We start from the raw sequence: 57,671 nt of genomic DNA on the forward strand, positions 1-57,671 counted from the left end.
TGGGCCGCCGCCGGCGTGCGGGGCGCCGAGACCTGGGGTTTCCGACGAGGCGGGCGCGTTGGTCGGCTTAAAAGCGACCAGCAGCGGCGGGCAGGGAGGGCGCTCGGGTCGAGTCCTCCGGCAAGCCTTTCCGAGTCGGCCGGGCGCTTTCGACGGGCATTGCGCTGTTGGTCGCGTGTGGCCGGTGCGGGGCCGGTCGGAGTCGGTGATGGGCCGCCGCCGGCGTGCGGGGCGCCGAGACCTGGGGTTTCCGACGAGGCGGGCGCGTTGGTCGGCTTAAAAGCGACCAGCAGCGGCGGGCAGGGCGGGTGCTCGGGTCGAGTCCTCCGGCAAGCCTTTCCGAATGGGCCGGGCGCTTTCGACGGGCATTGCGCTGTTGGTCGCGTGTGGCCGGTGCGGGGCCGGTCGGAGTCGGTGATGGGCCGCCGCCGGCGTGCGGGGCGCCGAGACCTGGGGTTTCCGACGAGGCGAGTGCGTTGGTCGGCTTAAAAGCGACCAGCAGCGGCGGGCAGGGAGGGCGCTCGGGTCGAGTCCTCCGGCAAGCCTTTCCGAGTGGGCCGGGCGCTTTCGACGGGCATTGCGCTGTTGGTTGCGGGTGGCCGGTGCGGGGCCGGTCGGAGTCGGTGATGGGCCGCCGCCGGCGTGCGGGGCGCCGAGACTGCCGGTCTTCGGGGAGGCAGGTGTGTTGCTTGGCGAAAACCGGCCGGCAGCGGCGGACAGGGTGATGGTCGGGTCGAGTTTCCCGGGCGGCCTTCCCGAGTGGGTCGGGCAGGGCATTTCGAGGTGCGGTGGGCGTGTGGGGGCGGGAGTTCACGAAACCGGACGGCGTGGGGTGCCGTGGTCTCGGCGCGAGAGAAAACCGCAGGTCAGCGGGAAGGGAAGCCGCTTCGAGTGCCTCGGGATCCGGTTTCGGCTCCCACTGGGCACTTTCGGTCGGCTCGACGGCCTCTGCAAGGTCGCAGCGCCCGAAGCCGACCCCGATCGGGCAGTTTCGGTCCCCACAGCGGCGACGAGGAGGCCGGAACACACGAAACCGGCACTCGACACTCGAATTTCCACCCCGACCATGCAAAACCGCAGGTCACCGAAGCTCAAAGCCCACAACCATCCACCTCGATCCGGTTACGAACCCCAACACCCCTCCAAACACCTCCGAAACACCCCGACCCACCCGGGAAGGCACCCGGCGAACCCGACCCGACCACCACCCTGCCCGCCGCTGCCGGCCGGTTTTCGGTGAGCAACACGCTCACCTCGTCGGAAGCCGGAGTCTCGGAGCCCGCATGCCGGCGGCGGCCCACCACCGACTCCGACCGGCCCCGCACCAGCCCACGCAACCGCAAGCGCAACGCGCGCGGAAGCACCCGACCCACTCGGGAAGGCCCTCCGGAGGACTCGACCCGACCACCACCCTGCCCGCCGCTGCCGGCCGGTTTTCGCCAAGCAACACACCTGCCTCGCCGAAGACCGGCAGTCTCGGAGCCCCGCATGCCGGCGGCGGCCCACCACCGACTCCGACCAGCCCCGCACCAGTCACCCGTAACCAACAGCGCAACGCGCGCCGGAAGCGCCCGGCCCGCTCGGGAAGGCTCGCCGCGGACGCTGCCGCCTCGCCGGAAGCCCCACGTTCGGAGCCCGCACGCCGGCGGCAGCCCATCACCGGCTCGCATCGGCTCGGGCCGGCCCGAGCCGGCCACCCGCAGCCGCCGACTCGCCGTCCACCGCGTGGTGTTCAGCGGTGTCGTCGGGGTTAGGGGTCCTGGGGGTTCAGGGGTGGGATCTGGGTCGGGGTGTTCAAAGTGGTTTCTCGGCTGGTTTGCAACGCGCCCCTCAGGGTGGCTTCCTCGGACAGCTTGCCTGGCGTGATGGTGGGTTCCAGGTGGGGGGCCACTGCGCGGCGGCCGGACAGGGTGGTGTTGATGCCGTCGGTGAGCCAGGGGTACCAGGTTGCCAGGTAGCCGCCGAGGATTACCTCGGCCGGGTCGACCAGGCCGGTGATGGCCAGTACCGCGGCGCCGACCGCGCGGCCTGCGGCGGTGAGGGCTTCGGTTGCGGTCGGGTCGCCGGCTCGTAGGCGGTGGTCGAGTTCGGTCAGGGCCGCGTCGACGCCCTCGTGTGTGGCGATGTCGGCGAGGCCGGCGGCTGCGGTGAGGGGTTCGGGGCCGACGTACATGGCCAGGCAGCCGCGTGCGCCGCAGGGGCAGTCGGGGCCGTCGAAGGCGAGTGGGATGTGGCCCACCTCGCCGGCCAGGCCGTGGGTACCGGTGTGGATTCGGCCGCCCACCACCAGGCCGCCGCCGACGCCGGTGTCGGCCTTGATGTACGCGACGGCGTGCGGGAGTTCGCCGCCCTGTTCGGCGCGGGCGTGGTACTCGGCCAAGGCCGCCACGTTCGCGTCGTTGACCAGATCCACCGGGCAGGCCAGGTCCGGCAGGTGCGCCGTCACCAGTGCCCGCAGGTCGGTCCTGGCCCAGCCGAAGTCGATCGCGGCGGCGACGGTGTGGCCGGGCCCGGTGACCGGCCCGGCCATGGCGATCACGACCCGCGCGAGGTGTGCGTCGGGCCGTGTGCGGACCACCTCCTCGGCGCGACGGATGGCGTCGGCGAGTACGGCGGCCAGCGGCTCGGGGTCACCGAACGGCGCGTGGTGCGGGACGGACGCGCGGTGCACCACGTCGCCGGCCAGGTCGGCCGCCAGCACCTCGACCCGCTCCAGGGTCACCTGTACCGCGATCGCCACCACCCGCCCCGGCACCAGGCGCAACAACCGACGCGGCCGGCCCCGCCCGCCGGAGGAGGCCGAGCCGACCTCGGCCACCAGGCCGCGCCCGATCAGTTCGGCGGCCAGCGCGGTGACCGACGCGTGGACCAGGCCGGTGGCCGCCGCGACCTCCGTCCGCGCGCACGGCCCGTGGGCGGCGATCTCACGCAGGACCAGCGCCAGGTTGTGACGCCGCACGGCGGCGGTATCGGTGGGGCTGGGGCCAAGGCCGGGGCCAGGCCCGGGGCTGGGGCCCGGACCCGGGTCGGGCGTAGCGGCGGTGTTCACGTCGTCGATTGTGCCCTGGCCTCGCCCCGCTCCGGTGATTATTTTTTTCAACTCTTGCAATATTTATTGGCCCGGGTCGATACTCACCGACAAGACCCCGACAAGACCGTCGTACCAGTCGAACGCCGACCACCCCCGACCCCCGCACTCAAGGATCGCCCGTGTCCCAGCAGCCCCTCGTCACCACCACCCTGGGCCCCGTCCGGGGTGTGTGGCAGGACCGGTCCGCCCGCTTCCTGGGCATCCCCTACGCCAAGCCGCCCGTCGGCGACCTCCGCTTCGCCGCCCCCGAGGTCCCGGAGCCGTGGACCGAGCCACTGGCCGCCACGGCCTACGGGCCCACCGCCCAGCGTCGCGGCTTCGGCGAGGGGCCGACGATCATCCCCGAGCCGTCGATCCCGGGCGATGACGTACTCAACCTCAACGTGTTCACCCCCGACCCCACCCCGAACGCCGCGCTGCCCGTACTGGTCTGGATCCACGGCGGCGGCTTCGTGGCCGGCTCGGCCGCCAGTCCCTGGTACGACGGCCGTACCTTCAACCGCGACGGCGTGGTCCTGGTCTCGCTCGGCTACCGACTCGGCATCGAGGGTTTCCTGCACCTGGCGGACGCGCCCGACAACCGGGCCGTACTGGACTGGATCGCCGCCCTGCGCTGGGTCCGCGACAACATCGCGGCCTTCGGCGGCGACCCCGCCAAGGTGACCATCGCCGGCCAGTCGGCCGGGGGCGGCGCGGTCCAGACGTTGATGGCCACCCCGTCCGCGCACGAGTTGTTCCGGGCCGGCATCGCGGTCTCCGGCGCGGTGATGGACCCGCAGCGCCGCGCGGACGGCCTCGCCGTGGCCGCGCGCTTCACCGCCCGCACCGGCCTGCCCGCCACCGCCGCCGCGCTGCGCGACCTCTCGCACGAGGAACTACAGCGCCTGCAGGACCTGGTCACCGCGCCCGAGGACGGCGCCGCGCCGCTGCCCGAACTGCTCCTCGCGCCGTTCGCCGACGGCGAGTTGATCCCCGAGGACGTGCACGGCGCGTTCCGGGACGGCTCGGCCTCTCCGGCCCCGCTGATGCTCGGCGCGACCCACCACGAGTTCAACTTCGCCGCCGAACTCGGCATGGCGGACGCCCCGGTCGAGGCCGCCGTCGGCGTACTCGGCTCGATCGGCCTGTCGCCCGAGGGCACCGCGGCCTACCTCGCGCTGCACGAGGGCGCGACTCCCGCCGGGGTGATCGGCCAGGCGATCACCGACTCGCTGTTCCGGGTCGCCGCCTCGTCGATCGCCGAAGCGCGGGCGGGCCAGGACCGGCCGACCTGGATGTACGCCTTCGAATGGCGCTCCACCACCCCGATGTTCGCCGGCCAGGCGTTCCACTGCCTCGACCTGCCGTTCGCCTTCGACCTGTTGGGCGCCGAGCGCGCGCAGGACGCGACCGGCCCCGACGCGCCCGTCGCGCTGGCCGAGGCGATGCATGGGGCCTGGGTGTCGTTCGTCCGCGACCTCGACCCGGGGCGGTCCTGGCCGCGCTACACCCGCTCGGGGCGCGAGACGATGGTGTGGGACACGACGCCCCACGTCGCCGCTGACACCCTGGCCGCCGAACGCGAGATCTGGGCAACGCGCTCGGTTCCGACGACAACCTGATCGGGGACGGCCCATGGCGGGCCGGTACGACTGCCGACGGTGCCCGGTCCCGGGTGGGGCATGCCCACCCGGGACGGCCGTCCGCGCATGAGGGTCACGCGGTGGCGCGGTCCGCCCGCGGGCGGGTCACGCCGTGGTGCCGGCGAGCCAGTCGCGGTAGGTCGGGCCCGCGAGGGTGGCGTGCGGGCCGGGGAGCAGGCCGCCGTTCTCGAACAGGTCGCGATCCGGGTTGGCCGGGTCGCTCACCTCCTCGACGCGGACCGTGTGGCCGCGCCGTTCGAGCACCAGTCGCGCCATCTCGGCGAGGTTCTCCTCGCGCGGACCAGCGATCTCCGCGAACGGGGTACCCGCCGTCTCCGCGATCGGCCCGTCACCGGTGGCCAGTTCGACCAGGCCCTCCGCCACGGCCCGCGCGCCGATCAGCTGGGTACGCATCCTCGGCACGTAGCACACCTCGCCGCGCATCCCCCAGCCCGCCAACTCCTCGACGAACTCGTGGAATTGCGCCGCCCGCAGGATCCGCACCGGCACCGGCCCGGCCAGTACGGCCTGCTCGTGGGCCAGCTTGGCCGCGTTGTAGCCCGCGACCGAGGCGTCGATCCCGATGATCGAGGCGACCACCATGCGCCGCACGCCGGTCTTGGCGGCCGCCGCCTGGAGGTTGCGCGCCGACGTGGTGAAGAACTCGGTGGCCTCCTGTTGGTCGGGCGAGGGTGTGCTGGACACGTCGATGACGCAGCCGACACCCTCCAGCGCCTCGGTGAGCCCCGCACCGGTGATCACATCCACGCCGGTGGACCGCGAGATCGCGACCACGTCGTGCCCGCGCTCCCGGAGCACGTCGACCACGTGCCGCCCGGCCCGACCGGTGGCTCCGACGACCGCGATCCTCGAACCAGTCTCCATGGTGTTCTCCCTCTTCGTATCCGTCCCGGGGCCGCTCGGCCCCGATGTGCTGCGACACCACGTTGACGATGCCGGGCACCCCCGTGTGACACCCGCGAGCAACCTATTTCAAACTCGAGTCGCGCAAGATTCGACCCCCTCGGCACCGTCGTGGGCGACCGGGCAGGATGGGGTGGCATGACGCAGAATGTGGACGCCGTCTCGGCATTGATCATCGTGGACGTACAGGTGGCCTTCGTCACCGGCGAAAGTGCGGTCCCGGACTCCGCGCGTGTGCTGGATCGGGTCGGCGCCCTGCTCGCCGAGGCACGGGCGCGCGGGTCGCTGGTGGTGCATCTCCAGAACGACGGAGCGGTCGGCGCGGACGACGAAACCGGTTCCCCCGGTTGGGAGTTGATGCTGCCGGTACGGCCCGGTCCCCGCGAGGTGGTGATCCGCAAGACCGAGGACGACGGTTTCGACGGTACGTCGCTGGCCGATGTCCTGGCCACGGCGAAGGTGGCCGGCGTCGCCGTGTGCGGCGTGATGTCCGAGATGTGCGTGGGAGCGACCGCGCGGGCCGCGCTGGAACGCGGCTACCGGGTGGTACTGCCGCACGACGCGCACGCCACGTACGACATCCCGGCCGCGCCCGGGATCAGCGAGGCGGTACCGGCCCCGATGGTCTCGCGGGTGGCCGAATGGGCGCTGGGCGACGAGGTCGAGATCGTCCCGCACGCCGAGGACGTCGTCTTCACCACCGCCGGCACGGACACCGCCCGCCCCGAAGGCGCGGAACACCCGGCGTAGCGCGGTCCACCGGCGCGGTACCCGCCGCCGCACCGTCAACGGTGGTCGTCCCTCAGGTCGGGGCCGGTCGGCCCACGAGTTCGCCGGCTTCGCACAGCCGATCCAGGCCGTACGCCCGGACCGATTCGGCCAACCGGTAGCGGGGGCCGCCGGGTTCGATCGTCATCGCGACGAGGGAGCGGTCCACCAGACGCGTCAGGGCGTCGACGACATCGAGGTCGCCGCCGCCCGCCCCGGCGACCTCGATCACGTCCGGGAGCCGCCGGCCGCCCTCGGCCACCGACAGGCGGCGCAGCACGGCCTGTTCGGGTGGGGACAGCAGTTCCCAACTCCAGTCGAGGGTGGCGCGCAGGGTGCGGTGTCGGGTCGGGCCGGCCCGGCGGCTCGTAGCCACGATCGCGAATCGATCGTCCAGGCGGGCGGCCACCTCCGCCACGCCGAGGCCGCGTACCCGGCCGGCGGCCAGTTCCAGTGCGAGCGGGATTCCGTCCAGACGACGGCAGATCGTGGCCACGTCGGCGGCGTTGTCGGCATCGAGACAAAAGCCCGGTACGGTCGCGGCGACGCGCTCGACGAACAGCTCCACCGCCGCATGGCCCATCGCATCCTCCGGTGCCGCCTCGGGCGCGGGCACCGGCAGGGGCGGAACGGGCCACAACCGCTCGCCCGGTACGGCCAGCGGCTCCCGACCGGTGGCCAGAATCCGCAGACCGGGCACCGCCCGAAGCAGCCCCTCGGCGACGGTGGCAACCGCGTCGACGACGTGCTCGCAGGTGTCCAACACCAGGAGGAGCCGCCGAGACGCCAACACGGCGGCCAACAGGCGTGGTTCGCCGCCGACTCCCGGGGCCAGGCCCAGCTCCCGGGCGATCGTCGCGGCGACGTCGGCCGGGGTCGCGGTGGCGCGGTCAAGCTCCACAAGATCGACGAATCCGACCGCCTCGATGCCTGGGAGGCCATCGGCACCCGGCGGTGGTGCGTCCCGGGCCGCCTCGACCGCCAGCGCGGTTTTGCCCACACCACCGGGACCGGTCAGCGTGACCAGCCGTTCCCTGGCCATCAGCGCCCGCACCCGAGCCACCGCATCCGCCCGACCGACCAACGGTGCGAGCGCGACGGGCAACCCGACCGGCACGGACGAAGCAGCGGCAAACGCGACGGAACCCGAGCCTGAGCCCGAAAGCGAGCCCGAGCCCGAAAGCGAACCAGAGCCGGAGTCGGGAACAGAACCCGCCTCCGCTGCCGAATCCGAAACCCATTCCGGCGCAAGGGCCGCCCCCACTCGGGACTCCACCATCACCGAACCCCGCGCAGTCGCCTGCAACCCGGGATCCTGTCTGAGGATCCGCTCGTACAGCGCCGCCGACTCCGGCCCCGGATCCACGCCCAGTTCGTCCGCGAGCCGCTCGCGCAGTTCCGCGTACACCGCCAACGCCTCGCTCTGCCGGCCGGCCAGATACAGGGCGCGCATGTACACCGCGCGCAGCCGTTCACACAGCGGGTGACGGGTCACCAGGTCGCCGATCTCGTCGACCGGGGACGGTTGTTCGCCCAGGTCGAGCCGGGCCAGCGCGTGCTCTCCCTGCGCGGTGATCCGTTCCTTGTCCAGCCACACGGCCACCGAGCGGGCGAACTCCTCGTCGGCGACGTCGGCGTACGCGGGCCCGCGCCCCAGCGCCAACGCGTCGCTCAGCAGCATCTTCCGCGTCTGCGCGTCCTCGGTGATCCTGGCCCGCTCGACCAGGACCCGGAAGCGGCCCGCGTCCACGGCGTCGGGCGAGACGGCGAGGCGATAGCCGGGCGGTTGCCACACCACCAGGTCGCGTCCGCCCGGTTCGGCGGCTTCCAAGGCGCGGCGCAGTTGGGACACCCGGGTCTGCAGCGTGGCGACCGGGTTGCGCGGGAGTCGGCGGCCCCACAGGTCCTCGATCAGCCGGTCGGCCGGCACCGGTCGGCCCTCGTGAATCAGCAGATCCGCGAGCAGCGCGCGCACCTTCGCCTCCGGAATCGGCACCGGCGCGCCGTCCTTCGTCCAGACGGCCAGCGGGCCGAGCACCCCGAATCGCACCCTCGCACGCTACCCCACGCGGATCTACAGCCGATCGGAAGGAAACCGGAAGTGCGGTCCGCCAACGTATGAAGTGCCGCACCGACCGAGAGACAAGACAAGGAAGCCCCCGCGATGAACCCAAAGAACAACAACAACAGCACCGACAACTCCAACGGCACCGACGCCCCGCGCCCCTCCGTGAACCGGGAAATCCACTTGGTGTCGCGCCCGGTGGGTGAACCGCAGCCGGCGAACTTCGCATTGGTCGAGACGGAGATCCCGGAGCCCGCCGAAGGGCAGATCCTGGTTCGCAACACCTGGATGTCGGTGGACCCGTACATGCGCGGCCGGATGAACGACGACGCCTCCTACATCGTCCCGTTCGCGATCGGCGCCGTGCTGGAGGGCCACGCGGTCGGCGAGGTGGTGGCCTCCCGCAGCGCGGAGGTCGCCGTGGGCGCGACGGTGTCGCACTTCGCCGGATGGCGCGAGTATGCGGTGATCGACGGCGCCGAGGCCACCGTCCTGGACGTCTCGACCACCCGCCCGCAGGACCACCTCGGCGCACTGGGGCAGGTCGGCTTCACCGCCTACCTCGCGGTCGCCGAGGTCGCTCCGGTACGCCCGGGCGACGTCGTCTTCGTCTCCGGCGCCGCCGGTGCGGTGGGCAGCCTGGCCGGACAGATCGCCCGCAACCTCGGCGCATCCCGGGTGATCGGATCGGCCGGCGGGCCCGGGAAGGGGCGGATCCTGACGGACGTGTTCGGCTTCGACGCCGCCATCGACTACCGGGCCGGTTCGATCGCGGAGCAGTTGGCGAAGGCGGCGCCGGAGGGCATCGACGTGTACGTGGACAACGTCGGCGGAGACCACCTGGAGGCCGCGATCGGGGCGATGCGGATGCATGGGCGGGCCGCCATCGTCGGCATGATCAGCGGCTACAACGCCACCGAGCCGGTCCCGGGCCCGAGCAACCTCTACGACCTGGTGCTTCGGCAACTGACCCTGAAGGGCCTGCTCGTGGTCGACCACTACGACAAGTTCCCGGCCTACCTCACCCAGGCGACGACGTGGCTCGCGGACGGCAGCCTGCGCACCCGGGAAACGATCGTGCACGGCATCGACCGCGCCCCGGAAGCCTTCCTCGGCATGCTGCACGGCGCCAACACCGGCAAAATGCTGGTCCGCCTGTGAGGCCCGCCCCCGGCGGCGCGGGAGCGGGGATGCCCTTGACTTGTTCGGTCACTCCGCCTGGTGGACCACCGTGTCCGCACCCGGGCTCGGGAGGAGTCGGGTGGCTGCCGTGCGGTGGGTCAGTTCGGTGTTGAATGCCGTTGTCGTCAGGTCGCGGCGGAGTCGGTCGCGGGCCTCTTCGAAGGGTGGGGGGTTCGTCGACGGGGGTGCCGTGGCCAGGAGTTCGGTGTATCGGGCGCGCAACCTGGGCTCCGACAGGTCTACTTCGAGGGTGGCTGCCAGTGCCGCCGACCACTCGGCGGTCTCGGTGCGGGCGAAGCTCTCCTCGTCGTAGCGTGGTACCCCGGGGATCGGGCGGCCGGACGAGCGTGCCGCCTCTCGACGGGCGTTCTCCGTGTCCAGGCGGGTGCGGAAGCCCGCCTCGCTCGGGTCGGTCGACAGTCCGGCCTCGTACGCCCACCGGCGCAGCACGGTATCCGCGGCCGCCACCCGCAACGACCGCTCGACCAGTACCTCGTGCGGCGTGCGACCGGCGACCGGTGTGGCCCAGTAGGCGGCTCGCCCACCGTGCATCGGGAACTCGGCCACCACCTCCGCCCGCAGCCGCGCCGCCACCCGCCGCAGATGGGCAGCCGTCACCGGAACGTCGTCCACGGTCGCGACGACGGCGGCCGGATCGACGGTGGCGGCGGGCGGGGTCGCCGAGGACGAACCCGCCCGCCCGGTAGCCGCCGAGAACGGGTCGAGGAGAAGCACCGCGAGCGCCCCGGCCACGCCGAGCGCGGCGAAGCCGAGCGCAACACGCGCCGCCACCCGGCGCCGCGCAGCGGAATCGGCGCCCGCGGCACCCTCCACCACGCGACCCCGCGCGGCGGGACCGGCGCCCCGTGCCCCCGCGGCCCGTCCTCGGCGGGACATCAGACGACCTTCACGTCGAACACATGCAGGCCGGGCCCGGCGATCGGGCTGCCCGTCGGCAGGGTCACCGACGCCACCGTCCGGCCGGGGTCGATGGCGAGGGCGGCGACCCGTACCGTGACGTCCTCCTCGGAGCGGGCCGAGGCCGGCGTGCGGTAATCGGTCTGCGGTTTGTGGTGGTAGGCCGCCCGTACCGCAACCTGGTCGCTCGGGCCGGCCGTGGTGCTCCACCAGTCGCCGAGGGTCAGGGTCGCGGTCGTGGTGGTGCCGTCGGTGTAGGTGACGGTGGTCGTGCCGGTCTGTGCGCCGTACGCGCCCGCGCCCAGGACCACCAGGCGACTGCCGCTGCCGCCCAGCGCGATCCGCTGGCCGGCGGCCTTGACGTTGTCCGGCAGGCCGTACGCGCGCGGGTGCCACGTGAACTCGGCCCCGCCGGCGGTGACCCGGGCCCCCGGGACGTAGCCGGCCGCCGCGAGCGCCTGGCCGGAGTAGCTGCGGCCGGACAGGCCGAAGCCGCCGACGTTGGGATTGGCGTCGTCGCCGACCCCGACGTTGTTGTAGGCGGCGGCGATCGAGGGGTACAGCGGCGGCGCGGCCACCGCCGGGCCGTTGTACGCACCCCGGTTGACCCCCGCCCCGTCGGCCGGGACGGCGTTGCCGAAGTAGTCGCTCGTGCCGAGCCCGGGGACGGCGACTCCCGTACCCAGCGCGGGAGATCCGGCGAGCAGCGCGTAACCTGCCGCGTCGGTGCGGCCGGTCGCCGTACCCGGTGCGGCCAACCTGGGATCGGTGGTCACGGCGGAGGTGTCGCCGGTGGGCGCGGTGAATCCGCCGTGGTAGACGTTGGCCCGATAGTCGACGCCCGTGCCGGTGGGCAGCGCACCCTGGCCCGCGACGAAGACGTTGTTGGCGACGAGGGTGTTCGCGCCGGGACCGTTGGGGAGTTCGACGTCGAGCTTCTTGCTCGGGCAGAAGAAGGTGTTGTTGTACATCCGCAGCGGACTGGTGTTGTCCCCCGAGGCGTTGGCCCTGATCCGGCAGTCGTCCTGGGCGATGTTGAAGCGCAGCACCTGGGTGGCGTGGAAGTTGCCGAAGGAGGTGCAGTTCTGGCAACCCAGGTAGAAACCGCCGCCGTTGTCGTGCGAGTAGTTGTACTGGTAGGTGCACGATCCGGTGATCGCGCCGTCGCAGTCCCACGCGGTGGAGTCGAAGATCGACGGCCGCTGCCGGGTGACCTCGTTGTATTGGAACACCGGGTCGCGCGAGTTGATCGGCCACATGCCGGCGAAGTTGCCGTTCAGATACGGGTACTTGCCGCCTCCGCCGTCGTCGAAGAGGTTGTACTCGACAAGCGGCGCGTCCGAGCCGTGCACCACGATGCCGTCGCCGCCGACGCTGCGGATGCTGTTCGCCCGGATCAGTACGTCGCGGTGGAAGTCGGCGGGCTTGACCGAGATCTTGATGCCGCCGCCACCGGTGTCGTGGACCTGGTTGTCGGCGATGGTGATGCCCTCGATCGGGCCGGCGGTCGCCTTGCCGAGCACGATGATGCCGGCCGACGCGGAGAACCAGCCCGCGTTGGTACCGGTCTTGTCACTCCAGCCGGCGACATCGGAGACCTCCAGGTCGCGCAGCACGATCCCGTACTTGCGGTCCGGGGTGGTGGTGTCGACCTGAACTCCGGTACGCAGCGCCTGAGTCGGCGCCGGGTTGGTCACGTGCAGGCCCTGTACGGTCCACCAGCTCTGGTCGACCAGGCGGAGGGTGGAGGGGCCGCCGGTGCCCTGCACGATCGGGCGCGGGCCTTCGCCGTAGGCGCCGATCGTGACGGGGTTGCCGGGGGCGCCGTTGCCCTTGGGTTGCAGCGTGCCGACGCAGACGGTGCCGGCGCGGAGCAGGATGCGGTCGCCTCCGGCGTAGGTGCGGGAGTTGACGGCGCTCAGGTCGCCGAGCGGGTCGTCTGGGCTGCCGCCGCCGTCGGGTCGGCCCACACCGCAGTCGACGTAGGTCGTGGTGGGGCCGGCCGTCGCGGCGCCGGCGGTCGGGGCGAGAGCGGCCAGGCCGGCCAGGCTCGCGATGAGGGTTGTCGCCAAAGTGGCGGCAATCGGTCTGAAGCCGTGCATGTGACCTCCGGTCGAGGGGGTCTTGCAAGTGCATCCGGCGGGGGCCGGAAGAGTGTGGCTCGAAAACGCCGGCCGGGCTGAAGTGGCTTGGGTACGAACAGCCCGGACCGAAATCACTCGGCCTGGGGTGGCCTCAAACGCCGGCCGGGCTGAAGTGACCGGCCCGGGGTGGCCTCGGACGCCAGCCGGGCTGGAGCGGGTATTCGAGGTCGACCCCGGCCGACGCCCGAAGGCGGGGTTCGGGCGTCGGGGCGGACGGGGGGTCAGGCCGAGCGTGTGAGCGTGGCCGGTTCCACCTCGTGGGCGAACGGCACGCCCCGGGTGTAGCGGTCCAGTTCGTCGAGGGCCGAGGCGACCATGCGGCGGAGTTCACCGCCGAGGGAGCCCGCGATGTGCGGGGTCAGCAGGACGTTGGGCAGGTCGTAGAGCGGGGACGCGGGCGGGAGCACGTCGGGCTCCGTGACGTCGATGACCGCGTCCAGGCGGCCCGCCACCAGCTCTTCCGTAAGGGCTTCCTGGTCCACCAGCGAGCCGCGCGCGGTGTTGATCAACGTGGCGCCGTCCCGCATCAGGGCCAGCCGGCGGCGGTCCAACAGGTGGTGGGTGGACTCCAGTTCGGGGGCGTGCACGCTGACCACGTCGGAGCGGCGCATCAGTTCGTCCAGGTCCACCCGTCGCGCGCCCAGTGCCTCGGCCTGATCGGTGGTCACGTACGGGTCGTGCAGCAGCAGTTCGAAGTCGAACGGGCGCAGCAGTTCGAGCACACGCCGGCCGATCCGGGACGCGCCGACGATCCCGATGGTGCGCCGGTAGTTGCCGAACCCCGGGAACCGGGCGTCCCAGTCGACCAGGCGCCGCTCCGCGCGGTAGGCGTCCCGGATCCGCAGCACCCGCTTGTTGGCGAACAGCACGGCGGCGACGGTGTATTCGGCAACCGGCAGCGCGTTGGCCGCCGCTCCGGAGGAGACGATCAGCCCGCGCGCCCAGGCCGCGTCGGTGAGGTGGTGCTTGACCGATCCGGCCGCGTGCACCACGGCACGCAGCCTCGGCGCACGGGCCAGGGCCGCCTCGTCCAGGGGCGCGCTGCCCCAGCAGGTGAACAGCACCTCGGCCTCGGCCAGCGCCGCGACCGCGTCGGGGGCGGCGAAGTCGGCCGCGATCAGGTCCAGGTCGACCTCGGCGAGCGCGGCCAGTCGGGTCCGGGCCTCGTCGTCCAGGATGCGGGCGGCCACGGCCGGGTCCATCGCGAGCAATACCCTCGGTCGCCGCCGCTCCGGGCCGCCGAGTCGGGTGGTGGTGGTAGTCGTACCGTCGGTCACTTGACGCTCCCCGCGGACAGCCCCGAACGCCAGTGGCGCTGGAGCGAGACGAAGGCGACGACCAGCGGGACGACGGCCATCAACGATCCGGTGATCACCAGCGGGTAGAACTCGGGCGACGCGTGCGCGTTGGTGTTCCACGAGTACAGGCCCAGGCTCACCGGGTAGAGCTTCTGGTCGGAGAGCATCACCAGGGGCAGGAAGAAGTTGTTCCAGATCGCGGTGAACTGGAACAGGAAGATGGTCACGAAGCCCGGCATCATCATCGGCAGGGCCACCGAGCGGAAGGTGCGGATCTCGCCGGCGCCGTCCATCCGGGCCGCTTCCAATACCTCTCCGGGGATGTATCCGGCGCTGAACACCCGCGCCAGGTAGACCCCGAAGGGGTTGACGATCACCGGGATGAACACCGCCCAGAAGGTGTTGACCAGGCCCACCTTGGAGGCGAGCAGGTACAGCGGCAGCGCCACCGCGGTGGTGGGCACGAGTACGCCCAGCAGCACGCCGCCGAACAACTTCTCCTTCCCGGGGAAGTCGAACTTGTCGAACGCGTAGCCGGCCAGCACGCTCACGAACGAGCCCAGAGCGGCGCCGACGCCCGCGTACAGCAGGCTGTTGAGGTACCAGCGCCAGTAGATCCCGTCGCTCTCGTTGTTCACCGCCTTGACGTTCTCGGTGAAGTGGAATCCGTCGAAGGCGAAGCCGTCGCCGCCGAACAGGCCGCCCATGTCCTTGGTTGCGGCGATCAGCAACCAGGCCAGCGGCAGCAGCATGTAGAGGGTGGCCAGGACCAGGGCGCCGTTGACCGCGATCCTGGACATCAGCGCCTCGGTGGCGCGGCCCTTGGCGCGGGGGCGGCGGGCGGGTCGGCCGGTGCGGGCGGGGGTCGGCGCGGGCGCGTCGGCCGCGGCGCCGCCCGAGCCCGGGTGCTGCACGGTGGTGCTCATGCGGTCCTCCGTCCGGACGACAGGCGGGTGACGCCGAACGACAGCGCCGCGGCGAACACGGCCAGCAGCACCGAGGCGGCGGCGGCCAAGCCGAAGTCGTTGGCGCGGAAAGCGGCCGAGTAGGCGTACATGTTGGGCGTCCAGGAGCTGCCGACGGCCGGATTGGCGTCGCTGAGGATGGACGGCTCGGTGAACAGTTGCAGCGAGCCGATGATGGTGAACAACATCGTCATGGCGACGGCGGCGCGGATCATCGGGATCTTCACCGACACCGCGATGCGCACCGGTCCGGCGCCGTCGACGGTGGCCGCCTCGACCACCTCGCGCGGGATCGCCTGGAGCGCGGCGTAGAAGATGATCATGTTGTAGCCGATCCACTCCCACGTGGCGATGTTGACGATCGAGAACAGCGCGGTGTCCGAGGCCAGGAAGTCCCAGTGCAGACCGCCGGATTCGAGCAGGTCGATGATCGGGCTCAGGCCGGGGGTGTACAGGTAGACCCAGATCAGCGCGGCGATGATGCCGGGCACCGCGTGCGGCAGGAACAGCGCGAGTTGGAAGAACCTGCGGGCCCGGGCCAGCGCCGAGTCGAGCAGCAGCGCCAGCGCCAGTGCGGCACCGACCATGATCGGGATGTACAGCAGGCAGTACAGGCCGATCGCGATGAAACCGTCGCGGAACTTGTCGTCGCCGAGCGCGTCGGCGTAGTTGCCGAGGCCGGTGAACACCCGTCTGGTGCCGCCGAAGCCCAGGCCCGAGGTCTTCTCGGTGAACAGGCTGAGCCAGATCGCGTACCCGATCGGCACGATCATGGTGGCGATGAACAGCACGTAGAACGGGGTCAGGAACAGGGCGGCGGTGGTCTTCCGGCGCCGGCGGCCGGCGCGCAGGGATGAGTTCATGGAGTGGAGCTGCTTCCTGGTGGCGGTCCCCCGACGCGCGACGGCGCGGCGCGCGTCGGGGGCCTGCGGATCTCGGATCCGGAATCGTCGTCGCCGGGCGGGCCCGGCGCGAGGCGTCGACGGTCGGTCGGCTACTTGACCGAGATGCCGCGCTTCTTCAGCTCCTCGACCGTGGTCTTCTGGGCCTCTTCCAGGGCGCCCACGATGGTGCCGCCGCTGGAGAGCTTGCCGAACTGGTCCTTGAGGATGGTGTTCGTCTGCGTCATCGACGGGCCCCACGTCCAGCCGGCGCCGACCTTGCCCGCGGCGTCGGTGAACAGCGGGTAGATGTCCTGCTTGCCGAAGTAGCCGGTGTCGAAGAACTGCGAGGCGGTGGGCACCAGTTCGGTGGCGGCCGGGTAGGCGCTGGAGGTGCCGGAGGCGATCCGCGCGGAGATGCCCTCCTTGGTGGTGGTCATCCACTCGATGAAGGTGAGCGCGGCCTTGCTCTTCTTGCTGTCCTTGCTCACCGCGAAGGTCGAGCCGCCGAGCATGGCGTTGGCCGGGGTGCCCCAGTCGGGCAGCGGCGCGACGGCCCACTTGCCGGCCAGGTCGGGCTGGCTGCTCTTGAGCACGCCCGCGCTCCACGAGGCGCCGACGATGCCGACGGTGCCGCCGCTCTTGAGGTCGGCGTTCCACTGCTGGCTGAACGAGGGCTGCACGCGCACCAGGTCGTCGGAGACCAGCTTGTTCCAGTACTCGCCGACCTTGCGCGAGTTGGGGTCGGTGAGCGAGACCTTCCAGGACTCGCCCTCGGTGCCGAACCACGCGCCGCCGGCCTGCCAGGTCAGGCCCGCCATGGTGCTGGGGTCGTCGGGGTAGAAGGTGCCGATCCGGGCGTTCGGGTCGGTCTTCTTGACCTGCTCGGCGGCGGCCCGGTACTCGTCCCAGGTCTTGGGCACCGCGATGTTGTGGTCAGTGAAGAAGTCCTTGCGGTAGTACAGCGCCATCGGCGCGGCGTCCAGCGGCACCGCCCAGGTCTTGCCACCCAGTTCGGTCAGCTTGTTGACCGACGCGGGGAACTTCGACTTCAGCCCGGACACCTTCGAGGTGATGTCCTGCACCGCGCCCTGGCTGACGAAGTCGGGCAGCTGCGGATACTCGATGGTCAGCACGTCGGGGGCGTTGCCCGCCTTGACCGCGTTGGACATCTTCGCGTAGCCGCCCGCGTTGCCGGACGGGATCTGCTCGTACTTGACCTGGATGTCGGGGTGCGACTTGTTGAACGCGTCCACCACTTCCTGGGTGCCCTTGGTCCAGGACCAGAAGCTCAGCTCCTGCTTCTGCCCCGGGGCGCCGCCCGCGGCGGGGCCGGCGCCCGTGTCCTTCTTCTTGTCGTCGTCGCCACCGCCGCAGGCCGTGACGAGGCTCAGGGCGGTGACTATGCCGACGAGAGCCGTGCCGAGTCGGATGGATGTGCGCTGCATGGATGCTCCTGGGTCGAACCTGCATCGAAGGCGATAGCGAGCATCATTCGTTCAGGAGCGAACAGCGTCAAGAGCAAATGAACAATCGATGAAAAACGAAACTCGCTATGATCGTTCGATCACGCAGGGGTTCGGTCGGTTTCGCTCGTTCGCGAGGGGGTGGTCGGTGTCGGTACGGCGGACAGGGTCGCTCCGCTCGCCTCGGTCGGCGCGTCCGGGTCGACCGGCTCGGTGGTCGACCGCAGCCGCAGCCTCGGCACCAGCGAGATGTGTCGGGGTGCTCGTCCCTCGTCGCCGTCGGCGAGCCGCGCGGCAAGCAGTTCGACGGCGATCCGGCCCACCTCGTGCTTGGCCGGCGCGATCGCACTCAGCGGCGGGTCGGCCAGCGCGGCCACCTCGTCGTCGTAGGCGATCAGCGCCAGGTCGCCGGGCACGTCCAGGCCCGCCGCCCGCAGCCGGGACACCAGGAGCAGTGCGTCCTGGTCGTTGTGCACCAGCGCGGCGGTGGCGGCGCCGGTACGCGCCGCCTCGATCACCCGCGTCACCGCCCGGTCGAAGCCGTCCGCATCCTCGCCCGGATGCGGCGTCTCCACCCCGGCCGGATCCGGCGGGGTCAGCCCGAGCGCGGCCATCGCGGCGGTGTACCCGGCATGCACGGCGGGCGTGGTCGGGCTGCCCAACCGGGCCACGAGCAGGATGCGCCGGTGGCCGAGCGTGCCCAGCCGGCGCACCGCCTGGGCGGCGCCGAGCGCGTGGTCGGAGGCGACCCGGTCCAGGTGTTCCAGCCCGGAGCCGATCTCGGCGCGGCGCTCCACCAGGACCACCGGCACCGGCAGGCGCCCCATCCACGCGTCCTCGCCGCCCGGTCCCGGCGCGCGCGAGGGGGTCAGCAGCAGCCCGTCCACGCCGCCGCGCAGCAGCTGGTCGACCTGATCGCGGTCCTCTGCGGGCAGATAGCGCGAGATGCCCAGCACGAGCCGGCCGCCGATCGCCTCGACCGCGTCCCGAGCGCCGCGCACCACCTCCGGGAAGTAGTAGGTGGCGGACGGGACGAGCATGCCGATCGTCGGGCCGTCGTGGCCGTTCACGGGAGGCCGGCCCGCGGTGGGCGCGGCCGGGCGCGCGTGCGGCAGGGTGGCGCCGCCGTGCACCCGCGCGAGCAGCCCGCTCGCCACCAGCGCGGTGACGTCGCGCCGCACGGTGACCAGGGAGACGCCCAGCTCCTCGGCGATCTCCACCACCTTGACGCTGCCCCGCTCGCGGGCCGTCCTGAGAATGAGTTCCTGCCGCTGTTCCGCCAACACCGTGGACGTCGTCCTTCCGAGTCGCGCACGCCTGCGCCCGGCGTGCCCCCCTGGCGTCCGGCTGCTGTCCGGCCGCCGCCTCAGCCTAGGGCATCGCCATTCGATTTTGATTGAAAAGGATCGTTCGATCAAACCGACTCTTGACCTGATCGATCGACCCCACCTAGCGTGTCGACGGCCGAACGGGTCGAACGGTCGATCGGTGGGCGCGAGAACGCCGACGGCCGAGCCGCCGAGTCGAGGAGATCCGTGAACACACCGCACCCCTTCGTGCTCCCGCCGGAGGACCGCACGCTGAGCCCGTACACCGGTTGGACGCGCGCGCACTGGGAAGCGGTGGCCGACGGCCTGCTCGCGGCGGTGCGCCCGTACCGCTCCCCCGGCGGCGCGCTGATCACCCTGCCGGGCCGCACCAGCTGGTCGGGCGTACGCTCCGACGGCCTGGAGGGGTACGCCCGCACCTTCCTGCTCGCGGCGCTGCGCGCGGCCGGCGCCGCGGCCTCCGGTCGGCCGGTCCCGGCCGGCCTGCTCGAACCGTACGCCGACGGTCTGCGCGCGGGAACCGCCGCACCGGGCACGGCGGATCCGGAGTCCTGGCCGGCCGTGGTCGACCGCGGCCAGGCGATGGTGGAGGCCGCGTCGGTGGCACTGGCGCTGCATCTGACGAAGGCGCACCTGTGGGACCGGCTGGACGAGCCCACCCGGGAGCGGGCCGCCGACTGGCTGGCGGGCGCCCTGCGGCACGAGCCGGTGAACAACAACTGGTGGCTCTTCCCGGTCGCGGTCGGCACCTTCCTGGAGGCGGCCGGCCGGTATCCCGAGCAGTCCCGCGCGGCGATCGAGCGCGGTCCGGCCCGCATCGAGGACTGGTACGTCGGCGACGGCTGGTACACCGACGGCGCAGGCCGCTACTTCGACCACTACAACGGCTGGGCCCTGCACCTGTACCCGCTGTTGTGCGCGGTGGTGGCGGGCGAGCCGGTCGACCCGGTCCGGCGCGAGCGGCTGCGCACGTTCCTGACCGGCTACGGCCGCCTGTTCGACCGCACCGGCGCGCCGCTGCACCAGGGGCGCTCGCTGACCTACCGGTTCGCCGCGGCGGCTCCGTTGTGGCTGGGCGCGCTGGTGGACGCCACGCCCTACTCCCCCGGCACCACGCGGCGGCTGGCGAGCGGCGTGCTGCGGCACTTCCTCGATCGGGGCGCGGCGGCGCCGGACGGCCTGCTGTCCCTGGGCTGGTACGGCCCCGACCCGGCGACCGTGCAGTCCTATTCGGGCTCGGCGTCGCCGTACTGGGCGGCCAAGGGCTTCGTCGGCCTGCTGCTGCCCGAGGACCACGAGGTGTGGACCGCGCGCGAGTGCGCGGGGCCGGCCGAGACGGAACGCGCGGACAGCGGGCTCGGGCTGCCCGGGCCGGGTCTGCTCGTACACTCCGGCGGGGGCTCGGCACGGTTGCTCAACCACGGCGCCGACCACCAGCCGGCCGCGCCGAGCGACGAACTCGCCCCCGACGACCCGCTGTACGCCCGCCTGTCCTACTCCGCGGCGACCGGCCCCACCCGCGAGGGCGACCTCGCCGACAACCACCTGGGCCTGGTCCTCGACGGTCGGGTCACCGAGCGCGGCCGGGTCGAGCCGCTGGGCGCCGGGTCGCACTGGGCGGCCTCGGCACATGTGCCCACGCTCGACGGGAAGCCGGTTCCGGGCACCCGGGTCGTGTCGGTCGCCGTGGTGCGCGGTGCGTACGAGGTGCGCGTGCACCGGGTCCTGGCGCCGGCCGGCACGGCGGTGCGCGAGACGGGGTGGGCGCCGGCGGCGGCGTTCGGCGCGGACCTGCGCTCCTCGGTGCACGGACCGCGGGCATGGGTGCACACCGACGCCGTACACGCCGGCCTCACCGGTCTGCTGGGCTGGGACCGGGCCACGATCCACCCGGCGCCGCACGGGACGGCGTTCGGCGCGGCGGCCGAGGTGCCCGCGCTCGACGGCGTCGCGACGGCCGGCCCGCTGGTCACCGTGCTGTCCCTGACCTGGGCCGACACCCCGCCCGGCCCGGCGCCGCGCGCGACGGAGCCGGCGCCGGGCGCGGACGCCGGGTGGGGTGTGGACATCCGGTGGGGCGACGGCACCGTCGGCCGGGTCCGGGTGTCCGCGTCGGGAGAGTGCTCGGTCGCCCACGAACCGGCCTGACGGCCGGGGAGGTTCAGGTCTTCGGCAGGCGGCGCACCATCAGCGTGTTGTCGATGCGGGTGACCGGCCGGCCCTCGGGGTCGTTCTGGATGCGCTCGTGCTCCTCGCTGCGCAGCACCTCCCACTCCCCGTCCGGGAGTTCGAGCGAGGCCAGCACCTCGTCGGGCGTGGGGAGCGCCATGTCGGGCGTCGGGTCGGTCTCCCACGGCGGCAGTCCGCAGTGCCCGACGACCAACAACACCCCGCCCGGGGCGACCGCCGCGACCGCCTTGCGCAGGATGCGATCGCGGTCGATGCCGGCGTGCGAGTGCAGGAAGTGCGCCGAGATCAGGTCGAAGTCGCCCTCGGGGAAGGTCTCGTCCAGGTTGTGCCACTGCCAGTCGACGAGGTCGGCGACCCGCGCCTCCTCGGCGTGGACGGCGGCCCGCTCCAGGGCGATCCGGGAGACGTCGACGCCGGTCACCCGCCAGCCGCGCTGGGCCAGCCAGATCGCGTCGGCCCCCTCGCCGCAGCCCAGGTCCAGGGCGCGGCCGGGCGGCAGGTCGGCGGTCTCGCGGACCAGCGGGGCGTTCGGCTTGCCGCTCCAGATCCGCTCCTTCTCCGCGTAGCGCGCATCCCACGACTCGGCGGGCGTGAGCGGGGCGGTCGGCGGCTCGGCGGTCGGGGGCTTGTCGTCGGTCATCGCGGACGTCCTCCAGGGCGATGGCGGTGAGCCCGGTCGGCGCGACCGGGCGGGCGGCGCGTGGTCCGTCGCCCGTGCGCATGCTCCGCCCGACGGGGGTCGCGTGACAAACCTTGTTGCCGAGTCGGCAAACGGGGCCTGCCGGAGGAGGACATCGCGAACGTGCGTGGGCCGGTGGGCCGCCGCATCGCGGCGACCCACCGGCACGTTCGCGATCGTGTGCCGTCCGAACCGTCCGGGCTACTCGGGCTACTCGGGCTGCCGGATCAGAACGTCACGTCAGTGCACTGGTAGAAGGCGTTGCCGGTGTCCGCGATGTCCCAGACCGCGAGGACCACGGCCCGGCCACTGCGCCCACCGGGGATCGTGCCGGTGTGCGAGACGACGGAACCCGGCTGTACGCCGTTGTAGGGGACGGTCAGGAAGGGTGTGCTCTCCAACTGGGCCCGGGTGATCTTCTGGCTGGGCGACCAGCTCGCCTTGGTGATGAAGTAGCGGAACGACGTGGTCGCGTGCCGCGCGGTGAGCTTCCAGGTGAAGGTCTTGCTTGCGCCGGAGGCCAGCTGGGAGGTCGGCCACGCGCCGCCACGCGGGTCGTCCAGTTCGGCGAAGCGGCTGTTGCCGCCCGCACACAGGGTGCCGTCGGCGGGACCGCGGGTGGGGAATCCCTTGGGGCCCTCGACGCTCTGCGGCTCCCACTGGATCTCGCCGCAGTTGGTGACGGTGCCGTTGGCGCAGTAGGCGGCCCGGCTGGGCGGGCTGGTGACCCACCCGTGGCCGCTGGCGGTGCCGGCCAGGATCAGGGGAACCGAGACGGCCGGTACGGCCATCGCCGTCAGGATGGTCCTTGTACGCATGGAACTCTCCTTGGGGACGAGTGAATGCGAAGGACGTTCGAACGGTCCGGGTCCGCGTCGCACGCCTCATTTCACCGCGTGTTCACATCCGTATTACGTTCCTCAAGTTAAGAGGTCCAGACCAATCGGTCAATGGTTCGGATGCCGGCGCGGGTAACGAAGTCCCTTTTGGGACAAGGTGGTTGGTGATCTTCGGGAGGATATCGGGGGGTTGGTGATCCCCGACGTCAGCCGCGCCCGGCCGGTTGCCCGGACTCCGGTGCCAGCACCTCGAGTTCGGCCATCGCCCCGACGGTGATCTCCCGGGTCAACCGCTCGGCGGCGGCCGCGTCACCCTCGCGGATCGCCTCGGCGACCCGCACGTGCAGGGTCACGGCCGGCGGGTCCGGGTCGGGGAACATCACGTGGTGGTGGGTGCGTCCGCTCAGCACCTCGGCGACCACGTCGCCCAGGCGGGCGAACATCTCGTTGCCGGAGGCGGTGAGGATCTCCCGGTGGAAGGCGATGTCGTGCACGAGGTACGCCGCCAACTGTCGACCGCGCGAGGTGGAGACCATGCCGAGCGCGTGCCCGGTCAGCGCGGCGCATTGGGCCGGCGTGGCGAACCGGGCGGCCAGCGCGGCGGCGGCGGGCTCGATCGCCGAGCGCAGTTCGGTCAGCGACCGCAGTTGGCGCGGCCGGTCGGCACCGGCCAGACGCCAGCGGATCACGTACGGGTCGAAGACGTTCCACTGCTCGGGCGGGCGCACGGTGACCCCCACCCGCCGGCGCGACTCGACCAGTTGCATGGATTCCAGTACCCGCACGGCCTCGCGGACCACGGTGCGGGAGACCTCGAAGCGCTCTTCCAGCTCGTCGGTGCGGAGCACCGTGCCGGCCGGGTAGGCGCCGGCCGCGATGGCGGGCCCGAGGGATTCCAGCACCTTCATATGCAAGCCCCGGCCCTCGTTCTCCATGGCGTCACCCTACTGGGCGGGGCCCGCCGAGCCGGTGCAATTATGTATGACTTAATTGCATCGAAGGCTTGATTAAGTACTACCTTTAGGTTTGGGTATGGGACGGCGCCCGAGCACGAGCCGGGCCGGCCGGGCCGAGACAGCGAGGTATCGATGAGCGCACCCCACGTCGTGGTCGTCATGGGTGTGTCCGGCACGGGCAAGTCCACCGTCGGTCGCCTCCTGGCCGCCGAACTGCGGGTGCCCTACGCGGACGCGGACGACTTCCACCCGCCCGCCAACATCGCGAAGATGTCGGCCGGGATCCCACTGGACGACGTGGACCGCGCACCCTGGCTGGACGCCATCGGCGACTGGCTCGGCGCGCACGCCGACACCGGAGGCGTGGTCGGCTGCTCGGCCCTCAAGCGGGCCTACCGCGACCGGCTGCGCCGCGCCGCGCCCGACGCGGTCACCGTCCACCTCGCCGGCGACCGCGCCCTGATCGCCGAACGGCTGCACGAGCGCACCGGCCACTTCATGCCGGAGACGCTGCTCGACTCGCAGTTCGCCGACCTGCAACCACTGGAGCCGGACGAAGCGGGTGTCTCCCTCGACATCACGCCCGGCCCGTCCACCCTCACCACCCAGGCCGTCGCCGCGCTGCGCCGCCTGGAGATATCACGCAATCCGGACACGCACCGGAATCCGAATCAGGGAACCCCATGAGCACCATCGACCTGCCGGCACTGGCGGCGGCTCCGGCCGCGCCGATCACCTCGGCCGGACACGCCCAACTGGGCCTGGCCGTCCTCGTCGGCATCAGCGTCATCGTCCTGCTGATCGGCAGCCTCAAGCTGCACGCCTTCCTGGCCCTCACCATCGGCTCGCTCGTCCTCGGCGCGGTCGCCGCCGCGCCGATGGACAAGACGATCGCGAGCTTCACCTCCGGGCTCGGCTCCACCGTCGCGGGCGTGGGCGTACTGATCGCGCTCGGCGCGATCCTGGGCAAACTCCTCGCCGACTCCGGCGGCGCCGACCAGATCGTGGACACCATCCTGGCCAAGGCGAGCGATCGCACCATGCCGTGGGCGATGGCGCTGATCGCGGGCATCATCGGGCTGCCGCTGTTCTTCGAGGTCGGCGTGGTCCTGCTGATCCCGGTGGTGCTGCTCGTGGCCAAGCGCGGCAACCACTCGCTGATGCGGGTCGGCATCCCCGCCCTGGCCGGGCTGTCCGTCATGCACGGCCTGGTCCCGCCGCACCCCGGGCCGCTGGCCGCCATCGACGCGATCCACGCCGACCTGGGCGTGGTGCTCGCGCTCGGCGTGGTGGTCGCCATCCCGACGCTGGCCATCGCCGGTCCGCTGTTCGGCCGCTACGCCGCCCGCTGGGTGGACATCGCACCGCCGGAGCAGCTCACCCCGGAGCGGCCCTCGGAGGAGTTGGAGCGCCGGCCGAGCTTCGCCGTCACCGTGTCCACCGTGCTGCTGCCCGTCGTACTGATGCTCGGCAAGGCCCTGGTCGACATCGTCGTGGACGATCCCGCCGACCGGGTCCAGCGGGTCGCCGACGTGGTCGGCTCACCGCTGATCGCGCTGCTGTCCGCGGTGCTGGTGGCGATGTTCACCCTCGGCCGGGCGGCGGGCTTTCGCCGCGACCGGCTCGCGACCACCGTCGAGAAGGCGCTGTTGCCGATCGCCGGGATCCTGCTCATCGTGGGCGCGGGCGGCGGCTTCAAGCAGACCCTGGTCGACGTCGGCGTGGGCCGGATGATCCTGGACATCTCCGAGGACTGGTCCATCTCGCCGCTGCTGTTGGCCTGGCTGATCGCGGTCGCCATCCGCCTGGCCACCGGATCCGCGACGGTGGCCACCATCTCGGCGGCCGGCCTGGTGGCACCGCTGGCGGCGGACATGAGCACCACGCACACCGCCCTGCTCGTCCTGGCCGTGGGCGCCGGGTCGCTGTTCTTCAGCCACCTCAACGACGCCGGGTTCTGGTTGGTCAAGGAGTACTTCGGGATGAACGTCGGTCAGACGATCAAGACCTGGTCGCTGATGGAGACGATCATCTCGGTGGTCGCGGGCGGCTTCGTGCTGTTGTTGTCGCTGGTGTTGTAGCCCGACGAAGGTCGTGTCGTGGCCCGACGACGGTCGGGTCGTGGCTCACCAAAGGTCTGGACCGATCGCCGGGTCGACGCACGCCGCCCGCGCCCCGGGCGCCGGGTCCACCGGAATCGCCCGGTCAGGCCGTAGGCTGCCGGTATGTCGGGTCCCCGGGATGCAGCTCGTGACGAGGACCGGGTGCGCGCCGTCGCCTTCCGGCTGGTGGTCGCGGGCGGCGGCGCGGCGGTCGCGCCCGAACGGATCGCCGCCGCGCTCGAACCCCCCGTGACCGACCTCGGCCTGGCCGACGCCGACGACGTCCTGCTCGCCGCCGTGCACTGGTCGCACCGGCGCATCGCCCGGCGCTTCTTCGACCTCACCGCCGGCCGCTTCGGTCTGGCCGCGCTGCGCGAGGGACTGACCGACCTGCTCCCGCTCGACGCGGACCGGGTCGACGAAACCGTCCTCGAACTGGCCATGTGGCACCGGGCCCGGGTCAGCGCCAAGGTCGCCGAGAACAACCGGCGCGAACGCGAGGACCTGCGCGTGATCGTGCGCGGCGTGCTGGCCGACGCCCGCGACGACGGCGAACTCGTCGACGGCGTCGACGTGGACGCCGTCGCCGCCTGCCTGCTCGCGCTGATCGACGGATTGAGCGTGCACGTCCTGCTCTACCCCGACCGCATGCCGGCCGCGACCGCGGCCCGCACCCTCACCGCCGAACTGGACCGCATCACCCGCCCGGCCCCGCCCGCCGACGATCGCTGAACAACGCCGATCGCCGCGCAGGCGCCGGAAATCCAGGTGAGCGCAGCACGCCGAGTCGGCTAACTTCCGGGCATGGTCAATCCGGAGAAGCTGCTGATCGAGCGGCTGGCCCCGGCGTTCGCACAGGTCGCGGGTACGCCCGTCGACCCGTCGATACGCCGCGGCCGGCACGCGGACTTCCAGTGCGACGGGGCCCTGGGCCTGGGTCGACGACTGGGCCGCGACGCGCGTGAGGTGGCGGCCGACGTTCTCCGACTGGCCCGACTCGGCGACCTGTGCCCGACGGCCCGCGTCGCCGGACCGGGCTTCATCGAACTCGACCTCGACCCCGCCCGACTCGGCACACTGCTCGCGGACATCGCCGCCGATCCCCGGCTCGGCGTGCCCCGCACCGACCGTCCCGAGACCGTCCTCGTCGACTACTCCGGCCCCAACACCGCCAAGGAGATGCACGTCGGCCACCTGCGCTCGACGATCATCGGCGACGCGGCGGTGCGGATCCTGGAGTGGCAGGGCCACACCGTGCTGCGGCGCAACCATCTCGGCGACTGGGGCACCCCGTTCGGCATGCTCATCGAGCACCTGCTCGACATCGGCGAGGCCGAGGCCGCGCACGAGTCGTCCGTCGGCGACCTGACCGGCTTCTACCAGGCCGCCCGCCGCGCGTTCGACGCCGACGAGGCATTCCGTGAGCGCTCGCGCCGGCGGGTGGTCGCGCTCCAGGCGGGCGATCCGAGCACGCTGCGTCCGTGGCACGTGCTGGTCGCCGCGTCCAAGGCGTACTTCACCACCGTCTACACCCGCCTGGGCGTGCGGCTCACCGAGGACGACTTCTTCGGCGAGAGCCACTACAACGACCGACTGCCGTCCGTCATCGAGGAGTTGTCCGCGGCCGGGCTGCTGCGCGAGAGCGAGGGCGCACAGTGCGTCTTCCCCGAAGGCTTCACCAACCGCGAGGGCGAGCCGCTGCCACTGATCGTGCGCAAGAGCGACGGCGGCTTCAACTACGCCGCCACCGACCTGGCCGCCGTGCGGCAGCGCGTGCGCGAGGAGGGCGCGACTCGGCTGTTGTACGTCATCGGCGCACCGCAGCGCGAGCATCTGGAGATGGTCTTCGCGACCGCGCGGTCCATGGGCTGGTTGCCCGCGCCCACCCGGGTCGAACACGTCGACTTCGGCTACGTGTTGGGTGACGACGGCCGGATCCTGCGGACCCGGGCGGGCGCGTCGATCAAGCTGGTGGACCTGCTCGACGAGGCGGTGGCCCGGGCACGGGCGGCGATCGCCGGGAAGAACCCGGACCTGGACGCGGACACCCGGGCGGAGGTGGCCCGCGCGGTCGGCATCGGCGCGGTCAAGTACGGCGACCTGTCGGCGGATCGGCGCAAGGACTACCGCTTCGACTACGACCGTATGCTCGCCTTCGACGGCAACACCGCGCCGTATCTCCAGTACGCCCGGGTCCGGAGCCTGTCGATCCTGCGCCGTGCCGGCATCGAGACGCCGGACCCGAACGTCGTGCCGATCGTGCGCGAGCCGGCCGAACGGGAGTTGGCCCTGCGCCTGCTCGCGCTGCCCGAGGTGATCGAGGAGGTGGGCGCAACACTGGACTTCCACCGGCTCACGCAGTACCTGTTCGCCCTGGCCACCGCGTTCACCACGTTCTTCGAAAGGTGTCCGGTACTGCGCGCGGAGCCCGGGATCCGCGACTCCCGGCTGACCCTCTGCGACCTCACCGCCCGCACCCTGGCGCTCGGCCTGGACCTGCTCGGCATCGAGGCGCCCGACCGCATGTAATGCGCGCAGCGCGAAAGGGCCTTCCCGGCAAGGGAGTCGGCGGGGGTGGCGACCCGACTCCCCGTCGCCGGGAAGGCCCTGCTCACGCCGCCGGCAACCGCACCGGCGTCGGCCCGGGTTCAGGAACGGCGCCGCCGCACCCGCACCACGACGCCGCCCAGACCCGCCACACCGAGCAACCCGGCCGCGGCGAACGCGGTGGGCGCCATGCCGAACGGGTCGTCGCCGGAACCGGACCGCACCGCACCCGGGTCGGTGGGCCCGAAGCCGCCCGCCAACCCCTTCGCGTCGTAGCCGGAGCCGGGCAACTTGTCGGCGTACGCCCGGTGTACCCGCCGCTGGTAGGCCGCGACGGTGGTCCCGCCCGCGCCGATCGCGTGCTCGGCGTCGGCGTTGAGCGGCGACACCCGGTCGCCGGCCTGTACGTACCAGGCGTTGATCTGCGGCTCGCGGAAGACCACCCCACCGGGCGCCAACCGCGCCCCGGTGGCGACGTAGCGGGCCTCGTCGTCACCCTCGGCGATGTTGACCACCTGCGGGCCCTGCGCGGTGTCGGCCGTCCAGACCGACGCCCGGCGGCCGTCCGCGGCGACCGCCGTGCCGGCCAGGAACTCCCGCCGGGCGATCGGTACCGCGGCGCCCGGTCGGGCCGCGACGAACTCCGGGGACAGCATGTACACGGCGACCACGTCGCCGTCGATCCTGGGCGCCGCGTTCGGCGCCGCGAGCGCGCCGTCCCGGGCGAAGAACCTGGCCAGTGTGTCCAACGTGTCCGGCGCGGCGACCACGTCCCGGGCGGCGCTCACGCTCGCCGCGTCCGGCGCCGGCGGCGCGGGAACGGACGCGGCGTGCGCGGCCTGGGGGGTGAGCGTCAGGGTGAGCGCCGCGGCCAGGGTGCCGGCCGCGAACAGACGCTTGATGGGGCCTGTGGTCATGGCGTCACGCTCCGATCCGGTAGAGCGAGTGGGTCCAGGAGAACTGGTTGTTGTTCACGTACCAGTTGTGCGACGCCCAGTTGTAGCGGGTGCTCGACGGCCACGGGTCGCCCCAGTAGACCCAGCTCTGCGCGGTGTCGTAGCCGTAGATCACGTGCATGTGCCCGCCGCCGGACGACCATTGGATCCGGGTCTCGATCGGCCGGTTGGCGTTGATCTCGGTCTGTACGGTGCTGTACTGGAGCCAACCGTTCACATAGGAGCCGGAGTTGATCCCGGCCCAGTCCAGCGCGTTCTGCACGTTGCCCAGGTTGGCCTGGGAGTTGGGGCACTCGGTGTTCTGGGATCGACCGAATGCCGCGTTGCAGAACTGGTTCTGGCTGTAGCCGCGGCCGTACCAGGTCGCGATCGTGTTGCCGGCTCCCGCCCAGCACCAGTTGCTCTTCTGCTGGGCCTGCATGGTGATGTTCAGCCGCTTGGCGCCGAGCGCGACGGGCGCCGCGACGTCGGTCGCGACGGAGGCGGAAGTGGAGCCGGAGCCGGCGGCGGCCGAGGTGGACGTGGTGGCGGAAGCCGCCGACGGCACCGCGAACAGCGCGGAGAGCAGGGCGACCACGGCGAGGGTCACCGCGGCACCGCGCCGACCGGACGCGGGGCCCGTGCGTGGGGACGTTCGAGTCATGGCGTTCCTTCCGTAACGGAGGGACGAGAGGTGGAACGTGGCGCGCGTCCGGACGCTGCAAGGTGGAGCATCGGGTGTTGTCGTGGTGTCTTTCAAGACGCTTCAATGCGGGGTGAAGCGGTGGTGTGAACGTCTCGACCGGCGTGTGAACGACATGCGACCGGTCGACCGGGACACCTCGGCCTGGACCGCCGGCCCCGACCGGACGGCCGTGAACGTTCACAAGGGAGGCGAGCGATGTCGCGGACCGATACCCGACCCGATCCGGTCGAGGCGGAACTGGCGAGGGCGTTGCGCGCGGGCCCGTTCCATCTGGCGTTGCGCGCGGCACTGGCCGCGCGCGGCCTCGCCCTGCACCGCGTGCAACACCGGCTGGCCCAGCGCGGCGTACACGTCGGGGTGACCAGTCTCAGCTACTGGCAACAGGGCGCCAGGCGCCCGCAGCGCGCCGAATCGTTGCGCGCGGTAAGGGCGTTGGAGGAGGTACTGGAGTTGCCGCCGCGCGCGCTGACCCGGCTGCTCGAACCGCCGACCGGCGAGCGCACCGCGTCCCGGCCGTATCGCGCGGTGGTCGAGGAGTCCGGCTCGCTGGGGCGATTGCTCACCGATCTGGAATCGCCGGCCGATGGCGGACTGCACACCGTCTGCCAGTTGGAGCGGGTCCGGGTCGGCCCGGCCCGCGAACTCCAGGGCCGCGCCTCGCAACACGTGGTGCGCGCGCACCGCGACGGGGTGGACCGCTATCTCGCCATCCACGTCGGCGACCCGGGCTGTGCGCCCGAGCGGGTACGGGTGCGGGCGAACGAGAACTGCCGGGTGGGCCGGGTGCGGTGGAGCGGCGATTCGGCCGTTCTGGTCGCGGAGTTGTTGTTCGACGCGCGGTTGCGGGCCGGTGACACCTACGTGTTCGGCTACGGCTTCGAGGACGGCACGGGCGGACCGAGCAAGGAGTATGTCCGCGGATTCACCTTCCCCTGCGGGCAGTACGTGCTCCAGGTGCGCTTCGACCCGGCCGCACTACCCGTGCACTGCCGCCGCTTCACACAGAGCACGGCGACCGCACCGCGCGCCGGCCGACGCGACCTGACCCTGAACGGCCGCCACTGCATCGTCCACCTGGCCGAACAGGACGTCGGCCCGGGCCTGCTCGGGATCGGCTGGGACTGGACCTGAGCGGCGGCCCGATCAATCCGACGTCACCGCCCCCGCCCTGGCCGAGGCGGTGCGCCGGATCCACGACGGGGAGGGCGTCAGCGCGCTGTTCGACATGTGACGGTGGGGTCACGCCCGCTCAGGTGAGCTTCAGGTCCGTGGTGATCCGGTCGGTGCGGACCAGCGCCTGCTCGGCGCGGACGTCGGTCATGAACACGAACGGCGGGATGATCGGGGGCAGCGGCAGGCCGTCGGCCGCGAAGTCGAGGCAGAGCAGGCCCTCGATACAGCCGTGCAGCCTGGTCAGGTAGATCCGGACGTGCCCGTCCAGGTCGAGCCGGGTGGTGTCGATCCGCATCCCCGGCCCGGCGCCGTCCCGGGTGGACAGGCGATAGTCGCGCAGGCGGGCCGAGTCCATGGTCAGCACCAGTACGCGCAGCGGTCCGCGCACGGTGTCCAGGGTGGTCACCCCGGCCAGGGCGAAGCCGACCGGGGCGAAGAAGCTCGCGGTGATCGCCGGGGGTGTGGCACCGACGACGATCCGCTCGGCCGGTGGCGCGACGGTGACGGTGGTGGCGGTGCTCCGGCCACCGCCGTGTGCCACCGCTCCGGCCCGATTCTCGACCGGGCCGAGGATGGACGCGACGAGCAGCAGGGGCAGCAACACGGCGATCGTCACGGTCTCGCCGCCGACGGACACCCGGTTCGGCCGCCACGCGACGCCCATCGCGCTGCCGAGCACGCCGAGCAGCATGCCGAGCAGGAAGCCGCCGAGGTTGGCCGCCACGAACGACGAGATCGAGACGATCATCGCGAAGATCCCGACGAAGTGCCGGTGTCGGGCCGCGAACCACATGAACAACCCGGCGACGATCAGGATCACCCCGATCGCCAGGCTCGCGATGCCGGCGATCCCCAGGGTGATCATCACCGGCAGCGGGGACAGCGGGACGGCCAGGATCTCCAGGCCGCCCGCGATCAGATACACCCCGCTCCAGAACGGCCGGGTGCGCCGCCATCGGCGCACCACCCGCCGCGCGGCCCGAAACGGCAGGTAGCGGTCCAATCTCGATCTGGGCTCCATGTCGTTCCGTCCTCCGGAGGTGACGTGCGAGCGCAAGCGGCAGCGGCAGTGACCGCAGCGGTGGGATCGGGATCAGAAGCAGCCGGCGCCGTCGAGGCTCACCCCGACGCGCAGGCCCCGGAGGTTGAACGTGCCGCCGGTGGCCGACCACGCGTGCGAACGCACGCCGGCCACCGAGACGTCGCCCGCCTGGAGGCCGAACGTGCCGCGCTCGCCCTGCGCACCGGACACCTTGTCCAGGGTGGACGCGTCGCGGCCGATCTCCACGGTGCCGAACTGCGCGTCGCCGACCAGGTCTTCGGCGCTGATGATCAGGTTCTTCGCGGTCACCGCGCCCGCGTCGCCGCCGGCGGTGAGCTTGAACGTGATCGTCCCCAGTGGGGTTTTGACCTTGGCCGACTGGCAGATGTCGCTCAGCGTCGCGTCGCCGACGGCGAGCATCGAGACCGGGTGTCCCTTGCCGTCGAGTGAGGTGTTGGTGCTCACGTAGGACGACAGGCCGGCGCTGCTCAGCTTGCCCGAACTCACCTGGAAACTGGTCCCGGACACCGCGAACGAGGCGGCGAGGGCGCCCTGTGCCATGGCCAGGGTAAGGACGCCGACCACGCCGAAACCCACCGCGCCGAGCGCCGCCGCACGCCGCCAACTCGTGCCCCCCTCGTCGGCCTGCGCCGACGGGCCGCCCGTACCGAAGTCGCGTTCCGATGCCGAGCCGTTTCGTGCGGACACTGTGTTCCCCTCTCGTGGGACCGGGCCGTTCACGAGTCGCCGAGACAACGCGCACGCACGCGAGTGGGCTGGGACGCGTCGCGGGACATCGGGGCGGGGCAGCGGGGCGGGGCCGGATTTCGGTGCCGCGGGGCGATGCCGTGGGACGCGGAGCGGAGCTGCCTTCGACGCTGTGCGTATATACCGTGCCGGGGCCGAGAGTAGGCGCTGTTTTGAATATAAGTCAACGGATTTTCGGGAACTCTCCGGCATCCTCCTCAAGCGCCGAACGGGCTGCGATGGGAGTCGTGGTGGTGGAGTGGCGGCGTAGCGCCAGGGTGGCCAGGAGACCGATGGCCATGCCCGCGGCGGTGAGCAGGACGACCACGAACTCGCCGTCGGCGGTGGCCGTTCGCAGCGCGGCGCCGGACTTGCCGTCGGTGCCGATGTCGGCGATGGCGGTGAACACCGCGAGACCGATGGCGTTGCCGAGGTTGAGGGTGGTGGAGGCGATGCCGTTGGCGACACCCTGCTCGGCGGGAGCGGTGCCGGTGGCCGCCGCGATCCACATGGCGGTCCAGACGATGCCCTGCCCGACGCCGGAGACCACGAGTCCGGGTACGAGCAGGCCATAGCCGGCGCCCTCGTCGAAGCCGACGGCGAGTACGGCGGTACCGATCGCGCCGATCACGAAGCCGATGATGAGCGTGCGGCGATTGCCGAACCGGGTGGCCAGGCGCTCGCCGAGTTGGGTGCCGGCGGCGATGGCGACCGAGGGGATCAGGAAGGCGAGTCCGCTCTCCAGCGCGCTGTAGCCGTGCACGCTCTGCAGCAGCACGGTGAGGAAGTAGGGCAGCACGCCGAAGGTGGCCATGTAGATGAACGTGATCGCCATCCCGACGGTGAGGCTGCGATTGCGGAACAGTCGGAACGGCATCAGCGGATCCCGCGTGCGCGCCTCGACGGCGGCGAACGCCGCGAGGAGCAGCACGGCCAGGACGAACGCGCCGACGACCCACGGGCTGCCCCAGCCCAGTTCGGGACCCTCGACCAGGGCGGCGACCAGGAGGGTGGAACCGCCGGTGACGCCGAGCGCGCCGGGCAGGTCGAACGGGCGGCGGATACCCCGGGCCGGGTCGCGGGGGATGACGAACAGCGCGGCGAGCGCGGCCAGTCCGGCGAGCGGGACGTTGACGAAGAACACCGCGGGCCAGCCGAAGTTCTCGGTCAGCACGCCGCCGAGCAGGGCGCCGATGGTCAGCCCGCTCGCGCCCGCGCCACCCCACACCGCGAGAGCTCGATTACGCTTCGGGCCTTCCTCGAACAGGGTGTTGATCAGGGACAGGGTGGCCGGCAGCAGTAGTGCGCCGCCGATGCCCTGGATCGCGCGTGCCACGATGATCGTGCCGGAGTCGGGCGCGAGGCCGCCCGCCAGCGAGGACAGCGCGTAGACGAGCAGGGCCGTCACGAAGGTTCGGCGTCGGCCGAGCAGGTCCGCGGCGCGCCCGCCGACCAGCAGGAAGCCGCCGGCGAAGACGACATACGCGCTGACCACCAACTGCTGGGTCTGGCCGGGGAAGCCGAGGTCGTCGCCGATCTCGGGCAACGCGACGAACACGATGTTGAGATCGAGGGCGTAGATCAGCTGCGCGAGGGCCAACAGGGCCAACGTCCAGCCGAGGTGTCGCCCGCCGGCAGCGGCCCTCGGCGGTGTCGGCGCGGAGAAAGTGGACATGCGAATACGCCCCTTCGTGGGTCACCGGATGGTTCCGGCACTCGACGGGCGAGGTCACCCGGCCGAGGCCGACCGTACGAATGATTGCGTACAGTCGGACTGACAGGCAAGGCCGGTCCTTGCTGAAACCGCCGTCACGGGCCCGCGCGGGACCACATCGGCGCAGGTCATCCGGTCTGTAGAAATGGATTGTTCGAATGTCGCGGTACAGTGGGAGCATGAGTTACCGCCACCCGGACCGCGATCAGATCCGGATCGAGAGCGTCCTGTCGGCACTGGGCAACCCGCTGCGACTCGGCGCGGTGCGGGTGCTCGACGCGGGCGGGGAACACAACTGCGGCAGCGTGCTCGCCGTGCTGGGCGTGACCGCGAAGTCGACGATGACGCACCACTGGCGCGTGTTGCGGGACAGCGGCGTGATCACCCAGGAGCCCTCCGGTCGGGAGAACCTGCTCTCGCTGCGCCGGGCCGACCTCGACGCCCGCTACCCGGGCCTGCTCGACGCGATCCTGAGCGGCGCCCGCACCGACGCCGACGAGTAGGCCCCGGCTCCGTCGCCCGGGGCCGCCGCGATCGGCGCAACGCGTGGTGTCCGATTTGCATCGGTCGGGTACTACCACCGATCTCCGGTATCACGGCGAGGGAAGTGTGCGATGGAGATCGGTACGAAGGTCAGGGCGATCACGGCGCTCGGCGGCGGACTTCGCCAGGAAGTGCCTGCGGACGCCGAGGGCTGGGTGGTGGCCAACCGGTTCGGCGGCGAGATCGAGGTCGCCTTCACCCTCCCGGGTCTGCTCGGCGGCACCCGTACGGTCAACGTCCCGGTGGACCCGATCCACGTGGCACCTGTCTGAGCGGCGTCAAGGTACCCCGAGGCGCCGGGACCAGGCGGGGTCGCGCACCGCACGGCGCGCGGGCGGGGCTCACATCGTCGCGACCCGTCGGACGATGTCGCGGCACAGCGCGCCCACTTCGGCCCGGTCGTCGGTGTACTGGGAGGGCTTGACGCAGATCGTGCCGAAGCCGCGCTCCAGTTGGCCGGGGATGGACTCCAAGGCGAGTTCGATCGGCGCGGGGCTGTGCGCGTCCGGGAAGGTGGGCCGGATCCCGCCGACCATCTCCAGGGCGTCCGCATCGCGCCCCGCCTCGCCCAAAGCGGCGCGCAGGTCGGTCAGTTCGGCGTCGGTGGGCCGGCCGAGCGGGTGGAAGCCGTGGCCGTACCGGACCAACCGGCGCAGCAGCGCGGGATGTACCGAACTGCCGCCGATCCACAGGCGCGGGCCCGATTCGCGGTAGGGCTTGGGCACCAGGTAGGCGTCTTCGAAGCGGTAGTCCTCGCCGGCGAAAGAAGCCGGGGTGTCCCGCCACAACACCTCCCAGGCGGCCAGGTGTTCGTCCAGGAGCCGGCCGCGGCGCTCGAACGGGACGCCGAGGGCGGCGTATTCGGGCGGGTGCCAGCTCACGATCGGCTGCACCACCAGGCGCCCCTGGGCCAGCAGATCGAGGGTGGCCAACTGCTGGGCCAGCGCGAGCGGATGGCGCAGCGGCGCGATCACTCCGGCCGCGATCAGGCGCAGTCGGGTGGTCCGCGCGGCGATCGCGGCGAGCAGGAGCAGCGAGTTCGGCCACGGCGTCGCCGGGTCCTGGTTGCCGGGCAGGGCGTACTCGCGCGGGTTCGCCATCAGCCCGTTGGCGTCCGAGCCCGGGCCGAGCACGATGTGTTCGCTGACCATGACGCCGTCGAACCCGGCGTCCTCCGCCTCCACCGCCATGCGGACCAGGGCGGGCAGGTCGCGGGGGTCGGTCAGGGTCCAGTTCTCGCTGAGCACGAGGATCATGCGGGGCGCGGGCATGGCGGTCCTTACGTCGGGCATCGGGCATCGGGAGAGGGGCTTCGGGGCGGGTCAGGCCGAGTACACGATCCGGCCGTCGAACACCGTGAGTGCGACCGGCAGTTCGGCGATCTCGTGCGGGGTCGCCGTGGTGAGGTCGCCGGCCAGGACGCAGATGTCGGCGACCTTGCCGACCTCCAGGGAGCCCTTCCAGTCCTCGGCGAAGTCCTGGCGCGCGGCGTTGATCGTGTACGCGCGCACCGCGGTGGCCAGGTCCACACACTGCTCGGGGCCGCTGGGTTTGCCGGTCGCCTTCGACTCGCGCAGCATCATCGCGGACACCCCTCGGCGCCAATCGGGGTGGGTGATCGGCGCGTCGGAACTCGCGGTGACCGCGATGCCGGCCTGCACCGCGCTGCGCACCGGCCACTGGTAGGCGGAGCGTTCGGGGCCGACCACGCCGTCCATCAGGTCGGCGATCGTCCACTTGATCGCCGGGTTCATGTTCACTCCCCAGCCGTGCTCGGCGAGGGTGCGCAGGCTGCGTGGGGTGCAGAAGTCGCCGTGGATGACGTAGTGCCGCTCGTCCTCGCGCGGGTGCGCGTCGGCGGCCTCCGTGAATGCCTCGACGAGGGCGTCGATCGCCTGATCGCCGGTGACGTGCACGCCGATCTGGTGGCCCGCCGCGTGGGCGTGGCGCACGATGGTGCGCAGTTCGCCCACACGCAGCGCGTCGGTGGAGCCGTGCATGCACAGGCAGCCGTTGCCGCCGCCGACGTACTCCTCGTGCATCCACGCGGTCCGGCTCGGCGGGATCCCGTCCGCGAAGACCTTGACCCCGAGCACTCGCAGGATCCGGGGGTCCAGGTCGTCGATGCCCTCGGGAAGCGGTGCGGCGAGGCGTTCGGGCAGCACGTCGGCGGCTTCGCCCATGGCCAGCGGCAGTAGCAACACGCTGACCCGCGCGTCGAGTTCGCCGCTGCGCGCCAGGTCGGCGTAGACCGCCAGGGTCTCCGCGCCGGCCGCGCCGAGGAAGAGCGAGCCGCCGCCGGGGCCCAGGCCCGGCTCGGTGAAGCCGGTGATGCCCTCGGCGTGACAGATGGCCACCGCCGCGCGGATCGCCCGTTCCCGATCTGCCCGGGTCATCGGCGGTACGGCCGCGTTGACCAGGTTCTGCGCGCCCTCGCGGAGCAGGCCGGTGGGTTCGCCGTCGGGGTCGAGTTCGATGATGCCGCCGGGCGGGGCGACGGTGTGCCGGTCGATGCCCGCCAGTTCGAGGGCGCGGCTGTTCAGCCAGGCGGTGTGTCCGGTGAACTCGTAGAGCAGGACCGGGCGATCGTTCACCACGGCGTCCAGGTCCCGGCGATGCGGCGTACGTGTGCGGGCGCCGCCGGTCGCCGACGGCCCGCACTCGGCGAGGTAGCCGACGTCCCAGCCGTTCCCGATCACCCAGGCGTCCGGCGGAAGGGTCGCCGCGTGTCGGGCGACGGCGGCGGTGATGTCGGCGATCGAGCCGACGGCGGGATGGGACACGTCGACCGCGAGCGGCGGCCGGGTGGCGCCGAACGCGCACGCGTGCAGATGCGAGTCGTCGATGCCGGGCAGCGCACTGCGGCCGGCCAGGTCGATCACCGTCGTGTCGGGGCCGATCAGCGGCCGGATCTCGGCGTCCGAGCCGACCGCGACGATCCGGCCGGCCCGGACGGCGAGTGCCTCGGCGATGGTGAACGCGGTATCGACCGTGAGTACCCGACCATTGATCATGACGAGATCGGTGCCGACCGACATGGAGGTCTCCTAACCCGATATTATTTGAGGCCAAACGATATGGATCGAACCCGGCCGCCACAAGACCTCGGGCCGGATCGACGGAAGGAGAGCTCCGGTGCGTGCCCTGATCATTCGCCACGACCACCCCTCACACGCCGGATTCGTCGGCATGCGACTGGCCGAACGCGGCTTCGAGTCGCACGACGTGACCGTCGTCCCCGACGAACGTTTCCACTCCCCCGACGTCCGGTTCGCCTTCCCGAACCCGACCGACTTCGACGTGATCGTGGTGCTCGGCGCGCCGTGGTCGGTCTACGACACGGCGACGATAGGCACCTGGGTGGGCGACGAACTCGATCTGCTGCGCGAGGCGGTCGCGGCGGACGTCCCGGTCCTGGGCATCTGCTTCGGCGCCCAGGCGCTGAGCGCGGCGCTCGGCGGCACGGTCGAGCCGGCCCCGAAGTACGAACTCGGGTGGCACCGGGTCGAGACCGACGATCCGAACCTGATCGCCGCCGGGCCCTGGTACCAGTGGCACTTCGACCGCTTCACCGTGCCGCCGGGCGGCCGGGAGATCGCCCGCTCGACGGCCGGGCCCCAGGCGTATGTCGTCGGCCGCTCGATGGGCGTGCAGTTCCACCCGGAGGTCACCCCGGACATCGCGGCCGCATGGCTGGCCCACGGCGGTGCCGACCAGGCCGCCGAACTCGGCCTGGATGTCGAGGACTTGCGGCGGAGCGAGGCGGGTGCGCGGGAGCGGGCCGCCGCGCTGGTGGACGTGTTCCTGGCGGAGGTCGCCAAGCTCTGAGCAACGGGCGTTCCGGACGCCTCTCGGCGAGCACCCGGGTTCGGGCGCTCGCCGAGGGACGTCTTCGGGCGTGGGCCCGTGCCCCGGAGACCTGGTCGGGACGCGGGCCGGTGGCCTACTGCTGCTTGCGGCGCCTCCGTGCTCCGGCGCGGATCAGCACGAGGCCGATTCCGGTGAGCGCCGCGGCCAGGGCCGCGAGCAGAACCGGGGACAGGCCGACGCCGGTGCCCGGGAGCGGCTTGGCCGTGGGCGCGGGCGGGGACGGCAGCAGCGCGGGCGGTGTCGACGGCCCGGTCGGCGGGGTGGGCTTGGTCGGCTTGGTCGACTCCGTCGGCGGTACGACCGGCGCCGTCGGCGTCGTGGGCGGACCGGTGGTCGCCGGACCCGTGCTCGGCGGACAGGTCGTCGGCGGCTGCGTCGTGGGCGGCGCGGTCGTCGGCGGGTGCGTCGTCGGCGGGTGCGTCGTGGGCGGCACCGTGCTCGGCGGCGCGGTCGTGGGCGGCACCGTGGTCGGCGGCACCGTGGTCGGCGGCGCCGTGGTCGGCGGCACGGTCGTCGGAGGCACCGTCGTCGGAGGCACCGTCGTAGGCGGCGCCGTGGTCGGCGGCACCGTCGTAGGCGGCACCTCCCGGTGGCTGTTCGTCACCGTCACCGCCGCCTGACTCCCCACCTGCACCACCCCCGGCGGCGTGCTCGGATCGGTGTCCACGATCGTCACGTCGGTGTTCGGCGGCCGGTTCACCTCGTCGACCGTGCAGCGCGCACCGGCCGGCACCGTGATGGTCCGGCTCTGGTCGGCGGTCAGCGTGAACCGCGCGTCGCCGGCGGGCAGCAGGATCGGCAACTCGCCGCCGTCCGAGTCACGCGCGACACACTCGACGGTGATCGTGTACCGACCATCGCCACCCGTGCCCGACACCCGCTTGGTGACCATGAGCTGTGCCACGTCGAAGGTGTTGACGGCGGTGATCGTCACCGGCTTGTCGCTGCCGATCGTCACCGCCTTGTCCGGGGTGTCGTGGTCCACGACCACCGAGGTCGCCCCGCCGGTGCGCGATTCGGTCGCCCGGCAGCGGGCCCCGGTGGGCAGCGGGTAGCCGAGGTCGACCTCACGCTGTCCCGCGCCGTCGAAGGTGTACGGGCGCCGGTCGACCAGGGTCTGTACCCGCCCGTCACCGGTGTCCAGCACACAGGTCAGGAGCAGCGTGTACTCCCGGCCGGCGGCGAACCCGGCACCGGGGCCGCTCATCTGCTTGGCCAGCCGCAACTTCCCGGTGGTGAAGGTGTTGACCGCGTTGATCACCACGTTCGGCGCGTCCTTGGTGACGATCACCGCGTCGGCGTGGTTGCCGTGGTCGATGGTCACCTCGGCGGCGCCCCCGGTCGCCGTCTCCTCGGCCCAGCAGCGGGCGCCGATCGGCAGGTCGGGGATGTGCAGGCTCGCGCCGGCCCTCAGTTCGTAGCGTTTGCGGATCACGAAGGCCACGGCCGGCGATCCGCCGTCGCCCTCCGCCTCCCGGATGCAGGTGACCCGGAAGCCGAACACCGCGTCGCGGACGTACGGCGCGTCGGCCGGCGCGCCGGCAACCCGCTTGTTCAGCGTCAGCGATCCGGTGGAGAAGGTGTTGGTGAAGTCCACCACGACGGTGTCGGCCTGGTCCTTGCCGGGCCGGATGGTGATCGGGCCGACCGGCGGCGGTGCCTGGTCGGCGCCGGCCGGGTCCGCCTCGGTGACGACGCACTCGGCGCCGGCCGGGAGGTCGTCGAGCGATCCGGTCAGGTCCGGGGCCTTGAGCGCGAGGGTACGGATCACCGCGTCGGCTTTGCCGTTGAACGCGCAGGCCACGTGGAAGCGGAAGGTGCGGTCGGCGAACGTGCTGCCGGGGCCCTCGATCCGCTTGACCACACGCAGTGAGCCGGTCGGGAAGTCGTTGGCGACGGTCAGGCTCGCGGTCCTGCCCGGAACCGAGTCGACCACCGCCGTGTCGGGCGCTGCGCCGACCGCGTCGCCGGCCGTGACGGTCACCGTGCCGGCTCCACCGCCCACCGGCTCGGTCGCGGTGCAGTGTGCGCCGGTGGGCAGTTCGTCCAGGGTCTGCAGGCCGGCGCCCGCGAACACCAGGTCCTTGGGGAAGCCGGTCAGCCGCTGTCCGGCCAGGGTGCAGTCGACGCGGACGGTGAACGGTCCGGAGCCGACCTCGCCGGCGGCGGCGCCGGTGACCGTCTTGGCGACGCGCAGGCTCGCCTTCCTGTACTCGTTGGTGATCACCAGGTGTTGACCCTCCTCGTCGGGCCGGGCCGGGGTGATCACCGCCTGCAGGGCGTTGGCCTCGCCGAGATTGGCGCTGTGCGCGCCGGCCGAATCGGTCTCCCAGACCCGGCAGTTCGCGCCGGCGGGCACGCCGACCAAGGCCATCGGGGTGTACGGGGTGATCTCCCACGTGCCCTCGCGCACCACCTGCGGCGTGCCGCCGGCGGGGGTGACGGTGCACTGGTAGGCGACCGTGTACGGGCCGGGCGGCAGGCCCTCGGGCAGGCCGGCCACGGCCTTGTCCACCCGCAGGTTGCCGAAGCGCATCCCGATGCCGACCTTCGGCGGTTCGGTGACCGGGAGTTCCTCGGCGGCGCCGTTGCGCACCACGCTCTCCGAGTGGGCGAACGAGTTCCAGGCGATCGCGGGATCGCCGGGCTCCCGCAGGTCCGTCGGCGCGGACATCGGCAGCCGGACCAGGATCTCGCCGCCGGGGGCGAGCAGCGGGTCGAACGTGACACCCATCTCCACGCCGGTGGCGTCCGGGGTGTGGGTGGGCTGCCAGTTGCCCGGGGCGCAGGGGCGGCTCGGGGTCGCGATGGTGGTACCGCACGGGCTCGCGACGGTGGAGTAGCGGGTGGTCAGCGTGCCCGGCCCGACCAGTTCGGGGGCGCCGGTCAGCAGCGGGCGCGAGACCCACTCGGTGCCGCGCTGCTGGTTGCCGAGCAGTACGCCGGTGTCGCCCCGGTAGGGGAAGACGTCGAGGAGACGGACCTCGCGGCCCGGCTCGGTGCCGGTGTTCACCGCGCGGATCAGGTATTCGAAGCGTTGTCCGGGCAGGACGAGCGCGGTGCACGGGTACTGCGTGTAGGTGACGCCGGCGCGCTTGAACAGCGGGCACGCGGGCGAGTCGAGCGGGACGTAGGTATGGGTGACCGAGTTGTACAGGCCGAGCGTCGGGTCGCCGGTCACCCACTTGGATGCCTCGAACGCGGTGCCGGGCAGGGTGGTGACCTCGGCGCGGGAGGTGCAGTACGTGCCCCGGCCGAAGTTGGCCAGGTCGTCCACGGCGATGCCCTCACGGGCCGAGCCCGGTGCGCAGTCCAGGTCGGGACGCCGGTCGGAGCCGGCGCCGGCGATGTTCTGGATCACCGAGTCGCCGGGCACGCCGGGCGCGAGCCGGACCTGGAAGGTGATCTTCAGCTCGGCGCCCGGCAGCAGGTCGGTGCCGGTGAAGCGCCAGATCACCTTGGTGATGCGTCCGGTGCCGTCGCGCTGCGGTTCGTACGTGGGCACCGGCGGCGGGGTGGTGCCGGGGCCGGTCGCGGTGACCCGGAAGGGCATGCCGCCGGGGCCGGCGAAGGATTCGTCGAAGCGCAGCAGGTCGGGGATCGGGTCGGCGACCACCGGATCGGGCACCACGCCGGTGCCGGTGTTGCGCACGGTGATGGTGAACGGGGCGGTCTCGCCGGGTCCGATCCGCGAATCGGGGGTCTTGGTGACCGCGAGTTGCGCGGTGCCCTCCTGGAGGGTGAGCGTCGCGGTGCTGTCGCCGAACGGGAAGAGCCCGCCGGGTTGTTGCAGCCGGCTCTCGCCCGCCGCCGAGGCGGTGTCCGCGAGCGTGTCCGGTACGGGGGTGCCGGGCGCGGAGCGCAGCGCGGCGCGGGCGGCCACCTTCAGGCAGACCGTGGCCTGCGGACAGGGCCCGTCGGCGGGGTGGTCGGAGCGGGGCACGAGGTCGTAGTCGCCCCGGGACGAGGTGAAGGTGAAGCGCAGGCCGCGCACGTCGGCGGCGGCGACCCCGCCGGGCAGGCCGGGGGTGTTGCTGCCGGTCGTGGTACCGGTGATCCAGGTCGCGCCGGGATCGGCGCAGGCGGTGGTACAGGCGTCCACTCGGACCTGGTCGGCGCCGGGCGGGAAGCTCACCCCGGCGATCCGCAGCAGGTCGGCGGCGTCGAAGAAGTCGGCGTCGTTGTCGGTGACCACGAGCTGCTTCAGGTTGATGTTGCCGGTGTTCTCGGCCCGGATCCGCAGGTCCACCTCCTGGCTCGGCACCCCGGGCAGGGGCCGCGCGACGGTGGAGGGGGCCAGGCTCTTCTGTACCGAGCCGCCGGTTCTGGCGGGCGCGGTGGTGGTGTTCTCGCTGGTGCAGGCGGGGCCGCCGAAGGGGGTGCCGGCGGAGCCGATCTGCATGCAGTTGTGGATCTGCGCTCCGTCCGGGACGCCGTCGCGGCGTTCCACGGTGACGTTGAGGATGATCCGGCCGCGCGAGGGCAGGTCGCCCTCGACGCGGGCGCGCACGCCCCGGGCCCGGGTGAGCAGCGCGGCGTCGCCGGCGGCGTAGGGCACCCAGGCCGAGGCGGCCGGGTCGTACACCTCCAGCACGATCGGCAGGCCGTACGGGTAGCGGTAGGCAACGCTCAGCGAGGTCAGCCGCGCGATGTCGAAGACGGTGCCGGTCGCGGTGGGGTCCGGCGGGTCGGTGATCGAGGGCCGGTCCATCGCGCCGTTGCCCTCGTTGGCCAGGTCCAGGGTGAACGTCACCGGGGTGCCGGGCGGCAGTTCGGCCTGGTCGACGCTCTTGCTCTGCCGGACGTCGGTCCGGGGCGATTCGAGCGGCAGCGACGTGCAGGCCGTGGACGAGCCCGCGCCGGAGCCGTCCACGGGGTTGGTCGCGCCGGCGTCGGCGCAGTTCGCCACGCCGTCGCGGGCGTCGGACTGGTCGACCCGGGCGTTGAGCGTGCCGTGCAGGGCCAGGCCGCCGGTCGCATTGGGCACGATGGTGCCGTGTCCGGCGGCGTCCGTGCCGGTGTAGGTGATCGAGACCCGACTCGGCGGACTGCCGTTCGGACAGCCGGTGTTCGGCAACACCTGCTGGTCCGGCGGCCGGGTCAGCGCGACCGGGCTCGGGGTGCTGCCGTCGCGGCAGGTGACGGTGAGCGTCGCGGCGACCGCGCCGCGCGGGAAGTCGACCCGGAGCTTGGTGACGTCGACCTTGTCGAACTCGCTCACGGCGGAGCCGGACGGCTCCGTGATGGTCAGCGACGCGACCGGGAAGGAGGCGGTGTTGCCGGCGCCGACGACCATGGTCACCGGTGCGCGGGTGCCGAGCACGGCGGCGCCGTCGGCGACGAAGTCGCCGTTGGTGTCGGAGAAGAACTCCTTGGTCGCGGTGACCGTGGCGATGTTCGGCAGGATGTCGAAGTCGGCGCAGGCCGGGGCGCCGGCCACGCTGCCCGCGATCGGGTCCTGGGCGGTGGTGGCGGCGCAGTTGTGGATCGTCGTGCGGGTGGCCGGAGCCGGCGGGTCACCGGTCGAGCGGACCGTGTCCCGCAGGGCGAGCCGCATCGGCACCTGGCCGCCGGTGGGGTCGTAGGGCAGCGCGGAGCCGGACCCGTTGGTGAACTCCAGGCGCACACCGGTGACCCTGCCCGGCTCGACACCGGGGGGCAGCGGTACATCCGAGCCGGCGGTGAGCGGTCCGGCGACGTACTCGGCGTCGGTACACGGGGTGCCGATCGGCTTCGTGCAGACCAGGACCCGCACCCGGTCGGCGCCGGCCGGGAAGCGGTCCACCGGGCCGACCCCGACCAGGTCGAAATTGTCGAAGGTGGCGGGGGTGGTGTCCTCGACGGTGAGTCGGGTGACCTGGGCCGAGGTGGACGACGCGTTGCGCACGCCGAGGGTGATGGTGCTCTGCGCGTGCGACTGGGCCACCGCGGAGCCGTCGGCCCAGCGTTTGGTGGTGATCGGGCGGACCTCGCGCGGGATGTGCACGGTGACGTCCGCGCTCGCCTCGGCCCGGTCGGCGTTGTCCGCCTTGATCGTGGCGGTGTTGGTGATCCGCGTGCCGTCCTCGAACGTGGTCTCCCGGGGCACCCGCAGGCCGATGGCGAGGTTGCGACTGGCGCCGGCGGGCAGGCCGGTGCTGCCGGCCGGCGCGGGCGGGCTGGGCAGGGGCTCGGTGAAGGTGATCACCAGCCGGCGGGCGGCCGGGTCGTAGCTCACGGTCCGGGTGTCGGTGGTCATCGGCAGCGAGGTGACGTCGAATCCGGCCGGGAGCACGTCCTCGACCACGGCGCCGACACAGGAGGTGGTCAACGACGAGCAACTGGCCGTCAGTTCGTAGGAGAAGACCGCGCCGGGCTCCAGGGGCATGGTTGCCCCGGTCACCTTCTTCCGGATGCCCACGACGGCGTCGGCCGCGGCGACCTTGTGGGCCGCGGGCCGCGTACGCCCGTCGTCGGCGGCCGAGGCTCCGTCCCACGAGGGGAGCGCGAACAGGCCGGCGACCATGGCCGTGACCAGGATGAGGCAGGCGACGCTCAGCCTCGGGTGTACGCGCATGCGTTTCCTCGCGGGGTTACGGCACTCCATGGGATCGGGCGGTCACATTATGTGATGGAAGATCATCTTTTGTGCGCATTGATCACCGCGGCGGGTCGCGCGTCGGGCGTCGTCGATCGCCCGGCCGTGCGCGCAGACGAGGAAGCCCCGTCGCCCGCCTTCTCGTAAGCGGGTGACGGGGCTTCCGTCCGTGTCGTGGCTCGTCGGCCACGGACCGGGCTCGCGCGGGTTACGCAGGTGCGTCGGTGAGCGGGGTGCGGTCGGCGGGGGCGGGGTTGGGGGCGGGCTCGGCGTCCGTGTCGGTGTTGACGTCGGCGTCGGCGTCGGCGTCGGCGTCGGTCACGCTCGTCCAGTGGATCTGCGTCGCGCAGACGGAGACCAGGAGGGCCGAGGCGGCGACCGCGCCCATCCCCCACACGAGGCTGCTGCCGCTCGCGATGAAGCCGATCAGGGCCGGCCCGGCCAGCAGGCCGGTGGTACCCATCGCGGCGACCAGGGCCAGTGCGTCCGAACCCGCGCGCGCCGCCGCGACGTACACACACGGGGTGACCGCGGCGACGCCCAGGCCGACGCACGCGAAGCCGATCAGCGCCGGCACCACGCCGCCGACCACAAGCGCGACCGCCAACCCGGCACCGGCCAGCACACTTCCGACCCGGACGATCCGCCCGTCGCCCCAGCGGGTGCGCCACCCGTCGGCGAAGACCCGGGCGAGCACCATCATCACCGAGACCACGGCGATACCCAGCGGGGCCACCTCGGCCGACGCGTGCACGACGTCCTTCATGTACAGCGCCGACCAGTCGTTCATCGCGCCCTCGGTCACCGTGCCGAAGGCCATCGCGCAGCCCATCCAGATGGTGATCCGCGACGGCATGCTCAACCGGCGCCGGCCCGCGGGCGCCGGCTCGTCGGCGGCCGGCTCCGGTGCGGCCTTGGGCGCCGCCTCGTCCTCGGTCAGCAGCCCGGGCCGGGCGTAGCCGATCAGCAGCGCCAGCAGTACGGCGGCCACCGCGAAGTGCGCGGCCAGTGTCGAGGTGAGCGCGTTCATCCCCGAGGCGAGCAGCGCGGCGCACAACGACCCGCCGCTGAACGTGGCGTGCAGCTTGGCCATCGCCGTGCGCTGGTACCGCACTTCGAGCGCGGCGCCCTGCGCGTTCATCGCGACGTTCAGGCAACCCACCGCCACCCCGTCTAGGCAGATGATCAGCAGCGCCACGGGGTAGTTCGGCGCCACCGCCAGGGCGAGCAGCAGGACACCCAGGGCGAACGCGGACAGCAGCGCGAGCAGACGCGAGCCCAGGCGTCGGGTCAGGATCGCGACGAGCGGGAACGAGGCCGCCGCCCCGGCTCCGCAGGCCATCAGCAGCAGACCGACCTCGGCCTCGCCCAAATCGAGCTTGCTCTTGATCGCGGGCAACCGCGACGCCCAGGTGGCGTACTGGAGTCCGAGAAAACAGAACAGTGCTGCGATCGCCACCTGTGCCCGGCGGAAATCATCGCGAACGCGAAACATGTGATCGGCCTACTTCGTCATCCGAGGGTGATCCGCGCGACGGATCGTCGATGGTCCGCGCCGGGCCGGGCGGGGGTCCGCGGCCACCGGCATGGACATGTACACCGCGTCCGGGCCGTAGCTCGCGGGGAGTGCGATCTCGCGCAGGGCGTGGAACCCCTGCGCCGACCAGAACCCCTCGCTGCCGCCGACGGAGACGAGGGAGATGCGCTGGTACCGCTTGGCGCGCGCCGCGGTGCTCACCCGGCGCAGCAGCTCGCCCGCCAGGCCCTCGCCGCGGTGCGCCTCGCCGACCACCAGGTCGTGCAGGTGCAGGTTGCGCGAGTGGAAGACCACCTCCTCCTCGCGGTCCAGGTCCGGGTATTGCCCGACCGGGTATGGCAACGACAGGACGTAGCCCGCGAGTTGCCGGCCCACCTCCAGCACGAAGCAGGTGGCCGGCGAGGAACGGGCCCGCGAGCGGAGCGCGGCCCGTCCCTCCGACAGTGCGCCGTCGGCATAGGTAGCGGCTTCCAGCGCGACGATGTCGTCCCAGTCGCCCTCGGTGATGTGCCGAATGCGCACGTCGTGGTCCATCTACACCAGACCTTCCACGGATACGTCGACGCAGGTGTACGGCAGCGGGGCGAACCCGTTGAAGCCCTGTGTGGTGTAACTGGTGGCGTAGGCGCCGCTGGAGAGGATCCACACCGGATCCCCCGAGGCGACCGCCCTGGGCACCTGGACGAGGTCGCCGTCCGCCCCGAAGGCGTCGTCGCTGTCGCAGGTGGGCCCGGCCACCACGGCGGGCACGTACTCGGCGCCGCCGTGTGTGGGGAACACCAGGCGGTACTGGAGTTCGTCCATCTCGTACAGGCCGTTGAACTTGCCGCAGCTCAGGTACAGCCAGTTGCGGCGCTGACCGTCGGGCTGTTCGCGCGTGGTCAGCCGGGACACCCGGGCCCGGATCGCACCGGTGTCCGCGACGAAGTAGCGCCCCGGCTCCATCAGGAAGTCGAGCGGCACGGCGGACACCCGGCGCAGCCGCCGGATGCCCTCACGGATGACCTCGAAGATCTTGTCCAGCGGGGGTTCCAGCGGTTGGCCGTGTCGGTCGAGGTAGCCCAGCGCCGGCAGTCCGCCGCCGAGGTTGACGTGGTCGGGGTGGATCCCGCGCCGGTTCAGTGCCGCGAGGGTGTCCGCGATCCGGTCGAACGCCTCCTGCCAGCCCTCGGTGGTCATCTGTTGCGAGCCGACGTGGACGGACAGTCCGGCGGGGATCAGGCCCTCGGCGCGGGCCCGTTCCAGGATCCGCAGGGCATCGGCGCCGGAGCAGCCGAACTTGCGGCTGAGTCCCCACAGCGCGCCCTCCCCGCTGGTGGCGAGGCGGCAGAAGACTCGGGAGCCGGGGGCGTGTGCGGCGATCGCGGCGACGTCCTCGATGCTGTCGGTGGCGAAGTCGCGGATGCCGAGCCGGTACGCGTCGGCGATGTTCCGGTCGGACTTGATGGTGTTGCCGTAGTGGATGCGGTCCACGGGTACGCCGGTCTCGATCGCCTGCGCGATCTCCTGCGGGCTGGCCGCGTCGAAGCCCGCTCCCTGGCGGGCCAGGCAGCCGAGCACCTCGTCCACGGGGCAGGCCTTCATCGCGAATCGCACCGCGACGTCGGGGAGTTCGCGGGTCAGCGTGTCGTAGCGTTCTTCGATGCCCGCGAGATCGAAGACGATCAGGTCGTCGTCGGCGGTGGCCAGGGCGGCGCGCATGTGTGCGTTTACGTGCATGATGTCGGTCCGGGTCCCACTATCCGTGCGGTTCGTGGAGGCTTGTGGTCCGGCTCGCCCGGACCAGCGAATCCCATGTCTCGATCAGCAGCGCGAAGTCCTCGATGTCCTCCTGGACCTCGTCGAGCAGGCGTGGGCCGCGGGTGGCGAGCGTGTCGGCGAACTCGGCGTAGCGCCCGCCCAGTCGCCGGTAGGAGCGGTCCAGGCTGCGCAGTCGGGCGATGTTGTCGGTGCGGTCCGACCGGGTGCTCTCGCGGGCGAGTTCGGCGATCACCGCGGGACGTACGTGGCGTTCGTCGTCCAGGAGCGTGCCGCCGGCCGCCGCCATGCGGTCGTAGATGAACTCGAAGTAGAGCATCGAGAGAAAGAACTTGGTCAACCGGGTCTGGTAGGCCGCGAATCCGGGGTCGGTGCGGCGTTCCGCGGTGTAGAAGTTCACGATGTTGCGGTTGTGCAGGACTCCGGGCAGCGCGGCGTCGTGGATCAGGTGCAGGAGGAAGTAGTCGCTGCCGATGGTGTCGGTGGCCGGCGGCAGCGGTACCCGCTCGTACACCGCGTGGTCGAACGCGACGTTGCACATGTCCACCCGCATCGGGTCGACGACGGTCAGGAGCGAGTGGTCCGCGACGAACGGCGCGGTGCCCGCGCCCGTGAACGACTCGTCGACCAGCTCCCGCTTGCGCTCGTCGGACCAGGCGGGCGGGGCCCACAGGCCGACCACGTCGTAGTACACCTCGGGGTCGAGGCGGCGGATCTCGCCGATGTCGACCGAGAGTTCGCCGACGAACGAGCTGCCGACCAGGACCACGGGGTCGGCGGCGAGGGTCGGGTCGAGGGTGGTCTCCGACACGCCGGCGCTCGCCTCGCGCGCCGGTCGGCCGAGCGACATCAGCTCGTGGTGGATCGGGAAGACGGGTGCGCCGTCGAGCATTTGGTAGGTGCTGTCCGAGTCCCGGCGGTGGATCGATCGGCAGCCGAGGGCGGCGGCGATCAGGAACGCGCGGTTCGTGCAGGCGCCGTAGGAGACCCGGTCCGGGAGCATCAGGTCGAGCAGCAGGTCCGGCTTGGTGACGTCGGCGCGGGCGAGGACCGCACGGAGGAAGGCGCGCTGTTCGCTCTCGTCGAGGTGGTGCACGACCACGTGCGGTGTCGCCGGCAGAGCGGCGACCGCCTGCCGGTGTTCGCTCAGTGTCGCCGGGTCGGCGGAGTCGAGGATCAGCAGGTGCACCTCGACGTCGAAGTGCCCGGCCGCATGGGCGGCTTCGGCGGCGATCGCCGAAATGGTCGCGGCGCAGGCCCTGTTGGTGGGGAGGGTCAGGCAGATTGCGTGCATTGCGCTTCTCCGGTCGATGGTGCGGGTGTGTGCCCGCTCCAGGATTCGAGGCCCAGGAGCTTCCTGCCGAGGTCGTTCAGCGTCGCCGTCTCGTACCTGAGGGATTCGTGTTTGCGGGCGTCGCCGACCAGCGTCTTGTTCCAGTCGGGGGTGCGCAGGTGCCGCCAGGAGTCGACTCGGGATTCGGTCAGTTCCCGGTTGCTTTCGAGCGCGGGCATCATGGACAGGTACTGGACCGCGCGCACGCCGCGCTCGGAGGTGTTGCGGGCCACGCCGTGGGCGAGCAGTCCGTTCCAGATCAGCAGGTCGCCGGCCGCCAACTGCGGTCGCACCACCGGGTATTCGTCGCGGTCGGCATCCGGCCGGATCGGGTCGCGGTCCTCGGGTTGGCCGGACTTCCAGTGCTCGAATCGGCGGAACAGCTCCGGCGAGCACTGGAAACTGCCGTGGTCCGGGCGGGTGTCGTCGAGCGCGATGATGCCCTGTACCCGCTGCGGGGGTGTCGCGAGTGTGGTGTCGACGTCCCAGTGCAGCTCGATGTCGAAACCCTTGTCCGTGGGCGCGATGTGCGCGCGGTCACGGTCGCGGACGTTGGGCGGGTTCAGGTTGAGCCGGTCCAGCGTCACCCACAGCTCCTCGCAGTCCCACACGTCGACGAAGGCGTCGTAGACACGGGTGGACTGGCGGCTGTCCCAGATGAGTTGGTGGTGGTATGCCTCGACGAAGCCGTAGATGTGCAGCTCCTGATCCAGCGCGGAGCGGAACTGCCGGTCGTCCGAGTACCAGCTCTCGGGGTCGTCGGGGTCGAGCCCCTGGAAGTCCCAGGCGAATTCGAGCAGTCGCGCGGCGGCCTCGGCCGGGATGGCCTCCTTGACGACGACGTACCCGTAGGTCTGCCAGAAGTCGAAGTCGGCTTCGGAGAGCACCCGCAGGGGTCGGGTCTTCTTCAGGTCGCGCAGCGGGGTCGGGGCCAGGTAGGTCTCGCCGATCGAACTGAAGTAGGGGATCTCGGACGCGGCTCGGTACGGGTATGGGTCGGATTCGGGCGTCGGCATACGATCCCTCCAAGGCTCGAATGATCTGGTCGGTATGGGGGCGTGGGGCATCGCGGTTCGTGCCGGTGTACCGGCGCGTCGGCGCGATCGCCCCGCCCCCGGCCGTCGCCGTCCGGGATCGACCGGGCGAGTCGAGGCAAGGGCGGCGGTCGGCCGTTCCCGGGCACGTGAAGTCGTGGACGGGAAAGGGCGGTTCGCTCGTCATCGGACAAGCGCGGCTGCTCGCGCGCGCTCGCCCGGCCTGCGGGTCGCCTCGATCCGACCGGGGGCAGGACACATCGCAACCTCGCCTGCCTGCGCGTGCCGCGAGGTCGTGCCGGTCGCGGAACGTGTGTCGGGTGAGGCCGCCGATGTGGTGCCGTGTGCGGTGCTCGGGAGTTCGGCTGTGGGAGTCAGCCGTGGAGAACGGCCGAGGGAGGTCGGCCGGGAGGTTCGGCGGTACAAGGGGGGTGGTCCGGGGAGGCCGTGATCCCCGACGAAGCCTCGATCGGGATTCCTACCTCCTCGTATCCGGCGCCGCACATCGATCGCGGACACCCAAAGCGAACGCGAGATGCCTCACCGACCGGCCGCGCTACCACGCTGCGGCCATGCCGGGACACACACCTCTCCAATCCCCGTACCTCTAGGTTGGTCTAGACCAACTTTCAGTGTCAACCCCCACGATGATCCTTTTTGCAACGGCGCGTTCCCGCATGATCACGCAGGCGGAGGACGGGGGGCTCGGCGACGCGCGAGGTGTTCGGATGCCGTTCGACCTCGGTTGACCGGGAGTTCGCTCGGCGTGCCGGCAACTGTCGTGCGGAACCCGCTCGAAGGAAATGAGAATCGGCCGGCACGACGTCGCCCGGGCGACCGCCGGTCGCTCGTCCGGGGCCGGCGGGACGGCGCGGGCGTACACACGGCAACAGCTACGACTTCGAGTGGGAACCGGACTATTCCGTGGTCTTCGACACGAAGGGCTGCGACAGCGGGGTCACGCGGGAGGGGGTCAGTCGAGGTGGCCGCGGTATTTGGTGGACAAGGGGTGGCCTCTGGGGGTCAGGGCCACCACGCCCACCAGGGTGTCGTCGCGGTGGTAGCCGACCGCGCAGGCGGTGGTCCACGTGCCTTCGAGGAGGCGGATGTCGGTGGCACCGAGGGCGGGGGCGCCGTAGGACTGGAGGCGGTCCTCGTACTGGTCGGACCAGAAGCCGGGCAGCGGGGCGAAGGGGGCGTCGGGCGCGGCGGTGTCGGACAGGTGGGCGGTCAGGGTGCGGGCCGCGTGCCTGGCCGTGTCCGTGGGGATGCTCCAGTGTTCGACGCGGCGTGGGACGTCGTCGTAGCGCGGGTTGGCGAAGCGGGCCACGTCGCCGACGGCCACCACGTCGGGGCGGGATTCGACCCGCAGGGCCGCGTCGCAGCGCACGCCGTCGGTGAGGTCGAGGCCGTTGCCGGTCAGCCATTCGGTGTTCGGGATCGCGCCGATCGCCTCGATCACCACGTTGGCCGAGAGCGTGCGGCCGTCGTCCAGGACGACCCCGGTGACGTGCCCCTTCCCCGTCAACCGCTCCACCGTGCGGCCGAGTTCGAAGCGCACCCCACGATCCGTGTGCCGCCGGCGCACGGCCGCGCCGAGTTCGGCGCCGAGCGGGCGGTACATCGGCTCCGCCTCCCGCGCCACCACCGTCACCTCCGCCCCCGACAGGCGGGCGGTGGCCGCGACTTCGCAGCCGATGAAGCCCGCGCCCACGACCACCACCCGACGCCCGGGACCGAGCGCGTCGCGCAGCCCGCGCGCGTCGTCGAGGGTGCGCACCACGTGCCGCCCCACCGCCGGCCCCGGGCAGCCCAGCCGGCGCGCACGCAGCCCGGTGGCCACCACCAGTCCCGCGTACGACAACGACGAGCCGCCCGCCAAACGGACCCGACGCGCGTCCAGGTCGACCCCGGTCACCGCCTCGCCCAACCGCCAGTCGACGTCCGCGCAACTCGCGCGCAGCCGAAAGGCGACCGCCGCGTGCGTCACCTCGCCGACGAGCGCGTCCTTGGACAACGGCGGTCGGTTGTACGGCATGTGCGGCTCGTCGCCCAAGACGGTGATGCCGCCGGTCCAGCCGGCCGCCCGCAGTTGTTCGGCGGCCCGCAGACCGCCCATGGACGCGCCGACGACCACCACCCGACGCCCGGTCATCGCTCAGTCCTCGATCGTGATGGCCTGCAACGGGCAGACGTCGGCGGCGTCCTCGACCGCGTCGCGCAGCGTGTCGTCCGGTTCGGCGACGAACTCGAGGCGTCCGGCATCGTTGATCCGGAACACCTCGGGCGCGGAGAACACGCACTGCCCGTGGTCCCGACACCGGTCCATGTCGACGATGACCTTCACGGTCGTGGTCCCTTCCGTTCGAATGAGGTGGTGGTCCCGGAGCGTGACGGGCGACTCACCGCCGGGGCGCGCGGATTCCGCGCAGCTCCCAGTCGCCGCCGAGGGCCGTGGAGCGCACCTCTTCGGACTCGGTGGGCTGCGCGCCGCAGTCGGTACGAATGAGGGTCGGGCCGGTGACGATGTGATTGGTCAGTCGGCCCAGACCCTCCGCCTCGACCTCGACCACATCGCCCGGCTGTACGGGACGCGAGCCGGCCGGGGTGCCGGACAGGAGCACGTCGCCGGGGTCGAGCGTGATCGTGCGGGCGATGTCGGCGACGAGGTAGTGCATGTCCCACTCCATCTCGTCCGTGGAACCCTCCTGCACCACCGCGCCGTTGACGTAGGTGCGCAACACCTTGCCGCGGAAGTCCCAGCCCTCGACCAGGCCGGGGCCGAGCGGGCACAGCGTGTCGGAGCCCTTGACCCGCAACATCGAACCGGCGTCGGTGTCCCGGAAGTCGTGCAGGCCGTAGTCGTTGGCGAGGGTGTAGCCGCGTATGTACGCGCCCGCGTCGGCGGGGGCGATGTTGCGGCAGGTTCGGCCGATCACGATCGCGATCTCGCCCTCGTAGTTGAGGTATTTGCACCCGGCCGGGCGAACCACCGCACCGCCGTGCGCGTTCAGCGACGAGGTCGGCTTGTGGAAGTAGGTCGGCGCGGGCGGCAGCGAGGTGCCGAACTCCTCCACCCGGCTGCGGTGGTTGAGGTGCACCGCGACGATCTTGCCCGGTGCGATCGGCGGCAGGTGGTGCGCGGCGGCGGCCTTGATCCGTCGGCCGTCGGCGGCGACCAGTTCGGCCCCTTCGCGGACGACCTCGACGACGGCGCCGTCGAGCAGGATGCGGCGGTACTCGGTGGTGGTCATTCGGCTCGTCCTCGGGAGGTGTGGGGGTCGGCGACCCGGGAGGTGGGGTCGGCAACCCGTGAGGTGTGTGCGTGGGGCGCCGTCCAGCCGCCCGCCGGTCGGTCGAACCAGACGTGTGCCTGCCCGGTGCCGGTGGCGTTCTCGTAGTCGCCGACCAGCCGCCCCGGCGCGGTGCAGCGCTCCTCGCCGAGCGCGCCGAGCATCATCAGGTAGTGCCCGAAGCGGGCCTCGGGCTTGTGGCGCAGGAAGTCCGGCATGCCCGCGAGTACGCTCGCGTGGTCTCCGCGCTCCATCCAGGCGATGCGCTGCTCGTCGGCGGCACGCGCCTGCGGGGTGCGCACGTGGACCGGGTCCGAGGCTTCGTGGTCGCGCAGTTCGCGCAGGCTCCAGAACGTGTGCGAGAACGCGCCGGACGCGATCAGGAGCACCCTGCGGTCGGTGGCCGCGATGCCGTCGGCGAGCGCCCGGCCGAGCCGCAGGTTGTCCTCGACGTCGGCGGTCTGGCAACAACCGATGCCCAGCCAGCGTTTGCCGGGTACGCCCAGGTGGTGCCACAGGTTGACGGTGGCGTAGTGGATCGGCAGGAACGGGTCCTCGATCGGGGTGATCCAGGTGCCGTGCTTGGCGGCGAACCCGGCAGTGGCGTGCGCCAGTTCCGGGTCACCGGGGAAGGCGTAGGGAATCTGCCGCATGCCGCGCGGCAGTTCCTCGGAGGTGTACAGCCCGGCGCGGTGCGCCTGGGCGGCGACGACGAACTCGACGGTGGTCGCCCAGTGCGAGTCGAAGACCACGACGGTGTCGTAGTCGAGCCGTTCGAACACCTCGGCGCGCAGCCGGGCCAGGGCCGGGACCAGGCTGATCTCCCGTCCCTCGTTCAGCTCGTGCCGCACGTCCGGGGGCAGCATGATGGTGGGCGAGTGGGCCAGGATGCCCGCGCCGACGATCTCTCCCATGGTCAGTGCCATCCGTTCGGCGAGGTCACGGTGTTCTTGACGTCGCAGTAGAAGTCGAAGCTCCAGGTGCCGCCTTCACGGCCGACGCCCGACTGCCGCGCGCCGCCGAAGGGTGCCCGCAGGTCGCGGACGAAGAAGCAGTTGACCCACACCGTGCCCGCGACGAGCCGTGCGCCGACCCGCCGGGCACGCTCCCGACTTCCCGTCACCAACGTTGCGGCCAGCCCGAATCGGGTGTCGTTGGCGAGGGTGATCGCCTCGTCCTCGGTGGTGAAGGTCTGGAGGGTCAGCACCGGGCCGAACACCTCCTCCTGGACGATCTCGGCGTCCTGGGCGACGTCGGTGAGCAGCGTGGGGCGGTAGTACAGTCCGCCCAGCCCGGTGTGGGGGCCACCGCCGAGCAGGGCCTTGGCGCCGGCGTCGAGCGCGCGGCGGACGAAGCCGTCGACCCGGGCGAAGTGCTCCGGGTGGATGTTGGGTCCCATGTCGGTGGCCGGATCGCGCGGATCGCCCTGGACCAGGGTGCGGGCCTTCGCCAGGAACCGGGCGGTGAACTCGTCGGCGACGGCGGCGTCGACGAGCAGCCGGGTGGCCGCCAGGCAGACCTGGCCGGCGTTGTCGTACTGTTCGACGGCCAGCTCCACAGCCAGGTCCAGGTCGGCATCGGCGAAGACCAACAGCGGGGATTTGCCGCCGAGTTCGAGGCTGACCGGGGTGAGGTTGGCGGCTGCGGCGGCGCCGATGTGCCGGGCGGTGGGGACCGAGCCGGTGAAGCTGATCCGGCGCACGTCCGGGTGTGCGGTCAGCGCGGCGCCGACCTCCTCGCCGTAGCCCTGGACCACGTTGAACACCCCCGCCGGCAGGCCCGCCTCGGCGGTGATGTCGGCCAGGAGCGATGCGGTCAGCGGGGTCCATTCGGCGGCCTTGAGCACGACGGTGTTGCCGGCCGCGAGCGCCGGGGCCACCTTCCAGGTGGCCAGCATCAGCGGCGCGTTCCACGGGGTGATCAGCACACACGGCCCGGCCGGGTCCCACGAGACCCGATTCTCGTGGCCCCGGGTGTCGAAGTCGTCGTGCCCGAGCGAGTCGGTCAGCCAGTCGGCGAAGAAGCGGAAGTTGTGCGCGACCCGCGGCATCACCCCGCGCAGGTGCGAGCGAAGCAGCGCGCCGTTGTCCGTGGTCTCGACGATCGCCAACTCGGCGAGCCGGGCCTCGACGCCGTCGGCGACGGCGCGCAGCAGCCGGGCCCGCTCGGCGGGCGACGTGGCGGCCCACCCGGGGAAGGCGGCGCGGGCGGCGGCCACCGCCGCGTCGGCCTCGGCGCGCCCGCCCCGGGCGATCTCGCCGAGCACGGCGCCGTCGATCGGCGAGACGTCGGTGAAGGTGTCCGCGGACCCGACCCGCTCGCCACCGATCCAGTGCCGGGTGTCGACGGTGACGCCCGCGACGGTGACCTCGGTCATGGATACCCCTCCAAGTCGTTTGACCCCAAACAATTTAGCCGGCGCCGAACACGCCGGTCAAGCCCTCTCCCGGGAAGGCCGTTCCGCTGTATCGTTTGCCCCCAAACAATCACCACGAAGGCCCCGCCGTCCGGTCGCCTCGCGCGGCCGACCACCCCGACGAAAGCGGACACCATGACGGAGCACCCGCACCCGAGCGACCCGAGCGACCCGCCCCACCAGCCCACGCACCACGACTGGCTACGACGCGCCGACCGCCTCCGTCCCGTGACCGTCCATCACATCGACGGCGAGGACCACCCCGGCGGCGGCGACACCTTCACCGTGATCGCCCCGCGCGACGGCACGCCCCTCGCCGAGCCCGCCCGCGCCGGGCAGCGCGAGGTCGACCTGGCCGTCGCCGCCGCCCGCCGCGCCTTCGACGCCGGGCCCTGGCCCCGACTGGCTCCGGCCGAACGCGGCCGGGCGCTGGTCCGGCTCGCCGACGCCGTCGAGACCCACCGCGCCGAACTCGCGCTGACCGTCTCACTGGAGATGGGCAAGCCGATCACCGAGGCGTACGACATCGAACTGCGTGCGGTGGCGGCCACGTTCCGCTGGTACGGCGAGGTCGCCGACAAGCTGGTCGACGAGGCACCGCAGACCCCCGCCGACGCCCTGGCCCTGGTCACTCGCGAACCGGTGGGCGTGGTCGCGGCGGTCGTCCCGTGGAACTTCCCGCTCACCATGGCCGCCTGGAAGGTCGCCCCGGCACTGGCGGCCGGCTGCACCGTCGTCCTCAAACCCGCCGAGCAATCACCGCTGTCCGCGCTGCGGTTGGGCCGCCTCGCGAGCGAAGCCGGCCTGCCGCCGGGGGTGTTCAACGTGATCGCCGGCGAGGGCCCGACCACCGGCCGCGCCCTCGGCCTGCACCGGGACGTCGACGTGCTCGCGTTCACCGGCTCCACCGCCGTCGGCCGGCACTTCCTGCGCTACGCCGCCGACTCCAACCTCAAGCGGGTCTGGCTCGAACTGGGCGGGAAATCCCCGCACATCGTGCTGCCCGACGCCGACATACCGGCCGCCGC

General features: G+C 72.0%; 43 protein-coding genes and 1 pseudogene (1 of these 44 only partly in view). 13 read left to right on the forward strand and 31 right to left on the reverse strand.

Annotated elements, in window-relative coordinates:
• Positions 1-1,750 precede the first annotated feature (1,750 nt).
• Positions 1,751-2,959 carry an ROK family protein gene (locus tag ACFXKZ_RS37215; protein WP_380007209.1) on the reverse strand — a complete coding sequence of 403 codons (1,209 nt, stop codon included), beginning with the start codon at positions 2,957-2,959 and terminating at the stop codon, positions 1,751-1,753.
• A gap of 251 nt (positions 2,960-3,210) precedes the next feature.
• Between ACFXKZ_RS37215 and ACFXKZ_RS37220 the strand changes: the two genes are divergently transcribed.
• Positions 3,211-4,692 carry a carboxylesterase/lipase family protein gene (locus ACFXKZ_RS37220; RefSeq protein WP_380007212.1) on the forward strand — a complete coding sequence of 494 codons (1,482 nt, stop codon included), beginning with the start codon at positions 3,211-3,213 and terminating at the stop codon, positions 4,690-4,692.
• A 126-nt stretch (positions 4,693-4,818) separates the two neighbouring features.
• Here ACFXKZ_RS37220 and ACFXKZ_RS37225 read toward each other — a convergent pair whose 3' ends face one another.
• Positions 4,819-5,598, reverse strand: a complete 780-nt coding sequence (locus ACFXKZ_RS37225; protein ID WP_380007215.1) for an SDR family oxidoreductase — start codon at positions 5,596-5,598, stop codon at positions 4,819-4,821.
• Between the two features lie 177 nt (positions 5,599-5,775).
• Here ACFXKZ_RS37225 and ACFXKZ_RS37230 point away from each other — a divergent pair, with 177 nt between their 5' ends.
• On the forward strand, positions 5,776-6,387 hold the full coding sequence (locus tag ACFXKZ_RS37230; RefSeq protein ID WP_380007218.1) for an isochorismatase family protein: 612 nt from the start codon (positions 5,776-5,778) through the stop codon (positions 6,385-6,387).
• Between the two features lie 52 nt (positions 6,388-6,439).
• Here the strand turns inward: ACFXKZ_RS37230 and ACFXKZ_RS37235 are convergent, their stop codons facing one another.
• Positions 6,440-8,455 (reverse strand): BTAD domain-containing putative transcriptional regulator, encoded by a 2,016-nt coding sequence (locus ACFXKZ_RS37235; protein ID WP_380007221.1) that lies wholly within the window; start codon positions 8,453-8,455, stop codon positions 6,440-6,442.
• A 114-nt stretch (positions 8,456-8,569) separates the two neighbouring features.
• Between ACFXKZ_RS37235 and ACFXKZ_RS37240 the strand changes: the two genes are divergently transcribed.
• Complete coding sequence (locus ACFXKZ_RS37240; protein ID WP_380007224.1) at positions 8,570-9,631, forward strand: NADP-dependent oxidoreductase; 1,062 nt, start codon at positions 8,570-8,572, stop codon at positions 9,629-9,631.
• Positions 9,632-9,679: 48 nt separating this feature from the next.
• Here ACFXKZ_RS37240 and ACFXKZ_RS37245 read toward each other — a convergent pair whose 3' ends face one another.
• The 7 genes from ACFXKZ_RS37245 to ACFXKZ_RS37275 form a co-directional block, all read right to left on the reverse strand.
• Positions 9,680-10,444, reverse strand: coding sequence for a hypothetical protein (locus ACFXKZ_RS37245; protein ID WP_380007227.1), 765 nt, complete (start codon positions 10,442-10,444; stop codon positions 9,680-9,682).
• A 104-nt stretch (positions 10,445-10,548) separates the two neighbouring features.
• Complete coding sequence (locus ACFXKZ_RS37250; RefSeq protein WP_380007230.1) at positions 10,549-12,672, reverse strand: right-handed parallel beta-helix repeat-containing protein; 2,124 nt, start codon at positions 12,670-12,672, stop codon at positions 10,549-10,551.
• A 263-nt stretch (positions 12,673-12,935) separates the two neighbouring features.
• Entirely contained in the window at positions 12,936-13,916 is a 981-nt protein-coding gene (locus tag ACFXKZ_RS37255) for a hydroxyacid dehydrogenase (RefSeq protein ID WP_380007451.1), read from the reverse strand.
• A gap of 71 nt (positions 13,917-13,987) precedes the next feature.
• Positions 13,988-14,938, reverse strand: a complete 951-nt coding sequence (locus ACFXKZ_RS37260) for a carbohydrate ABC transporter permease (protein ID WP_380007233.1) — start codon at positions 14,936-14,938, stop codon at positions 13,988-13,990.
• On the reverse strand, positions 14,935-15,840 hold the full coding sequence (locus ACFXKZ_RS37265; protein WP_380007236.1) for a carbohydrate ABC transporter permease: 906 nt from the start codon (positions 15,838-15,840) through the stop codon (positions 14,935-14,937). The genes ACFXKZ_RS37260 and ACFXKZ_RS37265 overlap by 4 nt, the downstream gene beginning before the upstream one ends.
• Positions 15,841-15,971: 131 nt before the next feature.
• A complete protein-coding gene (locus tag ACFXKZ_RS37270) occupies positions 15,972-17,306 on the reverse strand; it encodes an ABC transporter substrate-binding protein (protein ID WP_380007239.1) in 1,335 nt (444 codons plus the stop codon).
• A 119-nt stretch (positions 17,307-17,425) separates the two neighbouring features.
• Complete coding sequence (locus tag ACFXKZ_RS37275; protein ID WP_380007242.1) at positions 17,426-18,610, reverse strand: substrate-binding domain-containing protein; 1,185 nt, start codon at positions 18,608-18,610, stop codon at positions 17,426-17,428.
• A 249-nt stretch (positions 18,611-18,859) separates the two neighbouring features.
• Between ACFXKZ_RS37275 and ACFXKZ_RS37280 the strand changes: the two genes are divergently transcribed.
• Complete coding sequence (locus ACFXKZ_RS37280; RefSeq protein ID WP_380007245.1) at positions 18,860-20,800, forward strand: DUF2264 domain-containing protein; 1,941 nt, start codon at positions 18,860-18,862, stop codon at positions 20,798-20,800.
• 13 nt (positions 20,801-20,813) lie between these two features.
• On the opposite strand, the gene ACFXKZ_RS37285 is transcribed toward ACFXKZ_RS37280, so the two are convergent.
• The 3 genes from ACFXKZ_RS37285 to ACFXKZ_RS37295 form a co-directional block, all read right to left on the reverse strand.
• Entirely contained in the window at positions 20,814-21,482 is a 669-nt protein-coding gene (locus tag ACFXKZ_RS37285) for a class I SAM-dependent methyltransferase (RefSeq protein ID WP_380007248.1), read from the reverse strand.
• A gap of 266 nt (positions 21,483-21,748) precedes the next feature.
• Positions 21,749-22,339: a lytic polysaccharide monooxygenase gene (locus ACFXKZ_RS37290; protein WP_380007251.1), complete on the reverse strand. Its 591-nt coding sequence runs from the start codon at positions 22,337-22,339 to the stop codon at positions 21,749-21,751.
• A 227-nt stretch (positions 22,340-22,566) separates the two neighbouring features.
• A complete protein-coding gene (locus ACFXKZ_RS37295; protein WP_380007254.1) occupies positions 22,567-23,295 on the reverse strand; it encodes a FadR/GntR family transcriptional regulator in 729 nt (242 codons plus the stop codon).
• A 153-nt stretch (positions 23,296-23,448) separates the two neighbouring features.
• Between ACFXKZ_RS37295 and ACFXKZ_RS37300 the strand changes: the two genes are divergently transcribed.
• From ACFXKZ_RS37300 to argS, 4 genes are all read left to right on the forward strand, one after another.
• A complete protein-coding gene (locus tag ACFXKZ_RS37300; RefSeq protein ID WP_380007257.1) occupies positions 23,449-24,003 on the forward strand; it encodes a gluconokinase in 555 nt (184 codons plus the stop codon).
• A complete protein-coding gene (locus ACFXKZ_RS37305; RefSeq protein ID WP_380007260.1) occupies positions 24,000-25,397 on the forward strand; it encodes a gluconate:H+ symporter in 1,398 nt (465 codons plus the stop codon). The genes ACFXKZ_RS37300 and ACFXKZ_RS37305 overlap by 4 nt, the downstream gene beginning before the upstream one ends.
• Positions 25,398-25,541: 144 nt before the next feature.
• Entirely contained in the window at positions 25,542-26,150 is a 609-nt protein-coding gene (locus ACFXKZ_RS37310) for a TetR family transcriptional regulator C-terminal domain-containing protein (RefSeq protein ID WP_380007263.1), read from the forward strand.
• Between the two features lie 72 nt (positions 26,151-26,222).
• The gene (gene argS / locus ACFXKZ_RS37315) at positions 26,223-27,947 is read left to right on the forward strand and encodes an arginine--tRNA ligase (RefSeq protein WP_380007266.1); all 1,725 of its coding nucleotides are present in this window, start codon (positions 26,223-26,225) and stop codon (positions 27,945-27,947) included.
• A 119-nt stretch (positions 27,948-28,066) separates the two neighbouring features.
• Here argS and ACFXKZ_RS37320 read toward each other — a convergent pair whose 3' ends face one another.
• On the reverse strand, positions 28,067-28,882 hold the full coding sequence (locus ACFXKZ_RS37320; RefSeq protein ID WP_380007269.1) for a hypothetical protein: 816 nt from the start codon (positions 28,880-28,882) through the stop codon (positions 28,067-28,069).
• Positions 28,883-28,886: 4 nt separating this feature from the next.
• Positions 28,887-29,564 carry a papain-like cysteine protease family protein gene (locus ACFXKZ_RS37325; protein WP_380007272.1) on the reverse strand — a complete coding sequence of 226 codons (678 nt, stop codon included), beginning with the start codon at positions 29,562-29,564 and terminating at the stop codon, positions 28,887-28,889.
• 237 nt (positions 29,565-29,801) lie between these two features.
• Between ACFXKZ_RS37325 and ACFXKZ_RS37330 the strand changes: the two genes are divergently transcribed.
• Positions 29,802-30,737, forward strand: a complete 936-nt coding sequence (locus tag ACFXKZ_RS37330) for a hypothetical protein (RefSeq protein ID WP_380007275.1) — start codon at positions 29,802-29,804, stop codon at positions 30,735-30,737.
• 118 nt (positions 30,738-30,855) lie between these two features.
• Here ACFXKZ_RS37330 and ACFXKZ_RS37335 read toward each other — a convergent pair whose 3' ends face one another.
• From ACFXKZ_RS37335 to ACFXKZ_RS37345, 3 genes are all read right to left on the reverse strand, one after another.
• Complete coding sequence (locus ACFXKZ_RS37335) at positions 30,856-31,800, reverse strand: DUF6114 domain-containing protein (RefSeq protein WP_380007278.1); 945 nt, start codon at positions 31,798-31,800, stop codon at positions 30,856-30,858.
• Between the two features lie 72 nt (positions 31,801-31,872).
• Positions 31,873-32,529, reverse strand: a complete 657-nt coding sequence (locus ACFXKZ_RS37340) for a DUF6230 family protein (RefSeq protein ID WP_380007281.1) — start codon at positions 32,527-32,529, stop codon at positions 31,873-31,875.
• 223 nt (positions 32,530-32,752) lie between these two features.
• On the reverse strand, positions 32,753-34,243 hold the full coding sequence (locus tag ACFXKZ_RS37345; protein ID WP_380007284.1) for an MFS transporter: 1,491 nt from the start codon (positions 34,241-34,243) through the stop codon (positions 32,753-32,755).
• A gap of 218 nt (positions 34,244-34,461) precedes the next feature.
• Between ACFXKZ_RS37345 and ACFXKZ_RS37350 the strand changes: the two genes are divergently transcribed.
• Positions 34,462-34,785: an ArsR/SmtB family transcription factor gene (locus tag ACFXKZ_RS37350; RefSeq protein WP_380007287.1), complete on the forward strand. Its 324-nt coding sequence runs from the start codon at positions 34,462-34,464 to the stop codon at positions 34,783-34,785.
• A 111-nt stretch (positions 34,786-34,896) separates the two neighbouring features.
• Positions 34,897-35,097: a hypothetical protein gene (locus ACFXKZ_RS37355; RefSeq protein WP_380007291.1), complete on the forward strand. Its 201-nt coding sequence runs from the start codon at positions 34,897-34,899 to the stop codon at positions 35,095-35,097.
• A gap of 69 nt (positions 35,098-35,166) precedes the next feature.
• Here ACFXKZ_RS37355 and ACFXKZ_RS37360 read toward each other — a convergent pair whose 3' ends face one another.
• Positions 35,167-36,096, reverse strand: coding sequence for a TIGR03619 family F420-dependent LLM class oxidoreductase (locus tag ACFXKZ_RS37360; protein WP_380007294.1), 930 nt, complete (start codon positions 36,094-36,096; stop codon positions 35,167-35,169).
• A gap of 51 nt (positions 36,097-36,147) precedes the next feature.
• Positions 36,148-37,863, reverse strand: coding sequence for an amidohydrolase (locus ACFXKZ_RS37365; RefSeq protein ID WP_380007297.1), 1,716 nt, complete (start codon positions 37,861-37,863; stop codon positions 36,148-36,150).
• A gap of 97 nt (positions 37,864-37,960) precedes the next feature.
• Here ACFXKZ_RS37365 and ACFXKZ_RS37370 point away from each other — a divergent pair, with 97 nt between their 5' ends.
• Entirely contained in the window at positions 37,961-38,653 is a 693-nt protein-coding gene (locus ACFXKZ_RS37370; protein WP_380007300.1) for a type 1 glutamine amidotransferase, read from the forward strand.
• Between the two features lie 115 nt (positions 38,654-38,768).
• On the opposite strand, the gene ACFXKZ_RS37375 is transcribed toward ACFXKZ_RS37370, so the two are convergent.
• The 11 genes and pseudogenes from ACFXKZ_RS37375 to ACFXKZ_RS37425 all read right to left on the reverse strand — a co-directional run.
• Complete coding sequence (locus tag ACFXKZ_RS37375) at positions 38,769-45,251, reverse strand: DUF5979 domain-containing protein (RefSeq protein WP_380007303.1); 6,483 nt, start codon at positions 45,249-45,251, stop codon at positions 38,769-38,771.
• 229 nt (positions 45,252-45,480) lie between these two features.
• A complete protein-coding gene (locus ACFXKZ_RS37380; protein WP_380007306.1) occupies positions 45,481-46,767 on the reverse strand; it encodes an MFS transporter in 1,287 nt (428 codons plus the stop codon).
• Positions 46,768-46,776: 9 nt separating this feature from the next.
• Positions 46,777-47,343: a GNAT family N-acetyltransferase gene (locus ACFXKZ_RS37385; protein WP_380007309.1), complete on the reverse strand. Its 567-nt coding sequence runs from the start codon at positions 47,341-47,343 to the stop codon at positions 46,777-46,779.
• Positions 47,344-48,528 carry a type III PLP-dependent enzyme gene (locus ACFXKZ_RS37390; RefSeq protein ID WP_380007312.1) on the reverse strand — a complete coding sequence of 395 codons (1,185 nt, stop codon included), beginning with the start codon at positions 48,526-48,528 and terminating at the stop codon, positions 47,344-47,346.
• 19 nt (positions 48,529-48,547) lie between these two features.
• Positions 48,548-49,861 (reverse strand): DUF6271 family protein, encoded by a 1,314-nt coding sequence (locus ACFXKZ_RS37395; RefSeq protein ID WP_380007315.1) that lies wholly within the window; start codon positions 49,859-49,861, stop codon positions 48,548-48,550.
• Positions 49,843-50,916 (reverse strand): phytanoyl-CoA dioxygenase family protein, encoded by a 1,074-nt coding sequence (locus ACFXKZ_RS37400; protein ID WP_380007318.1) that lies wholly within the window; start codon positions 50,914-50,916, stop codon positions 49,843-49,845. Before ACFXKZ_RS37400 ends, ACFXKZ_RS37395 begins: the two co-directional genes overlap by 19 nt.
• A 991-nt stretch (positions 50,917-51,907) precedes the next feature.
• Positions 51,908-53,089, reverse strand: a complete 1,182-nt coding sequence (locus ACFXKZ_RS37405; RefSeq protein WP_380007321.1) for an NAD(P)/FAD-dependent oxidoreductase — start codon at positions 53,087-53,089, stop codon at positions 51,908-51,910.
• 3 nt (positions 53,090-53,092) lie between these two features.
• Positions 53,093-53,281, reverse strand: coding sequence for a ferredoxin (locus tag ACFXKZ_RS37410; protein ID WP_380007324.1), 189 nt, complete (start codon positions 53,279-53,281; stop codon positions 53,093-53,095).
• A gap of 55 nt (positions 53,282-53,336) precedes the next feature.
• A complete protein-coding gene (locus tag ACFXKZ_RS37415; protein ID WP_380007327.1) occupies positions 53,337-54,188 on the reverse strand; it encodes a fumarylacetoacetate hydrolase family protein in 852 nt (283 codons plus the stop codon).
• Complete coding sequence (locus ACFXKZ_RS37420) at positions 54,185-55,141, reverse strand: catechol 1,2-dioxygenase (RefSeq protein WP_380007330.1); 957 nt, start codon at positions 55,139-55,141, stop codon at positions 54,185-54,187. The genes ACFXKZ_RS37415 and ACFXKZ_RS37420 overlap by 4 nt, the downstream gene beginning before the upstream one ends.
• A pseudogene (locus ACFXKZ_RS37425) lies at positions 55,137-56,604 on the reverse strand (aldehyde dehydrogenase); the annotation flags it as partial. The pseudogene ACFXKZ_RS37425 and the gene ACFXKZ_RS37420, both read right to left, overlap by 5 nt.
• A gap of 174 nt (positions 56,605-56,778) precedes the next feature.
• On the opposite strand from ACFXKZ_RS37425, the gene ACFXKZ_RS37430 reads away from it, so the two are divergent.
• Positions 56,779-57,671, forward strand: the 5' portion of a protein-coding gene (locus ACFXKZ_RS37430; protein ID WP_380007333.1) for an aldehyde dehydrogenase. It continues 628 nt past the right edge of the window; 893 of the gene's 1,521 nt are visible here — the first part of the coding sequence; the start codon lies at positions 56,779-56,781; the stop codon falls past the right edge of the window.

The organism is Embleya sp. NPDC059237, assembly GCF_042754105.1.
Classification (GTDB): Bacteria; Actinomycetota; Actinomycetes; order Streptomycetales; family Streptomycetaceae; genus Embleya.

Coding starts and splice junctions, on each gene's coding strand:
- ACFXKZ_RS37225 (WP_380007215.1), bottom strand. CDS start 5,598: ATGGAGACTGGTTCGAGGATCGCGGTCGTCGGAGCCACCGGTCGGGCC.
- ACFXKZ_RS37230 (WP_380007218.1), top strand. CDS start 5,776: ATGACGCAGAATGTGGACGCCGTCTCGGCATTGATCATCGTGGACGTA.
- ACFXKZ_RS37240 (WP_380007224.1), top strand. CDS start 8,570: ATGAACCCAAAGAACAACAACAACAGCACCGACAACTCCAACGGCACC.
- ACFXKZ_RS37250 (WP_380007230.1), bottom strand. CDS start 12,672: ATGCACGGCTTCAGACCGATTGCCGCCACTTTGGCGACAACCCTCATC.
- ACFXKZ_RS37255 (WP_380007451.1), bottom strand. CDS start 13,916: ATGGACCCGGCCGTGGCCGCCCGCATCCTGGACGACGAGGCCCGGACC.
- ACFXKZ_RS37260 (WP_380007233.1), bottom strand. CDS start 14,938: ATGAGCACCACCGTGCAGCACCCGGGCTCGGGCGGCGCCGCGGCCGAC.
- ACFXKZ_RS37265 (WP_380007236.1), bottom strand. CDS start 15,840: ATGAACTCATCCCTGCGCGCCGGCCGCCGGCGCCGGAAGACCACCGCC.
- ACFXKZ_RS37270 (WP_380007239.1), bottom strand. CDS start 17,306: ATGCAGCGCACATCCATCCGACTCGGCACGGCTCTCGTCGGCATAGTC.
- ACFXKZ_RS37285 (WP_380007248.1), bottom strand. CDS start 21,482: ATGACCGACGACAAGCCCCCGACCGCCGAGCCGCCGACCGCCCCGCTC.
- ACFXKZ_RS37290 (WP_380007251.1), bottom strand. CDS start 22,339: ATGCGTACAAGGACCATCCTGACGGCGATGGCCGTACCGGCCGTCTCG.
- ACFXKZ_RS37295 (WP_380007254.1), bottom strand. CDS start 23,295: ATGGAGAACGAGGGCCGGGGCTTGCATATGAAGGTGCTGGAATCCCTC.
- ACFXKZ_RS37300 (WP_380007257.1), top strand. CDS start 23,449: ATGAGCGCACCCCACGTCGTGGTCGTCATGGGTGTGTCCGGCACGGGC.
- ACFXKZ_RS37305 (WP_380007260.1), top strand. CDS start 24,000: ATGAGCACCATCGACCTGCCGGCACTGGCGGCGGCTCCGGCCGCGCCG.
- ACFXKZ_RS37310 (WP_380007263.1), top strand. CDS start 25,542: ATGTCGGGTCCCCGGGATGCAGCTCGTGACGAGGACCGGGTGCGCGCC.
- argS (WP_380007266.1), top strand. CDS start 26,223: ATGGTCAATCCGGAGAAGCTGCTGATCGAGCGGCTGGCCCCGGCGTTC.
- ACFXKZ_RS37320 (WP_380007269.1), bottom strand. CDS start 28,882: ATGACCACAGGCCCCATCAAGCGTCTGTTCGCGGCCGGCACCCTGGCC.
- ACFXKZ_RS37325 (WP_380007272.1), bottom strand. CDS start 29,564: ATGACTCGAACGTCCCCACGCACGGGCCCCGCGTCCGGTCGGCGCGGT.
- ACFXKZ_RS37330 (WP_380007275.1), top strand. CDS start 29,802: ATGTCGCGGACCGATACCCGACCCGATCCGGTCGAGGCGGAACTGGCG.
- ACFXKZ_RS37335 (WP_380007278.1), bottom strand. CDS start 31,800: ATGGAGCCCAGATCGAGATTGGACCGCTACCTGCCGTTTCGGGCCGCG.
- ACFXKZ_RS37345 (WP_380007284.1), bottom strand. CDS start 34,243: ATGTCCACTTTCTCCGCGCCGACACCGCCGAGGGCCGCTGCCGGCGGG.
- ACFXKZ_RS37350 (WP_380007287.1), top strand. CDS start 34,462: ATGAGTTACCGCCACCCGGACCGCGATCAGATCCGGATCGAGAGCGTC.
- ACFXKZ_RS37355 (WP_380007291.1), top strand. CDS start 34,897: ATGGAGATCGGTACGAAGGTCAGGGCGATCACGGCGCTCGGCGGCGGA.
- ACFXKZ_RS37360 (WP_380007294.1), bottom strand. CDS start 36,096: ATGCCCGCGCCCCGCATGATCCTCGTGCTCAGCGAGAACTGGACCCTG.
- ACFXKZ_RS37365 (WP_380007297.1), bottom strand. CDS start 37,863: ATGTCGGTCGGCACCGATCTCGTCATGATCAATGGTCGGGTACTCACG.
- ACFXKZ_RS37375 (WP_380007303.1), bottom strand. CDS start 45,251: ATGCGCGTACACCCGAGGCTGAGCGTCGCCTGCCTCATCCTGGTCACG.
- ACFXKZ_RS37380 (WP_380007306.1), bottom strand. CDS start 46,767: ATGTTTCGCGTTCGCGATGATTTCCGCCGGGCACAGGTGGCGATCGCA.
- ACFXKZ_RS37385 (WP_380007309.1), bottom strand. CDS start 47,343: ATGGACCACGACGTGCGCATTCGGCACATCACCGAGGGCGACTGGGAC.
- ACFXKZ_RS37390 (WP_380007312.1), bottom strand. CDS start 48,528: ATGCACGTAAACGCACACATGCGCGCCGCCCTGGCCACCGCCGACGAC.
- ACFXKZ_RS37395 (WP_380007315.1), bottom strand. CDS start 49,861: ATGCACGCAATCTGCCTGACCCTCCCCACCAACAGGGCCTGCGCCGCG.
- ACFXKZ_RS37400 (WP_380007318.1), bottom strand. CDS start 50,916: ATGCCGACGCCCGAATCCGACCCATACCCGTACCGAGCCGCGTCCGAG.
- ACFXKZ_RS37405 (WP_380007321.1), bottom strand. CDS start 53,089: ATGACCGGGCGTCGGGTGGTGGTCGTCGGCGCGTCCATGGGCGGTCTG.
- ACFXKZ_RS37415 (WP_380007327.1), bottom strand. CDS start 54,188: ATGACCACCACCGAGTACCGCCGCATCCTGCTCGACGGCGCCGTCGTC.
- ACFXKZ_RS37420 (WP_380007330.1), bottom strand. CDS start 55,141: ATGGGAGAGATCGTCGGCGCGGGCATCCTGGCCCACTCGCCCACCATC.